The 55,278-nt window shown below is 67.8% G+C and carries 54 protein-coding genes (2 of these 54 running past the window's edge); 20 read left to right on the top strand and 34 right to left on the bottom strand.

The window, feature by feature from the left end; all coding sequences use genetic code 11:
• Positions 1-220: the 3' portion of a Dabb family protein gene (locus ACCD11_RS09045; RefSeq protein WP_413313601.1), read on the top strand. It extends 95 nt beyond the left edge of the window; 220 of the gene's 315 nt are visible here — the last part of the coding sequence; its start codon lies beyond the left edge, outside the window; it ends in the stop codon at positions 218-220.
• On the opposite strand, the gene ACCD11_RS09040 is transcribed toward ACCD11_RS09045, so the two are convergent.
• Entirely contained in the window at positions 196-1,146 is a 951-nt protein-coding gene (locus tag ACCD11_RS09040; protein ID WP_007831123.1) for a LysR family transcriptional regulator, read from the bottom strand. The genes ACCD11_RS09045 and ACCD11_RS09040 overlap by 25 nt on opposite strands.
• A 7-nt stretch (positions 1,147-1,153) precedes the next feature.
• The gene (locus ACCD11_RS09035) at positions 1,154-1,537 is read right to left on the bottom strand and encodes a MarR family winged helix-turn-helix transcriptional regulator (protein WP_007831124.1); all 384 of its coding nucleotides are present in this window, start codon (positions 1,535-1,537) and stop codon (positions 1,154-1,156) included.
• Between the two features lie 286 nt (positions 1,538-1,823).
• Here ACCD11_RS09035 and ACCD11_RS09030 point away from each other — a divergent pair, with 286 nt between their 5' ends.
• Both ACCD11_RS09030 and ACCD11_RS09025 read left to right on the top strand, forming a co-directional pair.
• Positions 1,824-3,089, top strand: a complete 1,266-nt coding sequence (locus ACCD11_RS09030) for an acyl-CoA dehydrogenase family protein (RefSeq protein ID WP_007831126.1) — start codon at positions 1,824-1,826, stop codon at positions 3,087-3,089.
• A gap of 14 nt (positions 3,090-3,103) precedes the next feature.
• Entirely contained in the window at positions 3,104-3,649 is a 546-nt protein-coding gene (locus ACCD11_RS09025) for a flavin reductase family protein (RefSeq protein ID WP_007831128.1), read from the top strand.
• Positions 3,650-3,693: 44 nt separating this feature from the next.
• Here ACCD11_RS09025 and ACCD11_RS09020 read toward each other — a convergent pair whose 3' ends face one another.
• Together ACCD11_RS09020 and ACCD11_RS09015 are read right to left on the bottom strand one after the other, a co-directional pair.
• Entirely contained in the window at positions 3,694-4,389 is a 696-nt protein-coding gene (locus ACCD11_RS09020) for an aspartate/glutamate racemase family protein (RefSeq protein WP_007831130.1), read from the bottom strand.
• Between the two features lie 56 nt (positions 4,390-4,445).
• Positions 4,446-5,864 (bottom strand): MFS transporter, encoded by a 1,419-nt coding sequence (locus tag ACCD11_RS09015; RefSeq protein ID WP_413313599.1) that lies wholly within the window; start codon positions 5,862-5,864, stop codon positions 4,446-4,448.
• 260 nt (positions 5,865-6,124) lie between these two features.
• Here ACCD11_RS09015 and ACCD11_RS09010 point away from each other — a divergent pair, with 260 nt between their 5' ends.
• From ACCD11_RS09010 to ACCD11_RS09000, 3 genes are all read left to right on the top strand, one after another.
• Positions 6,125-7,474, top strand: coding sequence for a dicarboxylate/amino acid:cation symporter (locus ACCD11_RS09010; protein WP_413313598.1), 1,350 nt, complete (start codon positions 6,125-6,127; stop codon positions 7,472-7,474).
• A gap of 76 nt (positions 7,475-7,550) precedes the next feature.
• On the top strand, positions 7,551-9,407 hold the full coding sequence (locus tag ACCD11_RS09005) for a sensor histidine kinase (RefSeq protein ID WP_413313597.1): 1,857 nt from the start codon (positions 7,551-7,553) through the stop codon (positions 9,405-9,407).
• A gap of 7 nt (positions 9,408-9,414) precedes the next feature.
• Positions 9,415-10,791 carry a sigma-54-dependent transcriptional regulator gene (locus tag ACCD11_RS09000; protein ID WP_413313596.1) on the top strand — a complete coding sequence of 459 codons (1,377 nt, stop codon included), beginning with the start codon at positions 9,415-9,417 and terminating at the stop codon, positions 10,789-10,791.
• Between the two features lie 18 nt (positions 10,792-10,809).
• On the opposite strand, the gene nadE is transcribed toward ACCD11_RS09000, so the two are convergent.
• From nadE to ACCD11_RS08975, 5 genes are all read right to left on the bottom strand, one after another.
• A complete protein-coding gene (nadE, locus tag ACCD11_RS08995; RefSeq protein WP_007838875.1) occupies positions 10,810-11,649 on the bottom strand; it encodes an ammonia-dependent NAD(+) synthetase in 840 nt (279 codons plus the stop codon).
• Positions 11,650-11,770: 121 nt separating this feature from the next.
• Positions 11,771-12,949, bottom strand: coding sequence for a phospholipase A (locus ACCD11_RS08990; RefSeq protein WP_413313595.1), 1,179 nt, complete (start codon positions 12,947-12,949; stop codon positions 11,771-11,773).
• Positions 12,946-13,410 carry a hypothetical protein gene (locus ACCD11_RS08985; protein ID WP_007838878.1) on the bottom strand — a complete coding sequence of 155 codons (465 nt, stop codon included), beginning with the start codon at positions 13,408-13,410 and terminating at the stop codon, positions 12,946-12,948. The genes ACCD11_RS08990 and ACCD11_RS08985 overlap by 4 nt, the downstream gene beginning before the upstream one ends.
• On the bottom strand, positions 13,407-15,509 hold the full coding sequence (locus ACCD11_RS08980; protein WP_413313594.1) for an ATP-dependent helicase: 2,103 nt from the start codon (positions 15,507-15,509) through the stop codon (positions 13,407-13,409). Before ACCD11_RS08980 ends, ACCD11_RS08985 begins: the two co-directional genes overlap by 4 nt.
• A gap of 264 nt (positions 15,510-15,773) precedes the next feature.
• Positions 15,774-16,448, bottom strand: coding sequence for a hypothetical protein (locus ACCD11_RS08975; protein ID WP_413313593.1), 675 nt, complete (start codon positions 16,446-16,448; stop codon positions 15,774-15,776).
• 236 nt (positions 16,449-16,684) lie between these two features.
• On the opposite strand from ACCD11_RS08975, the gene ACCD11_RS08970 reads away from it, so the two are divergent.
• Entirely contained in the window at positions 16,685-16,894 is a 210-nt protein-coding gene (locus ACCD11_RS08970; RefSeq protein ID WP_413313592.1) for a hypothetical protein, read from the top strand.
• A 33-nt stretch (positions 16,895-16,927) separates the two neighbouring features.
• Here ACCD11_RS08970 and priA read toward each other — a convergent pair whose 3' ends face one another.
• The 7 genes from priA to ACCD11_RS08935 all read right to left on the bottom strand — a co-directional run bounded on the left by priA (position 16,928) and on the right by ACCD11_RS08935 (position 26,527).
• Positions 16,928-19,003, bottom strand: coding sequence for a primosomal protein N' (gene priA, locus ACCD11_RS08965; protein ID WP_413313591.1), 2,076 nt, complete (start codon positions 19,001-19,003; stop codon positions 16,928-16,930).
• Positions 19,004-19,478: 475 nt separating this feature from the next.
• Positions 19,479-20,588, bottom strand: a complete 1,110-nt coding sequence (hemE, locus tag ACCD11_RS08960; RefSeq protein WP_007838885.1) for a uroporphyrinogen decarboxylase — start codon at positions 20,586-20,588, stop codon at positions 19,479-19,481.
• Positions 20,589-20,652: 64 nt separating this feature from the next.
• Complete coding sequence (locus ACCD11_RS08955; RefSeq protein ID WP_413313590.1) at positions 20,653-21,990, bottom strand: MFS transporter; 1,338 nt, start codon at positions 21,988-21,990, stop codon at positions 20,653-20,655.
• 81 nt (positions 21,991-22,071) lie between these two features.
• Positions 22,072-22,707, bottom strand: coding sequence for a methyltransferase domain-containing protein (locus ACCD11_RS08950; protein ID WP_413313589.1), 636 nt, complete (start codon positions 22,705-22,707; stop codon positions 22,072-22,074).
• 11 nt (positions 22,708-22,718) lie between these two features.
• Positions 22,719-23,411 carry a thioredoxin family protein gene (locus ACCD11_RS08945; protein ID WP_413313588.1) on the bottom strand — a complete coding sequence of 231 codons (693 nt, stop codon included), beginning with the start codon at positions 23,409-23,411 and terminating at the stop codon, positions 22,719-22,721.
• A gap of 93 nt (positions 23,412-23,504) precedes the next feature.
• Positions 23,505-25,724, bottom strand: coding sequence for a protein-disulfide reductase DsbD family protein (locus ACCD11_RS08940; RefSeq protein ID WP_413313587.1), 2,220 nt, complete (start codon positions 25,722-25,724; stop codon positions 23,505-23,507).
• 44 nt (positions 25,725-25,768) lie between these two features.
• The gene (locus ACCD11_RS08935) at positions 25,769-26,527 is read right to left on the bottom strand and encodes an alanyl-tRNA editing protein (RefSeq protein ID WP_413313586.1); all 759 of its coding nucleotides are present in this window, start codon (positions 26,525-26,527) and stop codon (positions 25,769-25,771) included.
• Positions 26,528-26,657: 130 nt separating this feature from the next.
• Between ACCD11_RS08935 and ACCD11_RS08930 the strand changes: the two genes are divergently transcribed.
• Positions 26,658-28,001 (top strand): PQQ-dependent sugar dehydrogenase, encoded by a 1,344-nt coding sequence (locus tag ACCD11_RS08930; protein ID WP_413313584.1) that lies wholly within the window; start codon positions 26,658-26,660, stop codon positions 27,999-28,001.
• A 6-nt stretch (positions 28,002-28,007) separates the two neighbouring features.
• Here the strand turns inward: ACCD11_RS08930 and ACCD11_RS08925 are convergent, their stop codons facing one another.
• A complete protein-coding gene (locus ACCD11_RS08925) occupies positions 28,008-28,562 on the bottom strand; it encodes a GNAT family N-acetyltransferase (RefSeq protein WP_413313583.1) in 555 nt (184 codons plus the stop codon).
• A gap of 72 nt (positions 28,563-28,634) precedes the next feature.
• Here ACCD11_RS08925 and ACCD11_RS08920 point away from each other — a divergent pair, with 72 nt between their 5' ends.
• Both ACCD11_RS08920 and ACCD11_RS08915 read left to right on the top strand, forming a co-directional pair.
• Complete coding sequence (locus ACCD11_RS08920; protein ID WP_007838903.1) at positions 28,635-29,060, top strand: MarR family winged helix-turn-helix transcriptional regulator; 426 nt, start codon at positions 28,635-28,637, stop codon at positions 29,058-29,060.
• On the top strand, positions 29,057-30,823 hold the full coding sequence (locus ACCD11_RS08915; protein WP_413313582.1) for a chloride channel protein: 1,767 nt from the start codon (positions 29,057-29,059) through the stop codon (positions 30,821-30,823). The genes ACCD11_RS08920 and ACCD11_RS08915 overlap by 4 nt, the downstream gene beginning before the upstream one ends.
• Position 30,824: 1 nt before the next feature.
• On the opposite strand, the gene ACCD11_RS08910 is transcribed toward ACCD11_RS08915, so the two are convergent.
• The gene (locus ACCD11_RS08910; RefSeq protein ID WP_413313581.1) at positions 30,825-31,835 is read right to left on the bottom strand and encodes a zinc-binding alcohol dehydrogenase family protein; all 1,011 of its coding nucleotides are present in this window, start codon (positions 31,833-31,835) and stop codon (positions 30,825-30,827) included.
• Positions 31,836-31,921: 86 nt separating this feature from the next.
• Here ACCD11_RS08910 and ACCD11_RS08905 point away from each other — a divergent pair, with 86 nt between their 5' ends.
• Entirely contained in the window at positions 31,922-32,830 is a 909-nt protein-coding gene (locus ACCD11_RS08905; protein WP_007838909.1) for a LysR family transcriptional regulator, read from the top strand.
• A gap of 81 nt (positions 32,831-32,911) precedes the next feature.
• Here the strand turns inward: ACCD11_RS08905 and ACCD11_RS08900 are convergent, their stop codons facing one another.
• The 4 genes from ACCD11_RS08900 to lexA all read right to left on the bottom strand — a co-directional run bounded on the left by ACCD11_RS08900 (position 32,912) and on the right by lexA (position 35,944).
• Positions 32,912-33,709: an SDR family oxidoreductase gene (locus ACCD11_RS08900; RefSeq protein WP_413313580.1), complete on the bottom strand. Its 798-nt coding sequence runs from the start codon at positions 33,707-33,709 to the stop codon at positions 32,912-32,914.
• A 99-nt stretch (positions 33,710-33,808) separates the two neighbouring features.
• On the bottom strand, positions 33,809-34,390 hold the full coding sequence (pgaD, locus tag ACCD11_RS08895) for a poly-beta-1,6-N-acetyl-D-glucosamine biosynthesis protein PgaD (protein ID WP_413313579.1): 582 nt from the start codon (positions 34,388-34,390) through the stop codon (positions 33,809-33,811).
• Positions 34,380-34,862, bottom strand: a complete 483-nt coding sequence (locus ACCD11_RS08890) for a hypothetical protein (RefSeq protein WP_413313578.1) — start codon at positions 34,860-34,862, stop codon at positions 34,380-34,382. Before ACCD11_RS08890 ends, pgaD begins: the two co-directional genes overlap by 11 nt.
• A gap of 398 nt (positions 34,863-35,260) precedes the next feature.
• The gene (gene lexA, locus ACCD11_RS08885; RefSeq protein WP_007836939.1) at positions 35,261-35,944 is read right to left on the bottom strand and encodes a transcriptional repressor LexA; all 684 of its coding nucleotides are present in this window, start codon (positions 35,942-35,944) and stop codon (positions 35,261-35,263) included.
• Between the two features lie 73 nt (positions 35,945-36,017).
• Here lexA and ACCD11_RS08880 point away from each other — a divergent pair, with 73 nt between their 5' ends.
• Positions 36,018-36,983, top strand: a complete 966-nt coding sequence (locus tag ACCD11_RS08880; RefSeq protein ID WP_007836938.1) for an asparaginase — start codon at positions 36,018-36,020, stop codon at positions 36,981-36,983.
• 36 nt (positions 36,984-37,019) lie between these two features.
• Here the strand turns inward: ACCD11_RS08880 and adk are convergent, their stop codons facing one another.
• The 6 genes from adk to ACCD11_RS08850 all read right to left on the bottom strand — a co-directional run bounded on the left by adk (position 37,020) and on the right by ACCD11_RS08850 (position 40,933).
• A complete protein-coding gene (adk, locus tag ACCD11_RS08875) occupies positions 37,020-37,676 on the bottom strand; it encodes an adenylate kinase (protein ID WP_413313577.1) in 657 nt (218 codons plus the stop codon).
• A gap of 133 nt (positions 37,677-37,809) precedes the next feature.
• Positions 37,810-38,583, bottom strand: a complete 774-nt coding sequence (kdsB, locus tag ACCD11_RS08870) for a 3-deoxy-manno-octulosonate cytidylyltransferase (RefSeq protein WP_413313576.1) — start codon at positions 38,581-38,583, stop codon at positions 37,810-37,812.
• Positions 38,580-38,762 carry a Trm112 family protein gene (locus ACCD11_RS08865; protein ID WP_007836935.1) on the bottom strand — a complete coding sequence of 61 codons (183 nt, stop codon included), beginning with the start codon at positions 38,760-38,762 and terminating at the stop codon, positions 38,580-38,582. Before ACCD11_RS08865 ends, kdsB begins: the two co-directional genes overlap by 4 nt.
• A complete protein-coding gene (gene lpxK, locus ACCD11_RS08860) occupies positions 38,743-39,774 on the bottom strand; it encodes a tetraacyldisaccharide 4'-kinase (protein WP_413313575.1) in 1,032 nt (343 codons plus the stop codon). Before lpxK ends, ACCD11_RS08865 begins: the two co-directional genes overlap by 20 nt.
• Positions 39,775-40,200 (bottom strand): ExbD/TolR family protein, encoded by a 426-nt coding sequence (locus tag ACCD11_RS08855; RefSeq protein WP_042674034.1) that lies wholly within the window; start codon positions 40,198-40,200, stop codon positions 39,775-39,777.
• Between the two features lie 100 nt (positions 40,201-40,300).
• Positions 40,301-40,933 (bottom strand): MotA/TolQ/ExbB proton channel family protein, encoded by a 633-nt coding sequence (locus ACCD11_RS08850; RefSeq protein ID WP_042674017.1) that lies wholly within the window; start codon positions 40,931-40,933, stop codon positions 40,301-40,303.
• Between the two features lie 315 nt (positions 40,934-41,248).
• Here ACCD11_RS08850 and xseA point away from each other — a divergent pair, with 315 nt between their 5' ends.
• Positions 41,249-42,562, top strand: coding sequence for an exodeoxyribonuclease VII large subunit (xseA, locus tag ACCD11_RS08845; protein ID WP_007836931.1), 1,314 nt, complete (start codon positions 41,249-41,251; stop codon positions 42,560-42,562).
• 50 nt (positions 42,563-42,612) lie between these two features.
• A complete protein-coding gene (locus ACCD11_RS08840) occupies positions 42,613-43,194 on the top strand; it encodes a superoxide dismutase (RefSeq protein ID WP_413313574.1) in 582 nt (193 codons plus the stop codon).
• A gap of 68 nt (positions 43,195-43,262) precedes the next feature.
• Here the strand turns inward: ACCD11_RS08840 and ACCD11_RS08835 are convergent, their stop codons facing one another.
• From ACCD11_RS08835 to ACCD11_RS08825, 3 genes are all read right to left on the bottom strand, one after another.
• Positions 43,263-43,721 carry a DUF192 domain-containing protein gene (locus ACCD11_RS08835; RefSeq protein ID WP_007838821.1) on the bottom strand — a complete coding sequence of 153 codons (459 nt, stop codon included), beginning with the start codon at positions 43,719-43,721 and terminating at the stop codon, positions 43,263-43,265.
• A 90-nt stretch (positions 43,722-43,811) separates the two neighbouring features.
• Positions 43,812-44,012, bottom strand: a complete 201-nt coding sequence (locus tag ACCD11_RS08830) for a hypothetical protein (RefSeq protein WP_413313573.1) — start codon at positions 44,010-44,012, stop codon at positions 43,812-43,814.
• Positions 44,013-44,166: 154 nt separating this feature from the next.
• Positions 44,167-44,490, bottom strand: coding sequence for a hypothetical protein (locus ACCD11_RS08825; RefSeq protein WP_007838825.1), 324 nt, complete (start codon positions 44,488-44,490; stop codon positions 44,167-44,169).
• Between the two features lie 219 nt (positions 44,491-44,709).
• Here ACCD11_RS08825 and icd point away from each other — a divergent pair, with 219 nt between their 5' ends.
• The 5 genes from icd to sbcB all read left to right on the top strand — a co-directional run bounded on the left by icd (position 44,710) and on the right by sbcB (position 51,937).
• A complete protein-coding gene (gene icd / locus ACCD11_RS08820; protein ID WP_007838827.1) occupies positions 44,710-45,969 on the top strand; it encodes an NADP-dependent isocitrate dehydrogenase in 1,260 nt (419 codons plus the stop codon).
• 228 nt (positions 45,970-46,197) lie between these two features.
• Positions 46,198-46,557: an ATP-dependent Clp protease adapter ClpS gene (clpS, locus tag ACCD11_RS08815; RefSeq protein WP_042674481.1), complete on the top strand. Its 360-nt coding sequence runs from the start codon at positions 46,198-46,200 to the stop codon at positions 46,555-46,557.
• Positions 46,558-46,624: 67 nt separating this feature from the next.
• Complete coding sequence (clpA, locus tag ACCD11_RS08810; RefSeq protein ID WP_007838831.1) at positions 46,625-48,946, top strand: ATP-dependent Clp protease ATP-binding subunit ClpA; 2,322 nt, start codon at positions 46,625-46,627, stop codon at positions 48,944-48,946.
• 105 nt (positions 48,947-49,051) lie between these two features.
• Positions 49,052-50,497 (top strand): cardiolipin synthase, encoded by a 1,446-nt coding sequence (gene cls, locus ACCD11_RS08805; protein WP_007838834.1) that lies wholly within the window; start codon positions 49,052-49,054, stop codon positions 50,495-50,497.
• Positions 50,498-51,937, top strand: a complete 1,440-nt coding sequence (gene sbcB / locus ACCD11_RS08800; RefSeq protein ID WP_413313572.1) for an exodeoxyribonuclease I — start codon at positions 50,498-50,500, stop codon at positions 51,935-51,937.
• Positions 51,938-51,991: 54 nt separating this feature from the next.
• On the opposite strand, the gene ACCD11_RS08795 is transcribed toward sbcB, so the two are convergent.
• A complete protein-coding gene (locus tag ACCD11_RS08795; RefSeq protein ID WP_413313571.1) occupies positions 51,992-52,969 on the bottom strand; it encodes a Bug family tripartite tricarboxylate transporter substrate binding protein in 978 nt (325 codons plus the stop codon).
• A gap of 69 nt (positions 52,970-53,038) precedes the next feature.
• On the opposite strand from ACCD11_RS08795, the gene ACCD11_RS08790 reads away from it, so the two are divergent.
• On the top strand, positions 53,039-53,872 hold the full coding sequence (locus ACCD11_RS08790; protein ID WP_413313570.1) for an NAD-dependent protein deacetylase: 834 nt from the start codon (positions 53,039-53,041) through the stop codon (positions 53,870-53,872).
• Here the strand turns inward: ACCD11_RS08790 and ACCD11_RS08785 are convergent.
• Positions 53,869-54,753, bottom strand: coding sequence for an alpha/beta hydrolase (locus ACCD11_RS08785; protein ID WP_413313569.1), 885 nt, complete (start codon positions 54,751-54,753; stop codon positions 53,869-53,871). The genes ACCD11_RS08790 and ACCD11_RS08785 overlap by 4 nt on opposite strands.
• A 73-nt stretch (positions 54,754-54,826) precedes the next feature.
• Positions 54,827-55,278, bottom strand: partial view of an amidohydrolase family protein gene (locus tag ACCD11_RS08780; protein WP_413313568.1) — the 3' portion only. The gene runs 835 nt beyond the window's last position; 452 of the gene's 1,287 nt are visible here — the last part of the coding sequence; its start codon lies off the right edge, out of view; it ends in the stop codon at positions 54,827-54,829.

The raw sequence follows: 55,278 nt of genomic DNA, 5'->3' as shown, positions 1-55,278 counted from the left end.
GCTGCGCGGCCGCATCCCGGGGCTCCTGGAGCTGGAAGTCGGAATCGATGTGAGCCGCATCGACTACGCCTGCGACGTGGTGCTCTGCACGCGCTTTCGCGATGCGCGCAGCCTCGAAGACTATGCGACCCATCCCGAGCACCTTCGCGTGAAGCGCGAACTCGGCAGCATCCGCACCGAGCGCCATCAGGTCGACTACGCCTGCTTGCCGGCGCCCTGATGCCGCTGCGAGCGCTCATGGAACAGGCCGAATATCAGCTCGCGCAGCCAGCGGTTGCCGCTGTCCTGGTGAAATCGCTCGTGCCACTGCTGCCGGATCTCGAAGGGCACGACCTCGAACGGCGCATTGACGATGTGCAGGTCAGTGCGCGACGCCACCATCGCCTGGGCGAGGCGCGCCGGTGCCGTCAGCAGCAGTCCCGACGAGGCGACGATCGAAGACAGGCCCAGTGAATGGGCGGCCGTCAGCACCACGCGCCGCCGATCGAGCGCGCCGGCTCGTTCCAGTGTCTGCTGCAATTGAAAGTCGGTCGTTCCATGGGGGCGGTACGCGATGTGTTCGGCCGCAAGATACTCGTCGAGACCAATGCTGTCGCGCCCGCCCAGGGGCGAGGCCCTGGACGTGAGCACGACGAATGTCTCGTCGAACAGCCGCTGCTGGTAGAACGACGGCCCTATAGGCTCCCAGCTGCCCAGGGCGATGTCGATTTGCCCGTGGAGCATGCGCTGGCGCGCCTCGGCAATGGGCACATCGACGGTCTCGAATCGCACCCCTGGCGCTATGCCGCGCGCGACCAGGAGCAGCTCCGACATCATGACCAGCTGCCCGATGTCGTTGACGGCAATTCGAAACGTGCGCCCGGATGTCTGCGCCTCGAAGGTCCTGCCCTGGTCGACCGCCTGCATCAGGCAGGCGAGGCCCTCCTCGATCGGGGTGATGAGCCGCTCGGCGACCGGCGTCGGGACCATGCCGTCGGTCGAGCGCACGAACAGCGCGTCGTTGAAGCGCTCGCGCAGGCGCTTCAGGGCATTGCTCATCGCCGACTGGGTCATCCCGAGGCGCTCGCCCGCCAGCGTGACGCTGCGCGTGGCGTAGATCGCCTGGAACGCCAGGAAGAGGTTCAGGTCGATGGTGTTGATGTTCACCGCGGCATCACTCGTTGTCGAGCACTTCCAGGTTGTCGTAGACCATGCGAAGCATGTCCCTCAGCGACTCGGCCTGCGCGAAGCTCAGCCCTGACAACGACACCCGCTCGTAGAGCTGCGCCAGCGGAATGATCCGCAGCGCGAGGTCGCGCCCCGCGTCGGTCAGGCTCAGGGCGAGCGCGCGGGCGTCTTCGTCCGACCGGTCGCGCACCAGGATGCCGCGCTGCAGCAGCCCGTCGACCACCCGCGAAAGCGTGGAGGGCTCCGTCGAGGTGTGCAGCGCCAGGTCGGACAGCCGCTGATGCGCCGCGTGGTGCAGTGCGACGCACACCCGCCACTCGGTCAGCGAGAGGTTGAACTGCTTGAGCTCCCTGCTGAACGATTGCCCCATCCTTGTTCCTGCGCGCGCAAGCAGGTAGGGGATTGCGCGCTCCAGGTCGTGCTGGGGCAATTTATCTGTAGATGCATTCAATTCACGCGCCAATTCCGCCGACGGACCGGGCCGCTCGGAGGAAGGTAGCGAGGAGGGTTTTCTCTTTGCCATGGCCGATCTTACAAACAATCATCGGTGCCTTCATAGCGTTAATACCTAGGCTTATTTGATTGCATTTGCAAATGTTTTCTTCTCCAATCAAGGCTCCAACCCCGAGATTCATCCGACCCTTCCTGGAGACCCCATGACAGATGCCGCGAACCCGTTTGCCCAACTCAATCACGTCGACCTCCCGGCCCCCGGCAGAAAATCGCCCGTGAAAGACGCGCCTCCGATCGAATCGATAGTTGCATCCGCAAGCGAATTGGTGCCGCTGCTTCGTTCCCGAGCGCAGCGCACCGAGCAGGATCGACGCGTTTCCGACGAAACCACGCGTGCCTTCCACGATGCGGGCTTCTTCAAGCTGATGCAGCCGGCGCGCTATGGCGGCTTCGAGTACGGATTCACCGCCTTCATCGATGTGGTGAGCGAACTGGCGCGGGGCTGCACCTCGTCGGCGTGGGGCTGCTCGCTGGGAGCCATCCACCAGTGGCTCGTCGCGACCTTTCCCGAGGAGGCACAGGACGACGTGTGGCGCAAGGACCCCGGCGCGATCGTCTGCGGTTCGTACGCGCCCGCGACGATGGCCGAGAAGGTCGACGGCGGCTACCTCGTGCAAGGCAAGTGGCTCTTCGCGTCCAACGTGGACAACTCTCAGTGGGCCTTGCTGGGCGTGCAGTTCCCGCCCGAGGAAAAAGGCGCGCCGCCGACTGCGGGCTTCCTGCTCGCCCCTCGGTCGGACTGGTCGATCGAGGACAACTGGCACGTCGCCGGCCAGGCGGGCACGGGCTCGAAGGCGGTCGTCATCGACAAGCCCGCCTTCATCCCCGGGCATCGCAAGCTCACGTTCGCCGAGGCCTCCTCGAACTGCCCGCCCGGCGCCAGCGTCAATGCGAATCCGATCTACCGCATTCCCTTTCTCTCGGCGGTGCCGGTCTGCCTCGTGTCGCCCATCCTCGGCACCGCTCAGGGCGCGGTCGACGAGCTGATCGAGCTGGCCGGCTCGCGCGTCACCCGCGGCGCGGTGGCCGGCGCAGGCAGCAGGCTGAGCGAGTTCTTCCCTGTGCAGTCCCGCCTGGCCGAGGCGTCGGCAAGCGTCGATGCGGCGCGGCTGCTGCTCTACCGCGACACCGCGCAGGTGGAGCAGATGGCGCTCGACGGCCATGTCATCAGCGTCGAGCAGCGCATCCGCAATCGCCGCGACCATGCCTTCGCCGCGCGCCTGTCGCGCGATGCCGTCGAGGCGGTTTTCGCCAGCGTGGGAGGCGCGGGCCTGTCGCTGAACCAGCCGATCCAGCGGATGTGGCGCGACGCCAATGCCATCTCGCGCCACATCAGCCTCAACTGGGACGCGGTCTCCTCCATGGTGGGGCAGTACCTGCTCGGCCTCGAGCCGAAGGGCCAGTACTGATCGAGGCACCGGCCATGTATTCCTGGGCTCTGATCACGGGCGACGCCGCCGAAACGGCCGATGCCCGCCAACTCCGGCAGGCGCTCGGCGCGTTTCCCACGGGGGTGTGCCTCGTGACGACCACCACGCCGGACGGCAAGCGCGAGGGGATGACGATCAACTCCTTCTCGTCGGTGTCGCTGGACCCGCCGCTGATCCTGTGGAGCATCCGCGACGACACGCGCAGCGCCGACGCGTTTCTTGCGGCGCGCTCCTTCAACCTCAGCGTCCTGGCTGCCGAGCAGCGCGACCTGGCCTGGCATTTCGCCAAGCCTGCGGCGGACAAGTTCGAGCGCTTCGGCGAAGCCTTCGCCCTTGCATCCAACGGATGCGCGCGATTGACGCGCAGCGTCGCGACATTCGAATGCTCGACGTATTCGCGCCACCAGGAGGGGGACCACACGATCATCCTCGGTCGCGTGGATCGCTTCTCGCGCACCGACACGCCGCCCTTGCTCTTTCATTCGGGGCAGATGGGCTCGCTGTGGGAGCTTGCGGAAACGCTGGCGAGGCCGCAGTAGCGTTGCGCGTGCGGCGGCGTGCCGAGGCGGCAGCGCCAGCTGCCTCAGCTGGCCGTGGCGCGCCGCAGCGCTGCGCGTGCCAGCAGGCGCGTCGAGTCGAGCGTCGGCAGCGCGGAGTTGCCGTCGCTCAGCACCAGCGGCAGCTCGGTGCAGCCCAGCGCCACGGCATCGCAGCCGCGCGCCTTCAGGTTTTCGATCATCCGCTGCAGCGCGGCCGTGGATTCCGGCCGGAACACGCCGCACACCAGCTCGTCCATGATGATGCGGCCGAGCTCGGCGCGTTCGCCGGCATCCGGCCGCACGGCGTCCAGCCCGGCGGCCGACAGCGCCTGCGGGTAGACCTCGCTGTCGACCAGCCAGCGCGTGCCCAGCACCCCCACGCGGCGAAAGCCCCGCGACAGCGCCTGCGCCGCGACCACCTCGGCGATGTGCAGCCATGGCAGCGGCGAGCGCGGCAGCACCAGGTGCATCGCCTGGTGGATCGTGTTGTCGGGGCAGACCAGGAAATCCGCACCGGCCGCCGCCAGCTTGCCCGCCGAGGACAGCATCAGCTGCGCGACGCCGTCCAGGTCGCCGCGGTCGAGGCAGTCCACATACGCGGCGAGCGAGTGGGTATGCATCGACACCTCCGGGTGCGCGTGGGCCGCGCCAAGGTGCGAGGCGCCTTCAACGCAGAGCGTGCGGTAGCAGAGCGCGGCGCCTTCGGCCGAGCAACCGACCACACCGATATGCAATGGCATGACAACTTCTCCTGAACGGGTGAATGGAAGATCGGGCGCGTCCACGGCTGTAGCGTTCATCGCCTGTGCGATACCGCCATGCCGGCCTGGCGATCGAGCCGCAGCGTCATCAGCGTCGCGATGGCCATCAGCAGGCCGACCACGTACCAGGCATGGTGGAAGTCCGCGAGCTGCACGGCCGGCGCGCCGCGCAGCGCCTGCGATGCGCCGAGCACCATCGCGCCCAGCGCCACGCCGAGCGCGAGCGACACCTGCTGCAGCATCGTGCCGAGCGTGCTCGCGCCGGCGCGCGATTCGTCGGGCACGTCGGCAAAGGCCAGCGTGTTGACCGCGGTGAAGTTCATCGAGCGCGCCATGCCCGCCGCGACGAGCAGCACGCACACCCACGGCAGCGGGTCGCCCGGCGACAGCAGCCCGCAGCCGAACAGCGTGGCGGCGCAGATCGCGCCGTTCACCGTCAGCACCCTGCGAAAGCCGAAGCGCCGCAGCACCGCCGTGGTGGCGCTCTTCATCACGAGGTTGCCGCCCATGTACACCAGCAGCATGGAGCCGGCCTGGAACGCGTTCATGCCGAAGCCGATCTGGAACATCAGCGGCAGCAGGAAGGGCGAGGCGTTGATCGCGACACGCGAGACGAAGCCGGCCGTCGCGGTGGCCAGCGCATAGGTCGGCACCGCCAGCGCGCGCAGGTCGAGCAGGGGCGCCGCCGTCCGCCGCGCATGACGCACCGCGGCGGCAGCCGCCACGGCGCCCAGGGCCAGCAGGCCGAGGGTGGTGGGCGAGCCCGGCTGCGGCCCGCCCAGGCGCGTGAGGCCTTCGACCAGCGCGGCCAGCGCGATGGCGGTGAGCACGAAGCCGGCCGCATCGAAGCGCGCCGGAGCCGCGTCGGTGCGGCGCGGAAACAGCCGCATGATCAGCCACAGCCCCGCGAGGCCCAGCGGCACGTTCAGCAGGAAGATCCAGCGCCACGATGCATGCGTGACGATGAGCCCGCCCAGCGGCGGGCCGATCACCGGCGCGATGAGCCCCGGCCAGGTGATGGTGCCGATGGCCTCGATCAGCCGGTGCTTCGGCGTCTCGCGCAGCACCACGAGCCGGCCCACCGGCGACATGAAGGCCGCCGCCGCGCCCTGCAGCACGCGCGCCGCGACGAACACCTCGAAGGTGGGCGCGAGCCCGCAGGCGAGCGAGGCCGAGGTGAAGGCGCCGACCGCGAGCGCGAACACCCGCCGCGCCCCGAAGCGCCCGGCGCACCAGCCCGCCGCCGGCACCAGCGCCGCCATCGCGATCAGGTAGACGGTGACGCCCAGGCTCGCGTCGAGCGCGCCCATGCCGAAGCCGGCGCCGATGGCCGGCAGCGCGGTGACGATGATGGTGGCGTCCAGCGTCTCCATGAAGAAGGCGGCCGCCACGGTGAGCGCGATGCGCTTCGAGGCGCCGTCCGTGGCCGCTGGCGGCTGCGCGGTGTCGTTCATGGAACCGAGTCTGACACCGTCCCGGGCCTAGGGTTTTCCCCGAGATGTCGATCCGGCAGATCGGACGGGCCCTGCCTGCGCCATCCGGATCGTCGGCGGGGCGCCGTTCGACCGTTCGTGAAAAGGTCCATCAAATCAAGGACTTGGCGCGCAGTCGACGCGCCCTTGGCGGTGGCATGTCGATTGCTCAATCACAAGGCCGGCCGTGCGCCCCGCTACGGAGCCTGGCCCGAATTGGAGACAAACCGATGAGCACCCCCATGGAACATCCCACCGCACCCAAACCCTTCTACAAGTCCCTGTACTTCCAGGTCATCACCGCCATCGTGCTCGGTGTGCTGCTGGGGCATTTCTACCCCGACACCGGTGCGTCGATGAAGCCGCTGGGCGACGGCTTCATCAAGCTGATCAAGATGATCATCGCGCCGATCATCTTCTGCACGGTGGTGGTCGGCATCGCCGGCATGGAGGACATGAAGAAGGTCGGCAAGACCGGCGGGCTGGCGCTGCTGTATTTCGAGATCGTGAGCAGCGTCGCGCTGGTGGTGGGCCTCGTCATCATCAACCTCGTGCGGCCCGGCGCGGGCATGAACGTCGACGTGAGCCAGCTCGACACCAAGGGCATCGCGGCCTACACCGGCCCGGGCAAGATGACCGGCACGGTCGACTTCCTGCTCAACATCATCCCGAGCACGCTGGTCGATGCCTTCGCCAAGGGCGAGATCCTGCAGGTGCTGCTGATCGCTGTGCTGTTCGGCTTCGCGCTGCACCGCTTCGGCGGGCGTGGCACGCTGGTGTTCGACGTGATCGAGAAGGGCTCGCACGTGCTCTTCGTGATCGTCGGCTACATCATGAAGCTCGCGCCCATCGGCGCCTTCGGCGCGATGGCCTTCACCATCGGCAAGTACGGCGTGAGCTCGCTGCTGCAGCTGGGCCAGCTGATGGCCACCTTCTACGCCACCTGCCTGTTCTTCATCTTCGTGGTGCTGGGGCTCATCGCGCGCTTCCACGGCTTCAGCATCTGGAAGTTCATCAAGTACATCAAGGAAGAGCTGCTGATCGTGCTGGGCACGTCGTCGAGCGAATCGGTGCTGCCGCGCATGATGGCCAAGCTGGAGAACCTGGGTGCGAAGAAGTCGGTGGTCGGGCTGGTGGTGCCCACGGGCTACTCGTTCAACCTCGACGGCACCTCGATCTACCTGACGATGGCGGCCGTGTTCATCGCGCAGGCCACCAACACCGACATGACGCTCACGCAGCAGCTCACGCTGCTGGCCGTGCTGCTGCTCACCTCGAAGGGCGCGGCGGGCGTCACGGGCAGCGGCTTCATCGTGCTGGCGGCCACGCTGTCGGCCGTGGGCCATGTGCCGGTGGCGGGCCTCGCGCTGATCCTGGGCATCGACCGCTTCATGTCGGAAGCCCGCGCGCTGACCAACCTGATCGGCAACGGCGTGGCCACGCTGGTCGTCGCCAAGTGGACCGGCGACCTCGACACCGTGCGCATGCACCAGCATCTGAACCAGGAAAGCACCGCCGAAGCCGACGAGCCCGAGCGCGTGCTCGACGCCGCCCAGGCGCACATGCCCGCCGGCCAGGCACGGCAGGCCTGACCCTGCCTTCGGCCCCGCCAGGGGCCATCGGGCTGCCACCGATGCGGACGGCCCGGCCTTGTGCAATAACGCTCCCATGATTTCAAGGGAGCCGGGCCTGCATTTCGATGGACCTTTCGACCACACGAGGGGATGGCGCGCCCTGCCGCGCTGGTGTGGCGCGCTGGCGCTGGTGGCCGTGGCCGCCTTCGCCGGCCAGCAGATCGCCATGCAGGCCGGCCTGGCGCGCCTGCGCGAGGCGGCCGAGCACCGGCTCGACATGCTCGCGACCGGGCTCGACGCCGACCTCGCCCGCTTCGACTACCTGCCCGCGCTGCTGGAGATGACGCCCGTCGTGCCGGAGCTGCTCGGCACGCCGTCGGACACGCGCCTGCGCGACGCGGTCAACCGCTACCTCGACGGCGTCAACGCCACGGCCGGCGCCGAGATGCTCTACGTGCTCGACGCCTCCGGCACCTCGCTGGCCGCGTCCGACTGGGACAAGCCCGGCACCACCGTCGGCCAGGACCTGTCGTTCCGGCCCTACGTGATCGACGCGCTGGGGCAGGGCCGGGGCCGCTTCTACGGGGTGGGCATCACCAGCAAGAAGCCGGGCTACTACCTGTCGTATGCGCTGCGCCGCGGCCAGTCCTCGCGCGGGGTGGTGGCCGTCAAGATCAACCTCGAGGAGGCCGAGCGCGCCTGGCGCAAGCTGCCCGGCGACGTGGCGCTGATCGACCAGCGCGGCGTGGTGATCCTTTCCACCCGCGAAGACCTCAAGTTTCGCCCGCTGCTGCCGCTCGATGCGCTGCAGCGCGCCGAGGTGCTGCGCTCGCGCCCCTACGGCGAGGCCAGCCTGCAGCCGCTGCGGTGGACGCAGAAGGAGGCGCTGGACCGCGACGTGCAGGTGATCTCGCTCGACGGCGTGGACCAGCTCGCGTCGGCGCGCATCCTGCGCGGCGCACCGTGGCAGCTGGTGGTGCTCGACGACCTCGCGCCGCTGCGCACCGCGGCACGCTACGCGGCGATCACCGCCAGCCTGGCGATGGCGGTGCTGCTGCTGGTGGCCGTCGCGCTGTGGCAGCGCCGCCGCGCGGTGCGCCAGAAGCTGGCCAGCCAGGCTGCGCTGCAGGCGGCGCACGACACGCTCGAATCGACCGTGGTGGCGCGCACCGCGCAGCTGCGCGCGGCGCAGGGCGAGCTGGTGCATGCCGGCAAGATGGCCGCGCTGGGCCAGATGTCGGCCGGCGTGGTGCACGAGCTCAACCAGCCGCTCACGGCCATGCGCACGCTGTCGGAAAGCGCCGTCATCCTGCTCGACAAGAACCGCATCGACGACGTGCGCGGCAACCTTCAGCGCATCCGCAACATGGTCGACCGGCTCGCGCGCCTGACCTCGCAGCTGCGCACCTTCGCCTACAAGGGCGAGGTGCCGCTGGCGCCGGTGCCGCTGTCGCAGGCGATCGCCGAAGCGCAGGCGATCGTCGCCGACGCCGCAAAGAAGCAGCGCGTGGCCATCGAGGTCGACGTGCAGCCCGCGGCGCTGAGCGCCATGGCCGAGGACGCCGCGCTGGGCAGCGTGCTCGCCAACCTGATGCGCAACGCCATCGACGCCATGCAGGACGCGCCGCTGCGCACGCTGCGGCTGGAAGCGCGGCCGAAGGAGGGGCGCGTGCTCCTTTCGGTGACCGACACCGGCCCGGGCATTCGCCCCGATATCCTGCCGCGCCTGTTCGAACCCTTCGTCACCGGCAAGGCCGCGGGTTCCGGGCTGGGCCTGGGGCTCGTGATCTCGGCACAATTGGTGCGCGCCATGGACGGCACGCTGCGCGCGGCCAACCTGGATGGCGGCGGCGCATGCTTCGTCATCGACCTGCCCGCCGCCATTGCCGTGATCCACAACCCGCCCGTACCCTCTCATTCACCCCCCCTTTCCACTGCACAACAGGAGTGACCCCCAAGTGAGCGAAGCCCCTGCCATCCGGGTGCTGCTGGTCGAGGACGACGAAGACGTCCGCATCAGCACGACCCAGGTGCTGACCCTGGCCGGTTTCGAGGTCGAATCCTTCGCGAGCGCCGAGCGCGCGCGCCCGCACATCGGCTTCGGCGTGCCGGCCGTCGTGGTCAGCGATGTGCGCCTGCCGGGCCTGAGCGGCACCGAGTGGCTGCCCGAGCTGCGCAACGTCGATGCCGAGCTGCCCGTGATCCTGGTCACAGGCCACGGCCACATCGCGATGGCCGTGCAGGCCATGCGCGAGGGTGCCTACGACTTCATCGAGAAGCCTTTCAGCTCCGAGCGGCTGGTGGCCATCGTGCGCCACGCCATCGAGCGCCGGCAGCTCAGCCTGCAGGTGCGCGCGCTGCGCGACGCGCTGGAAAACTGGCAGGGCATCCAGTCGGTGCTGATCGGCCGTTCGGCGCAGATGCAGCAGGTGCGCCAGACCGTGAAGACGCTGGCCGAGACCTCGGCCGACGTGCTGGTCTACGGCGAGACCGGCACCGGCAAGGAGCTGGTGGCGCGATGCCTGCACGACCACAGCGCGCGCCGCCGTCAGCATTTCGTGCCGCTCAATTGCGGCGGCCTGCCGGAGTCGCTGGCCGAGAGCGAGCTGTTTGGCCATGAGGCCGGCGCCTTCACCGGCGCCAACCGCGTGCGCGTGGGCAAGTTCGAATACGCCAGCGGCGGTACGCTGTTCCTCGACGAGATCGAGAGCATGCCGATGGCTGTGCAGATCAAGCTGCTGCGCGCGCTGCAGGAGCGCAGCATCGAGCGCATCGGCTCCAACAAGACCATTCCCTTCGACTGCCGCGTGGTGGCCGCGAGCAAGGACGACCTGAAGGCCATGAGCGACCAGCAGAAGTTCAGGGCCGACCTGTACTACCGCCTGGGCGTCGCCTTCATCGAGCTGCCGCCGCTGCGCGAGCGGCGCGAGGACATCCCGCTGCTGTTCGAGCACTTCACGCTGCAGGCCGCGAGCCGCTACGAGCGCCCCGCGCCGCTGCTGAGCAACGCGCAGCTGGCCGACCTGATGGCCTACGCCTGGCCCGGCAACGTGCGCGAGCTGCGCAACGTGGCCGACCGCTTCGTGCTGGGCCTGCTCGGCGAGCGCCTGACGCAGACGCGCGGCGGCAACGGCGCCGACGGCGTGCCGGCCTTGCCGCGCGGGCTGCCGCAGCAGGTGGAATCGTTCGAACGCGCGGTGATCGTCGAGGAGCTGCGGCGGCAGCACGGCGACCAGCCCGCCACGGCCGCCGCGCTCGGCATCGCGCGCCAGACGCTGCACGACAAGGTGCGCAAGCTCGGCCTGACGGTGGACGAGTTCAAGCCCGCGGCCTGACCGGCAGCACGGCCGCCGTCAGAAGGGTTCGACAGGCAGCGCGCGCTTGTGGGCGCTCCTGCGGTGCGTCGCAAGAATGATTCGGCGGGCTTCGGCCGACACCGGCTTGCCTTCGAGGAAGTCGTCGATCTGCTCGTAGGTGACGCCGAAGGCGTCTTCGTCGGGCTTGCCCGGCACCAGCGATTCGAGGTCGGCGGTCGGCACCTTGTAGACCAGCGCGTCGGACGCGCCCAGCAGTTGCGCCACCGCGCGCACGCGGCGCTTGTTGAGACCCGTGAGCGGCGTGATGTCGGCCGCGCCGTCGCCGAACTTGGTGAAGAAGCCCATCAGCGCCTCGGCCGCGTGGTCGGTGCCGATGACGATGCCGTCGTGCGCGCCGGCCACCGCGAACTGCGCGATCATGCGCTGGCGCGCCTTGATGTTGCCGAGCACGAAGTCTTCGTGCGCCGCATCGCGGAACGCCAGGTCGCCGGCCTTCAGCGCCGCGAGCATGCCGTCGGCGGCGGGGCGGATGTCGACGGTGATGGTGCGGTCGGGCTTCATCACTGCGAGCGAGGCCTGCGCCTCGGCTTCGTCCTTCTGCACGCCGTAGGGCAGGCGCATCGCGATGAAGGTGGCGTCGTAGCCCGTGGCGCGCAGCTTTTCGACGGCGCGCTGCGCGAGGCAGCCGGCAGTCAGCGAATCGACGCCGCCGCTGATGCCCAGCACCAGCGTCTTCAGGCCGGTCTGCTTCAGGTAGCCGGCGAGAAAGTCGACGCGCCGCTCCAGTTCGCGGGCGGCATCGAAGACGGGCGCGACGTGCAGCGCGGCGATGATCTCGCGCTGCGTGTCGTCGACGGGAGTGAGGTCCTGATTCATACGGCGATTCTTCCTTGCATTCTTTCAGTGGAACACCGCGGAACCGGCTTTGCCGGGCCGCAGGTGTTGCCCCCGGCAGGGGGGCGAAGCGACACGAAGCGCGCGAAGCCTGGGGGCGAGCTTAAAAATCCACGAGGCTGAGGCCGATGCTCAGGACGGTCCGCTTGCGGTTGTAGTCCACCAGCGTATCGCCATAGCCCGAGAACAGCTGCGTGTGGAAGCGCAGGTTGCTCTTGGTCGGGTCGCCGATGGCCTTGAGCCATTCGAGGCGCACCGAGCCGCGGCCGCTGTCGCGCAGGTTGTTGCGCACGGTCACGGCGAGCTGGTTGTCGCGGTTGAGGTTCCAGCGGCCGGTGAGCTCGGCGCGGCCGATGTAGTCGGAGATGTCGGGGTTGTCGTCCTTGGCGGCACTCTCGGAAACGCGCTTCCAGATGCGCCCGGTGATGGTGAAGCGGTCGTCGAGCTCGGCGCCGCCCATCAGGTAGACGCGGTTCCAGCTGCGCGACAGCGGCAGGGTCTGGCCGTTCGACTGGTGCACGATGCCAAGGCCCGAATAGCGCCAGCGCCAGCCCCCGGGCAGCTTGAAGTCGGTCGGGTAGACGTACATCAGCTCGGGTTCGTGGTCGGTGGTGCGGAAGGGCCGCGAGATGGCGCCGTTGAACAGCTGCCACGTCGACTGCTGGCTGTAGGCGAACCACAGCGAGTCTTTCCTGCTGGCCGGATCGTTCTGCGTGAGCATGCCCTGGGCGAGCTTGGTGCGCACCGACAGGCCGATGCGCATTTCGTTGGCCTGGTAGGCCACGGGGTCGGCGGTGTGGCCGGCCGAGGGCGAGGTCGGCGTCTCGGGTTTCTTGGTGGCGGCCGAGACCGACACGTTGAGCGGGCGGTAGCCGCGGAAGCCGAAGGTGCCGCAATCGGTGGCCTCCTCCAGTTCCCAGAAGCGCGAGAGCACCGAGTACTGGCGGTCGCGGCAGCCTTCGGTGGTGGCGACCGAGACGACGCGCGTGGCCGGGATCGAGGCGTCCACCGGAGGCTGGGTGTTCGCCAGCACGGGCGGCGCGGCGGGAACCGACACCGAGGGCAGCGTCTGCTGCTGCGACCAGCGGTCGAAGCAGGCCAGGCGCGCCTCGTTGTTGGCACCGAGTGCGGCGCACTGCTGCCAGGTGAGCTGGGCGTCGGCCAGCGGACTCGCGGGCTTGTCCACGGCCTGTGCGTGCGCCGTGGCGCCGCCGCCGAGGCAGGCGGCCACGGCCGCGAGCGCGGCCAGGTTGAAGTGAGGTTGTCGTCGTGTCGTCGTCATTGCTTTCCTTCCTGCGCGACTGTCTTGCTGAGCACGAACGGGTGCGTGCTCTCGTCCGCGGCGTTGCGCCACGTGCCCCTGAATTCGCGCCCGCACGAGCCGGCCTGCAGCTTGCCCGACCAGACGGCGCTGATGGCGCGGCCGTCCTGCGATTCGTCGATGGAGAGCGCGCCTTCGTCGTCCACGTCGCCCGCGAGTTGCGCGACCGCGGCTTTCGCAGGGTTGGCGCCGTGGCGTGTGATGGTTCCGCGCACGCCGTCGTAGTCGGGGTGCTTTCCGAGCTGCACGGCGGCCACGGCCGGCAGGCCGTCGAAGTGCGCATCCCAGCGGCCGTAGAGCGATTGCAGCGGGAGGTCGCGCGCGTCGGCGGGGCAGTCGGCGCTGCCCCGCACGGAGGCGCAGCCCGACAGCGAAAGAAGAACGGCGCCGGCCAGCAGCGCGGAAAAGCTGTTCGCCTTCATGACGCTGCCGCTGCCGCTGCCTTCGCCGCGTTGTCCTGTGCCTTGCGCGCGAACTCGGCGCGCAGCGCCTTGAGTTTCTCGCGCGGGTCTTCCTTGATGGTTGTCTTGTCGAGGCCCATCTCGGCGATGAAGCGGCTCGGCACGCAGGGCACCATCTCGCGGCCCTGCTTGCGCTTCTTGGTCCAGCTCACGGCCAGGCTGCGCTGCGCGCGCGTGATGCCCACGTACATCAGGCGGCGCTCTTCCTGCAGGCGCTGCAGCGTGTCGTCGCTCACCACCTTCTGGCGGCCGTTGTCGTCTTCGAGCTTGAAGGGTAGCAGGCCTTCGGTCACGCCGATCAGCATCACGTGCGGCCATTCGAGGCCCTTGGAGGCGTGCAGCGTCGAGAGCGTGACCACGTCCTGGTCCTGCTCGCGCTCGCTGATGGTCGACAGCAGCGAGATGGTCTGCGCCACTTCGAGCAGGCTCTTGCGCTCGGTCTCGACGTTGTCGTTGGCGCCCGAGGCATCGTCGAGCGTGCCGCCGGCGCGCTGCGACATCCAGTCGACGAACTCCAGCACGTTGGTCCAGCGCGAGGCCGCGGCGGCCTCGCTGTCCTCGCCGTCGTAGAGGTGCTTCTCGTAGTCGATCTCCTTCAGCCAGTCGAGCATGAAGGTGCGCGAGTCTTCGGCGCCCATGGTGCGGCGCGCGCGGTATTCCAGGTCGTTGATGTAGCGGCCGAACTCGTGGATGCCTTCGAGCGTGCGCTTGGGCATCACGCTCGGCAGCGAGGGGCTGAACAGCGCCTCGAACAGGCTCAGCTTGTACTGGCTCGCGAAGGTGCCCAGGCTCGCCAGCGTGGTGTGGCCGATGCCGCGCTTGGGCGTGGTGATGGCGCGCAGGAACGCGGGGTCGTCGTCGTTGTTGACCCAGAGGCGGAACCAGCCGCACAGGTCCTTGATCTCGGCGCGGTCGAAGAAGCTCTGGCCGCCCGACACCTTGTACGGAATCTGCGCCTTGCGCAGCGCCTGCTCGAACACGCGCGCCTGGTGGTTGGCGCGGTACAGGATCGCGAAGTCGCGGAACTCCTTGTACTGCTTGCCCTGCGCGATGACGTCGCCCGCGCGGATGCTGACGATGCGCGCCACCGCGCGCTCGGCCTCGTGCACTTCGCTGTCGGCATCGACGATGCGCACCGGCTCGCCTTCGCCGAGCTCGGAGAACAGCGTCTTCGGAAACAGCTTGGGGTTGGGGCCGATCACGTTGTTGGCCGCGCGCAGGATGGCGCTGGTGGAGCGGTAGTTCTGCTCCAGCTTGATGACCTTGAGCGTGGGGTAGTCGACCGGCAGCTTGCGCAGGTTGTCGAGCGTGGCGCCGCGCCATCCGTAGATCGACTGGTCGTCGTCGCCCACGGCGGTGAAGTGGCCGCGCTCGCCGGCCAGGGCCTTGAGCACTTCGTACTGCGTGGCGTTGGTGTCCTGGTATTCGTCCACCAGGATGTGGCGGAGCGCGGCCTGCCACTTGGCGCGCACCTCGGGAAATTCGTAGAGCAGCTTGAGCGGCATGCCGATCAGGTCGTCGAAGTCCACGCTCTGGTAGGCCGCGAGGCGCTCTTCGTAGCGCGCCATGATCTTCGCGGTGATGCGCTCGTTGTCGTCGGCAGCCTGGGCTTCGGCCTGCGCGGCGTTCAGGCCCATGTTCTTCCACTTGCTGATGGTCCACTGCCAGATGCGCGCGGTGGCCGCATCGGTGGTGCCGCCGGCGTCCTTCAGGATCTTGGTGACGTCGTCGGAATCGAGGATGCTGAAGGCCTTCTTCAGGCCGAGCACCGCGCCGTCTTCGCGCATCATGCGCACGCCCAGCGCGTGGAAGGTGCAGACCACGACCTTGCGCGCGTCCTTGCCGATCAAGTCCTTCGCGCGCTCGCGCATCTCGGCGGCCGCCTTGTTCGTGAAGGTGATGGCCGCGATGCGCTGCGGCTCGATGCCCGACTGGATCAGCCGGCCGATCTTGTGCGTGATCACCCGCGTCTTGCCCGAGCCCGCACCGGCAAGCACCAGGCAGGGACCATGCATGTAGTTGACCGCTTCTTGTTGCGCGAGATTGAGACCGTGAGACATGGGAGAAAAAGAACCGGGAAGGCCGCGAAGAAGGCCGTGGGGAACGGCTGGCGCAAAGCGGGCAATGATACGGGGCCGGCCTTTGCGGGGTTATAGCCCGGACACCCCCATGCAGCCCTGGAGCGGCCCGGCGACAGCGGACCGGTGCCGCCTGTAGTCCTTGTTACTTTCCCTTTCTTTGCGCCGAGCGCGGCCGCATCGCCCGCGTCGTCCACTGGACGACGGGGGACCGCCTTCTTCAGCTTTCCGCTCGCGGCGCGCGCGCTACGGGGTCAGCACGCCGAGCTTGTACGGATCGGCATCGGCGAGGCGCTCGCACTTCGAGAAGTCGCGGCCCTGCGTGCCGTCGCAGTAGTAGGTGTTGTAGACACGCCCGAAGAGCGTGGGACTGGCGGTGAAGAGCACGCCGTGGTCGGGCTGCCAGTTGTCCTTGGGCGGCGGGGCGCTCGCTTCCACCGGCTTGGCCGCCGACCCGGCGGTCGGCGTGAAGTCGGCCAGCGTCTTGTGGGTTTCGTCGCCGCGCCAGCGCACCGCGAGCTCGGCAGCCGTGGGCCGCGCCGCCACCGGCAGCAGGATGCCGTTGACCTGCGGGCCGTAGCCGAAGCGGTGCGTCCTGCCCGCCAGGAAGGCATAGGCACAGGCCGCCATGCACTGGCCGCGAACCTCGGTCTGCACGCCGCTCGCACGGATGGCGTCGGCAAAGGCGCCGGCCGCTTCGGCGGTGCCGCCGAACGAATCCTTGAAGACCACGACGTGCACCGTGCCGCTGGCCAGCTGCTCGGTGAATTCCTTGATGGCGGTGCCGTCGAGCATGCCCGACACCAGCAGCCGGCTGCCCTGCACCTCCAGTTCGGCCGCGCAAGCCGAAGGCACGCCCGCGATGCAGGCGAGGCTCGAAGCGAGCGAGAGGACCCAAACAGAGAAAGACGACGGTTTCACGGCGACCCTTGCCTTTGCGACGAGCGAGCTTGCTTGGAACACGATCCCCGCGGGGGGCTGGCGCAGTGACAGCTTGGCCAGCGCCGGGGTATGGCGTCAACTCTTTTTTCACAAATTTTCGGGTAGGCCGAGGCAGGCCGTAAGGCATAGCTATCGCTATCACTTCAGATGAATACTTGAGTTTGCAGATGAGCTGCTACAGTGTTTGCAAGTCAAAGATGTGAATGGAGCGCGCGATGGCAATTCTTTCTCGCATCCTGCTGTGGTTGGCCTGGCTCTTCGTGGTCGGCTGGTTCTGGCATGCAGACAGGTTCGGCACCGCCGCCGCGATAGCGCTCGCCGCGCTGAGCCTCGTGGTGTTCGCGTGGCCCGGGAGCATCGTGCGGCGCAGGCATGGCGAGCTGCGCTACGTCGACATGGGCAAGGAGCCCGTCGGCCACCACTGAAACCGCGGCTTCAGGGTCGCTGGCGTTCCAGGTTCAGATGCTGTGCGGGTCGACGTCGACCAGCCAGCGGATCACGCCCTTGCCCTCGGGCGTGCGCCGCAGTTCGTGCAGCAGCGGCTGCCAGCCCGCCAGCAGGCGCTGCAGCGCGGCGCGTGAGGGGCTTTCGATCAGCATCTGCGCACGCTCCACATTCGCCACGCGCTGGATCGCCAGCGGCACGGCCGGGTAGCGCGTGACGAGCTCGGCACTCGGCAGCGCCTCGGCCTTGTCCGCGGCCGTGTTCAGGAAGCCCTGCGCCACCGGCTGCTCGCGCGCGTCGGCCCGCAGCAGCGCCTGGAATGCGAACGGCGGCATGCCGGCGGCGCGGCGCTCGTCGAGCTGCTGCTGCGCGAAGCTGGCGTAGTCGTGCCTGCGCAGCGCCATGAACAGCGGGTGCTGCGCATGGTGCGTCTGGATCCACATCTCGGCCTTGGCGCCTTGCGCGGCGAGGTAGGCGGCGTCGCGGCCTGCGCGGCCGGCCGACTGCATCAGCAGGCTGAACAGCCGCTCAGGCGCGCGGAAGTCGCTGGAGAACAGCGCACCGTCGGGGTTCACCGCGGCCACCAGCGTGATGCGGCGGAAGTCGTGGCCCTTGGCGATCATCTGCGTGCCGACCAGCACGTCGACCTCGCCCGCGTGCACGGCCGCGAGCTGCGATTCGAGCGCGCCCTGTTTCTTTGTGCTGTCGGCGTCGATGCGCGCGATGCGCACCGCACTGCCGTCCGGGTGCTTCACGCCTGCGAACAGCTCGGCCAGGTGTTCTTCGAGCCGTTCCGTGCCGCGGCCCACGGGCGCGATGTCGGGGTTGCCGCAGGCCGGGCAGGCGCGCGGCACGCGCTCGGTGAAGCCGCAGTGGTGGCAGCGCAGCGTGCGGTCGATCTTGTGGAACACGCGGTAGGCGCTGCAGTGCGGGCACTCGCTCTTCCAGCCGCAGTCGCCGCAGGCCAGCACCGGCGCATAGCCGCGCCGGTTCAGGAAGATCATGCTCTGCTCGCCGCGCGCGATGCGCTGGCCGATGGCGTCGAGCAGCGCGGCGGAAATCACCGTTTTCGGCGGCTGCAGGTTCATGTCGACGAGCCGCACGGCGGGCAGCTCACCGGCGCCGATGCGCGAGGGCATGGCCAGCCGCACGTAGCGCCCGCCCGGGTCGTCGCCCTCGGCGGGCCGGCTCTGGTGCCAGCTCTCGAGCGAGGGCGTGGCCGAGCCCAGGATCACCTTGGCCTTCTCGCGCTGGCCGCGCCACACGGCGAGGTCGCGCGCCGAGTAGCGCGCGCCTTCCTGCTGCTTGTAGCTCGGGTCATGCTCCTCGTCGACCACGATGAGCTTCAGCCCCGGGATCGACGCGAACACCGCCATGCGCGTGCCCAGCACGATGCGCGCGGCGCCGCCGTGCGCCGCCAGCCAGCTCGCGAGCCGCTGCGGATTCGTCATGCCGCTGTGCAGCGACACCACGGCCTCGTCGCCGAAGCGGGCCTTGAAGCGGGCTTCGAGCTGCGGCGTGAGGTTGATCTCGGGCACCATCACCAGCGCCTGCGCCTCGGGGTCGCGCGCGAGCAGGTCGGCCACGCAGCGCAGGTAGACCTCGGTCTTGCCGCTGCCGGTGCTGCCGACCAGCAGGAAGGTGCCCGTTTCTGCCTCGATGCGCGCCAGCGCGGTGGTCTGCTCCGCGCTCAGCGCGATCAGGTTGGCGGATTCGGCCGTCTCGGCCACCGGCCCGGCCGCCGTCCCGCGCTTGAGCCGGCGCGCCAGCTGCGCGGTCGACAGGTCGCGCAGCTGCGGCGGCAGCGCGGCCAGCGCGATCTCGCCGATCGAGCGCTGGTAGTAGCGCGCGGCGAAGGCCACCAGGTCGCGCCAGGCCTCGCCCAGCGGGGCCAGTGCGTCGAGCGCCGCGCCCACGGGCTTCAGCGCCATGTCGGGCTCGACGCCCGCCAGCGAAACCGGCTCGTTCCAGACCACGCCCAGCACCTCGCGCTTGCCCAGCGGCACGCGCACCAGCGTGCCCGGCACCAGCGGCTCGGTGCCGGCGTAGCTCAGCAGGTCGCCGAGCGCGGCATGCGCGGGCGTCTGCACCGCGATGTCGAGCCGCCACGGCAGGGCCGGCGAAGCGCCGTCCGTCGTCTGGTGAGCCCCGCCGAGGGGTGAGCCGGCTGTGGAGATGAGCGGTCCTTCTTGGAAAGGTTTGTTAATGCGACTTTGAGCAAAAGCGCTTAAGTCATTGATTTGTCTGGGCTTTGAGGCCCATCCAGAGTTTCTGTGGATAACTTTGTTGACAAGCGGGCTCGACTCGCTGCGAGGCCTTGAAAATCAAGGCTCTGGCTGGAATGCCCGGAAAAAAAGCAAAGTTCAAATCCTATATAAATCAACAACTTAGCTTCGCTATTTCTTTAGGAGCAAAGAAAGAGGCCGTTCAGATAATCTTGCGCGGTGCAACACCTGTTTTGTGCATAAGTCAGCGCCGATAGACCGTTTTTGTGCTTGACAAACGGCTGCAAACCCACTTTCGGGCAGGTCCGGCGCCATCGCTGGCCCGCCTCGGGTGACGACTTCAACCGCGCAGCGCGCGCGACTGGGCGTGCACCGCCTGCACCAGCGCCGCCACATGCTCCGGTGGCGTGAACTGGCTGATGCCATGGCCCAGGTTGAAGATGTGGGTCGGGCCCTTGGCGTTGCGGTCGGCGTGAGGCTTGCCGAAGGCGTTCAGCACCTTCGCCACCTCGGCCTCGATCTGCGCGGGCGGCGCGAACAGCACGTTGGGGTCGATGTTGCCCTGCAGCGCCTTGGCCTTGCCGTCGGTGCCTTCAGCGATCTGCCTGCGCGCGGTGGCGAGGTTCACGGTCCAGTCGACGCCCAGCACTTCGCAGTCGAGCTCGCGCATGGCGTCGAGCCACAGGCCACCGCCCTTGGTGAACACGATGCGCGGCACGGGCTGGCCGTCGGCGCCGGTGCGTTTGAGGCCTGCCAGCACGCGGGCTGTGTAGGCGAGGCTGAATTCCTGGAACGCGCCGTCGGCCAGCACGCCGCCCCAGCTGTCGAACACCATCACGGCCTGCGCGCCGGCGTCGATCTGGGCGTTGAGGTACGTGGCCACCGAGTCGGCATTCACGGCCAGCAGGCGGTGCATGAGGTCGGGGCGGCCGTACAGCATGCTCTTCACGAGCCGGTAGTCGCTGGAACCCGCGCCTTCCACCATGTAGCAGGCCAGCGTCCACGGGCTGCCCGAGAAGCCGATCAGCGGCACGCGGCCATCCAGCGCCTTGCGGATCGAGGCCACGGCATCGAACACGTAGCGCAGCTTGTCCATGTCGGGCACTTCGAGCGCGGCCACGGCCGCCTCGTCGCGCACCGGGTGCGCGAAGCGCGGGCCCTCGCCGGCTTCGAACGACAGGCCCAGGCCCATCGCGTCGGGCACCGTCAGGATGTCGGAGAACAGGATGGCCGCGTCCAGCGGGTAGCGCGCCAGCGGCTGCAGCGTGACCTCGGTGGCGTAGTCGGTGTTGGTGGCCAGCCCCATGAAGCTGCCCGCCTTGGCGCGCGTGGCGACGTACTCCGGCAGGTAGCGGCCGGCTTGGCGCATGAGCCAGACGGGTGTGTGGTCGGTGGCCTGGCGCCAGCAGGCTCGCAGGAACGTGTCGTTTTGCAGGGGGGCGAAAGGCATTCCGCGATTGTCGCAGGGGTGTGTCCCGGGTCCCCGCAGCCCGGCCTATCGCCTATCGATGCGCTCAGACCACCGGCACGCGCCGCGCATCGGCCGGGTCCACGTTGCGCCGGTACAGCAGCAGCGTCGCAATCAGCCCGCACACCGCGGCGGCCGTCATCCACAGCCCCGGCGCGCCCTTGTCGCCGGTCATCTCGATCAGCCCTGTCGCGATCGCCGGCGTGAAGCCGCCGAACAGCGCCGTCGCCAGGCTGTACGCGAGCGAGAAGCCGGCGGTGCGCACGTTCACTGGCATCACCTCGGTGAGCGCCACGACCATCGCGCCGTTGTAGCTTGCGTAGAGGAACGACAGCCACAGCTCGACCTCGAGCATGCGTACAAAACTCGGCGCGCCGACCAGCCACTTGAGCGACGGGTACGCGGTCAGGATGGTCAGCACCGTGAACAGGATCAGCAGCGGCTTGCGGCCCACGCGGTCCGACAGCGAGCCCATGATCGGCAGCCAGATGAAGTTGGAAATGGCCACGCACAGCGTGACGATCAGCGCGTCGGTCGTGCTCAGGTGCAGCACGGCCTTGCCGAAGGTGGGCGTGTAGACGGTGATCAGGTAGAACGACACGGTGGTCATCGACACCAGCATCATCCCGGCGAGCACGAGGCCCCAGTTGGCGATCATCGACTGGAAGATCTCGCGCGCGTCGGGCCGGTGCTTGCGCGCCATGAACTCCTCGGTCTCCTGCAGCGAGCGGCGGATGATGAACAGCGCCGGCACGATCAGGCAGCCCACGAAGAACGGAATGCGCCAGTAGAAGTCGCCGATCTCCTGCGGCGTGAAGGTCACGTTGAGCCAGTAGCCGAGCGCAGCCGCCACGACGATGGCCACCTGTTGGCTGGCCGACTGCCAGCTCACGTAGAAGCCCTTGCGGCCCGGCGCGGCCATTTCCGACAGGTACACCGACACGCCGCCCAACTCCACGCCGGCCGAGAAGCCCTGCAGCAGCCGGCCGACCAGCACCAGCAGCGGCGCGACGAGGCCGATGGTGGCGTAGGAAGGTACGCAGGCGATCAGCAGGGTGCCGACGGCCATCAGCGCGAGCGTGACGATCAGGCCCTGGCGGCGGCCGACGCGGTCGACATACGCACCGAGAAAGATCGCGCCCAGCGGCCGCATCAGGAAGCCCGCGCCGAAGGTCATGAACGTGAGCATCAGCGAGGCGAACTCGTTGCCCGCGGGGAAGAACGCCTTCGAGATCTGCGTGGCGTAGAAGCCGAACAGGAAGAAGTCGAACATCTCCATGAAGTTGCCGCCGGTCACGCGCAGGACGGTGGCGAACTTGGAGGAAGAGGCGGAGGAGGCGTGGGCGGCCGTGCCCGTTTGCGCGGCGGTGGGCGCAGGATTCATCTGGTTGTCCCCTTGGGCGATATTGGCGATGTGCTCGCCCGAGGGTAGGTGGGCTTCCCGACCGCTGGCTGACTGTGCGAGTCAGGTAGCTGTCACCGGCAGCGTCACGCGCGAGGCCCGGGCCCCGAGGACGAGGACGCTCCATGTCACATCTGCGCGGCCTAGCATGTCCTCGCGCTGGCCTAGAAACCGGCGCCGCAGACCGTGCGCTTCGGCAAGCTCGCAGGTCTCCTGAGCCGACACCTCGAACATCCGCCGGCCCGCGGGCACGGGGCCATGGCGCAGCGACATTGCAATCTGCCCGCCGTCGGCCACCAGTCCGGCAAGGGCCGCCATCGCGGCGCGGCGTTCCGCGTCGTCGAGGTGCATCCAGACGGCGGTCAGCAGGATCAGGTCGTATCGCTCGCCGAGCGCCCGGGTGCGATGCAGGCCGGGCAGGTGGTCGTCGACCCACTCGATGGGCAGCGCGGCGTGGCGGCGCAGGCCTTCGGCGCGGAGTTCGGCGGTCGGTTCCACGGCCACGACCCGGTGGCCCAGCGCGGCCAGCGCCGCCGCGTCGCGCCCGGCGCCGGCGCCGATGTCGAGCACGCGGGCCGGCGGCGGGGGAAAGAGATGCAGCACCTCGCGGTGTACGTCGGCGAAGCGCAGGCTTTCGTACTGGGTGGCCAGCGCCGCGGCGTTGGCTCCGTATCCGGCGGTGCCCGGGACTTGCGCCATCCGGGTCGGGCTCAGGTCTTGTACTTGATCGAGCAGCCGTAGGGCCGCGTGCTGGCGGCCGAGATCGGCTTGCCGCCGAAGGCCTCGCCCAGTGCCTGGTTCACGTAGTTGGTCGCGGTCTTGATGTCGTCCGCCCGCGCCGAGGCGATGCTGTCGATGCCGCCCGCGTACACCAGCGTGCCCTTGGGGTCGATGATGAAGATGTGCGGCGTGGTGCGCGCGCCGTAGACTTGGCCGATGACGCCGTCCTCGTCCATCAGCACGGCGGTGGGCGCGGCCTTCTGCGACTTCATCCAGGCGTCGAGCGCCTCGGGCTTGAGGTAGTCGGTGGCGGCGCGCTCGGTGGAATTGATGGCCAGCCACACCACGCCCTTGTCGGTCGCGGCCTTCTGGGTGGCGGGCATGTTGCCGCTGCCGTAATGCTTGCGCACGAAGGGGCAGCCGGGGTTGGTCCATTCGAGCACCACGAACTTGCCCGCGAAATCGGACAGCTTGTGCTTGGCGCCGCTGGTGTCGACGGCGATGAAATCGGGCGCCTGCTGGCCCACCGCGGGCGCGGCGGCGGCATTGGTACCCATCAGGAAGGTGGCGCCGAGCGCCACGGCGGCGGCAACGACCGCACGGCGGGAGGCCCGGCTCAGTGCGGCGCGGGCATGGCGCGCGGCACGGCGGGAGCGCGAGTCTGTGGTTGGCGAAAGAGACATGGCCAGCTTGAACTCCAGAACAAATTCCAAACAACAACTGCAGCTTAGAACGGTTTCTTCAAGTGCATGTGACAACCCATGTCACGCTGGTGGTCAAAGCGCGGCGAGGGCGGCGCGGACTTCGTCCTTGCCCAATATCTCGGTCAGCACGACGGGCGGCTTGCCCGGCGCCTGCAGCACGTACACCGGCACGCCGCTGCGGCCCAGCGCGGTGAGCGCGGCGGTGATGGCGGGGTCGCGCCGGGTCCAGTCGGCGCGCAGCATGGCGACCTTCTTCGCGTCGAAGTCGGCCAGCACCGCGGCATCGGAGAGCGTGCTCTTCTTGTTGTACTGGCAGGTCACGCACCACGCAGCGGTGAAGTCGATGAACACCGGCTGGCCGGCGCCCGACAGCTCGGACACTCGCTCGGCGGACCAGGGCTGCCAGCGCTGGCCGGCGGTGCCGGATGCCGCCGCCAGCCGGGCCGGCTCCACCACCTGCAGCACATTGCGGCCGATGGTGGCGGTCAGCACGGCCGTGAAGCCGATCAGCACGGTGGCGATCACGACCCGCGTGCGCCCGCGCAGCGTGAGCGCCCAGACGATGGCGGCCAGGCACACCAGCAGCGCGAGCAGCGTGCCCGCGCCGTCGATGCCGCTTTGCTGGCCCAGCACCCACACCAGCCACGCCACGGTGGCGAACATCGGAAAGGCGAGCAAGCGGCGCAGCGTGCCCATCCACGGGCCGGGCTTCGGCAGCAGGTACGCCACGGCGGGCACGAAGCCGGCCACGAGGTACGGCAGCGCCAGCCCGAAGCCCAGCGCCGCGAACAGCAGCAGCGCCTGGCCGGCCGGCAGGCCGATGGCGAAACCCAGCGACACGCCCATGAACGGCGCGGTGCAGGGCGAGGCGATGACCACGGCGAGCACGCCGGAGAGGAAGTCGTTGGCCAGCGGGTGCTTGGCCTGCGCGCTGCACACCGACGAGGGCGCCGCGCGGCCGAACTCGAACACGCCCACGAGGTTGAGCCCGATCAGCGTGAACAGCGCCGCCAGCGCAGCGACCACGCCCGGCGACTGCAGCTGGAAGCCCCAGCCCAGCCCGGCGCCGGCCGCGCGCAGCGCCAGCATGCCGCCGCCCAGCGCGAGGAAGGACAGCATCACGCCGCCGGTGTAGGCCAGCCCGGCCTTGCGGTGCGCGCTGGCGTTGCCCGCCTGCCGCGCGAAGCCCAGTACCTTGATCGCGAGGATCGGGAACACGCAGGGCATGAGGTTGAGCAGCAGGCCGCCGATCAGCGCGCCCAGCAGCGCGGCCATGAAGGTGGTCGAGGAGGGCGCCGGAGCATCGCCGGCCGGGGCTGTTGCCTTGGCCGCATTGGCGGTGAGCGCAGCCTGCAGCGCCGGCGACACCTCGGCGCGCGGCGCAGCGCCTGCCGGCCAGGCGCCCGTGACCGGCGCTTCGGCGCGCCAGGCCACCGGCTGGCCGGCCTGCCGGTCGGCCTCGGCCAGCGCCACCACCACCGGCATCACCGTGGGGCTCGCGCTGCGCTGATCGGCCAGCGGCAGCGTCGCCGTCCAGGTGCCGCCCTGCCAGGATTGGGTCCAGTCCTTGCCGGAGACGGCCGCGGTGCGGATCACCTCGGGGGTCTCGGGGAAGAAGCCCAGCGTCTTGCCCTGCACGGCGGCGGGCAGGCCTTCGAGGCGCACTTTCAGGTTGTGGCCATCGACCTCGATGGTGCCGGCCTTGGCCAGCGGCTGCGGCTGGGCCGCCAGTGCGGCGTCGAACTCGGCCTTGTGCAGCGCGGTCGAGCCCTGCAGCGGCAGGGGCAGCGTGAACGTGCCTTCTTCGGGGATGCATTCCTTACGGCAGACCAGCCAGGAAGCCTTGAGCCGGATGTCCATGGCCGGCGTGCCGCCGCCCAGCGCCACCGGCGGCTTGTAGAGCGTCGACACCTCCAGCGGCACCGGCAGCAGCACGGTGTTTTCGTAGCCGTAGTTGGCGAGGTTGCCGACCGGGATCTTCGTCGGCACCGGCCAGGCGATCTCGCCGGTGGACACGCCGGCCGGCAGCGTCCACGCCATCTCGGTGGGCAGGCCCGAATCGCCGGCGTTCTTCCAGTAGGTGTGCCACTCGGGCTGGTGCGTGATCTGCAGGCCGACCCAGACCGGGGCGCCGGGCGCCACGCCGTCGGGGGCGTGGGCGATCAGTTCGGCGCGCACGTGGGGGGTGGTCACCACGGCGCCTGGTTTGGAAGCCAATTGCGCCGCAGCCGGCATGCTGGCTGCGGAGATTGCTATCAGAAGCGTAGCGAAATGGATGCGCGAAAAGATCATGCCGTCAGTCGGAGCATTCAATGGGGGCGAAGTTCCGGGCCGTTTCAGGCCGCCGCAGGGGCCCAGCCCAGCACCACGCGGCGGCTGTTGGCGCTCTTCTTCTCGATCTTGGTGACCATCACCGCCCCGATCTCGGAAGTGTTTGCAACATGCGTGCCGCCACAGGGCTGGAAGTCGATCTGGGCATCGCCGTCGCCGCCGATGCGGATGGTGCGCACCGTGCCCGTGCCGCGCGGCGGCTGCACGCTCATGCTCTTGACCAGCGCGGGGTTGGCGTCGAGTTCCTCGTCGGTGATGGCGCCCACGGTCAGCGGATGGGCCGCTTCGACCAGTTTCGCGAGCCCGGCGGTCAGCGCTTCCTTGTCCAGCGGATCGGTCATGTGGAAGTCGATGCGTGCGTATTCGGGCGTGATGGAGCAGCCGTTCACCGGCACCGGCACGAGGTGGCACAGCAGGTGGGAGGCGGTGTGGAAGCGCATCAGGCGATGGCGGCGCTCCCAGTCGAGGCGGGCGGTCACGGTGTCGCCGGGCTTCAGCGCGGCCAGCAGGTCGGCTTGTTCCGGGGCGGGCACGTGCACGAATTCATTCGTCGGCTGGCCTTCTTCGTTCCTGGCCTTGCGGGTGTCGGCAATGACCAGTTCGCGCCCGTCGGCCAGCGCCAGCACGCCGGTGTCGCCGGCCTGTCCGCCGCCCAGCGGATAGAACACCGTGCGGTCCAGCACGATGCCGGTTTCGTCGATGCGCAGGACGCGGGCGTCGCAGGTGCGCAGGTAGGCGTCGGCTCGGAACAGGTCGTCGGTCATCCGGCGATGGTAGCGGCGATGCGCAAATGAGGTGCGCCCACGCCAGAAAGCGCCCGTGGCCGACAACCCCGGGGCTGCCCGGCTGGGGATCATCCGGTGCATGCGGCACCCGGCCGCGCAAGGAATACGCATGACAGCACCGCAGCAAGCATCCGCACTGGCCCTGGCCGCCGCGCTGCTGCTCGTCGCCGGCTGCGGCGAGACCGCCAAGCTGGCCCCGGAGCTCACGACCGGCCCTCGCCCGCAACTGGCCCAGCCGAACAAGACCCTGATTCCCACCGTCAACGTCGCGACCGCCGTCGGCTGGACCGACACCGCCTCGCCCATCCCCGCCGAAGGCCTGCAGGTGACGGCGCTGGCACGCGGCCTCGACCATCCGCGCTGGGTCTATACCCTGCCCAACGGCGACATCCTCGTGGCCGAGAGCAACAAGCCGCCCAAGCCGGGCGGCAGCAGCGACGGCGGCAGCGGCGTGGTCGCGAAGGTGCGCAACTGGGTCATGGGCAAGCTCATGGCCCGCGCCGGCGCGGGCGTGCCCAGCGCCAACCGCATCACCCTGCTGCGCGACGCCGACGGCGACGGCCTCGCCGAGGTGAAGCAGGTGTTCATGACCAACCTGATGTCGCCGTACGGCATGGCGCTGGTCGGCAACGAACTCTTCATCGCCAATGCCGACGCGCTGGTGAAGGTGCCGTATACCGAGGGCCAGACCTCCATCAGCGCCAACCCGACGCTGGTGACGCAGCTGCCCGCCGGCATCAACCACCACTGGACCAAGAACGTCATCGCCAATGCAGACGGCAGCAAGCTCTATGTGACGGTCGGCTCCAACAGCAACATCGGCGAGAACGGCCTCGCGGCTGAAGAGGGCCGTGCCGCCATCTGGGAAGTCGACACGAAGAGCGGCGAGAAGCGCCTGTTCGCGAGCGGCCTGCGCAACCCCAACGGCATGGGCTGGGACCCGGACACGAAGGCGCTGTGGACCGTGGTGAACGAACGCGACGAGATCGGCAGCGACCTCGTGCCCGACTACCTCACCTCGGTGAAGGACGGCGCCTTCTACGGCTGGCCCTGGAGCTACTACGGCGGCATCGTCGACGCCCGCGTCACGCCGCAGAACCCCGAGATGACGGCCAAGGCCATCGCGCCCGACTACGCGCTGGGCGCGCACGTCGCGCCGCTGGGCCTGGCGTTCTCGCGCCCGGGCGGCATGCCCGAGCAGTTCGCCAGCGGCGTCTTCATCGGCGAGCACGGCTCGTGGAACCGCAAGCCCAAGTCGGGCTACAAGGTGGTGTTCGTGCCCTTCATCGGAGGCAAGCCCAGCGGACCGCCGGTCGATGTGCTGACCGGCTTCCTGACCGCCGACGAAAAGGCGCAGGGCCGGCCGGTGGGCGTGGCGCTCGACAAGGGCGGGGCACTGCTGGTGGCCGACGATGTCGGCAACGCCGTGTGGCGGGTGTCGAGGGCGAAGTAGCTTTCTTCAGCGCTGCGGTCGGGCGATGCGGTAGAGCCTGTGCCGGCGCAGTGCGTGTCCTTCGGGCACCAGCGGATGGTCGAAGGCGCCGGCCGCGTCTTCGTTCATGCCGATGCGCTCCATCACCGCGCTCGAGCGCGTGTTGTTCCAGGCGGTGAAGGCGACGATCTCGTTCAGCCCGATCCGCTCGAAGCCGACCTGCAGCGCAGCGCGTGCGGCCTCGCTCGCGAAACCCTGGCCCCACCAGCCGCGCCCGAATCGCCAGCCGATCTCGACGCACGGCGAGAACGCAAGCGTGACCGCCGGTGAGTTCAGGCCGGTGAAGCCCATGAACCCGCCGGACGCCTTGTGCTCCACCGCCCACAAGCCCCAGCCGTTTTCCGCGAAGCGCGCGCGGATGCGATCGGCCAGCGCATCGCTGTCGGCGCGCGTGGGCAGCGGCAGCAGGAACTCCATCACCTGCGGGTCGCAAGCCAGCGCGAAGAAGGGCGCCAGATCGCTCTCGCGCCACTGGCGCAAGCGCAGGCGCGGAGTGTCGAATTCGATGGGGTCGGCGGTCATGCACCCATTGTGTCGCACGGTATATATGTCACGACGTGATATATTTCGGCCATTCCGGCATCTCCCATCGCCATGGCTTCCACCCCCCGCAAGCTCGCCAAGAAAGACTTCGAGGCGCTTTCCCAGTTCCGCTACCAGATGCGCCGCTTCGAGCGCTTCTCCGAGCGCGCCGCGCAGGCCGAGGGCCTCACGCCGCAGCAATACCTGGTGCTGCTGCACATCAAGGGCGTGCCCGGCCGCGACTGGGCCTCGGTGGGCGAGATCGCCGAACGCCTGCAGCTGCAGCCGCACGGCGCGGTTGCGCTCGTCACGCGCTGCGAAGCGCTCGGACTGGTGCAGCGCCGGCCCAGCGAAACGGACCGCCGGCAGGTCGAGGTGCACCTGCTCGCCGAGGGCGAGAAGCTGCTGCTGCGGCTGGCCGAGCTCCACCGCGCGGAACTGCGCTCGCTCAAGGGCGTGTTCGACGTGCCGCAAATCGATCTTCCGGAAATTCCATGAGCTCCAAAGCCAACTCCCATGCGCCGCGCGGCGACTTCGCGCTCAACACGCGCCTCATGCGCATCACCGTCATGGCGGCCGTCATCGGCGCCGTCAGCACCGTGGCCGCGCGCGTGCTGCTCGACCTGATCCGCTTCTTCACCAACCTGTTCTTCTTCCAGACTTTCTCGCTGGCCGACCGTTCGCCGGCCACGCACACGCTGGGCGCCTGGGTCATCGTGGTGCCGGTGATAGGCGGTCTGATCGTCGGCCTGGTCGCGCGCTACGGCTCCGACAAGATCCGCGGCCACGGCATTCCCGAGGCCATCGAGGCGATCCTGTTTGGCAAGAGCAAGATGTCGCCGAAGGTCGCGCTGCTCAAGCCGCTGTCCTCGGGCATCGTGATCGGCAGCGGCGGCCCGTTCGGCGCCGAGGGGCCGATCATCATGACCGGGGGCGCCATCGGCTCGCTGATCGCGCAGCACTTTCATCTCACGGCGGCCGAGCGCAAGGCGCTGCTGGTGGCGGGCGCCACGGCCGGCATGACGGCCGTGTTCGGCACGCCCGTGGCGGCGGTGCTGCTGGCCGTCGAACTGCTGCTGTTCGAACTGCGCCCGCGCAGCCTGCTGCCGGTGGCCGTGGCCTGCGCGGTGGCGGGCTTCGCGCGGCCGTTGCTGATGGACGCCGGCCCGCTGTTCCCGCTGCAGACGGCCGTGCCCGGCCCGCTCGCCATGCTGTCGTGCGTGATCGCCGGCGTGCTGTGCGGCGCGCTGTCGGCGTCGTTGTCGATCTCGCTCTACAAGGTGGAAGACTGGTTCGGCAAGCTGCCGCTGCACTGGATGTGGTGGCCCGCCATCGGCGGCCTCGCGGTCGGCATCGGCGGCTGGCTGCAGCCGCGCGCGCTGGGCGTGGGCTACGACGTGATCGGCGACCTGCTGCACAACCACCTCGCGCTCGGCGTGGTGATCGCGCTGCTGGCGGTGAAGGCCGTCATCTGGGTCATCTCGCTGGGCTCGGGCACCTCGGGTGGCGTGCTGGCGCCGCTGCTGATGATGGGCGCCGGCCTGGGCGTGGTGCTCTCGCACATCCTGCCGGGCAACGACCCGATGCTGTGGCCGCTGGTCTGCATGGCGGCCACGCTGGGCGGCGTGATGCGTGCGCCGCTCACTGCCACCATCTTCGCCTTCGGGCTCACGCACGACAGCAATGCGCTGCTGCCGCTGCTGACCACCTCTGCCGTGGCCTACGGCTTCACGGTGCTCACGATGCGCCGCTCGATCCTCACCGAGAAAATCGCGCGCCGCGGCTATCACATTTACCGCGAGTACAGCATCGATCCGCTGGAGCGGCATTCGGTCGAGGAGGTGATGACGCGCGAGGTGCGCAGCATCGACGCGGCCATGCCGGTGGCGCAGGCGCTGTTCAGCTACTTCGGCGAAGGGCAGGCGCACCGTGCGTTCCCCGTGCTGCGCAACGGCGCGGTGATCGGCGTGGCCGACCGCGCGATGCTGGCCGCGCGCGGTACGTGCGACCCGATCGCGACCGTGGGCGATGCCTGCGCCGACGCGCCGCTGTACTTCGCGCTGCCTGGCGAGAACTGCCGCGCCGTCGCGACCCGGCTCGCGCGCCACCGGCTCGAACGGCTGCCGGTGGTGAAGGACGCCCAATCGCTCGCGCTGGCCGGCATCGTGGCGCGCAGCGACCTCATCAAGCCTTCGCTCGCGCACTTCGACGAGGAAGAAAAGCGCGAGCGCATGCGCGGGCTGCCGTGGCAGTCCACGTAGCTCAGAACCCGGCCAGCACGACTTTCCCTTGCGCCTTGCCGCTCTCGATGAGCGCATGCGCCTTCTTCAGGTTCGCCGCATTGATGGTGCCGAAGCTCGCATTGGCGGTGGTGCGGACGCGGCCCGCGTCGACCAGCGCCGCAACCTCCGCCAGCAGCGCGCCTTGCTCGGCGACGTCCGGCGTCTCGAAGCGCGAGCGCGCGAACATCATTTCCCAGTGCAGCGAGATGCACTTGGTCTTCAGCGGCATCGCATCGAGCATCTTCATGTCGTCGATCACCGCGATCTGGCCCTGGGGCTTGAGGCTCTCGATGATCTGCGCGTAGTGCTGCTCGGTCTGCGTGAGGCTGGCGACCATGTCGACTTCGCCGATGCCGGCCGCCTTGAGCTCGGCCGCGAGCGGCTTCGAGTGGTCGATGACGGTGTGCGCGCCGAGCGCCAGGCACCATTCGCGCGTTTCGGCGCGCGAGGCGGTGGCGACGACGCGCAGCTTCGTGAGCTGGCGCGCGAGCTGGATCAGGATCGAGCCCACGCCGCCCGCGCCGCCGGTGATCAGCAGCGTCTGGCCTTCGCCGCCGCCCTTGGGCACCCGCAGGCGGTCGAACAGCAGTTCATACGCGGTGATGGTGGTCAGCGGCAGCGCGGCGGCCTGCGAGTCGTCGAGGGTCTTCGGCGCGATCGCCGCGATGCGCTCGTCCACCGCATGCAGTTCGGCGTTGGCACCCGGGCGGACGATCGAGCCCGCGTAGTACACGCGGTCGCCCACCTTGAAGTTCTTCACGCCGCTGCCGATGGCCTCGACCGTGCCCACGGCATCCCAGCCCAGCACCTTGGCCTGGCCGGCCTCGGGTGCGGCGTTCTTGCGGACCTTGGTGTCCACGGGGTTGACCGACACCGCCTTCACGCGCACCAGCAGGTCCCGCGGGCCGGCCACGGGGGCGGGCAACTCGATGTCCTGCAGCGATTCGGGGTTGTCGATGGGAAGGGGCTGGTAGTAGCCGACGGCTTTCATGGGGAGGAACCTTTCAGTGACGATGCCTGAACTGTAGGATTGCAAGGAAGGTTTGATAAGGCGGCTTGAATCAGCAACACTTTCAAATGAAGATTGAAAATCTCTCCGACCTGCAGGTACTGGTGCAGACAGCGCGCGGCGGCACGCTCACGGCGGCGGCGCATGCGCTGGGCATCACGCCCGCGGCCGCCAGCGCCACGCTCAAGCGGCTGGAGGCACAGCTCGGCGCGCGCCTGTTCGAGCGCTCCACGCGCGCCATGCGCCTCACGCCGCAGGGCCAGACGCTGCTCGACTACGCGGTGCGCGCCTTCGAGCTGCTGGACGAGGGCGAGTCGCTCGTCACGGCCGACCGCGGCGATCTGGTCGGCACCTTGCGGGTGGCTTCGCCCTCGGACCTCACGCGCAGCACGCTGCTGCCGTGGTTCGACGAATTCCTGGCGCTGCATCCCGGCGTGCAGCTCTCGCTGTCGGTCGGCGACCGTCCACTGGACGTGATGCGCGACGAGGTCGATGTGGCGTTGCGCTACGGTGCGCTGGCCGATTCGCGCCTGGTGGCGCGGCCCTTCGCGCTGACCAACCCGGTGCTCACGGCGTCACCGGGCTACCTGCGCCGCCATCCCGCGCCGAAGGTGCCGCAAGACCTGGTGCACCACAACTGCCTGATCTTCAACCGCTCGGGGCGCCGCCACCGCGTCTGGCGCTTCGCGCAGAACGGCCAGTGGACCGAAGTGCGCGTGAACGGCAACCGCAGCGTGGACGACGCCTCGCTCGCGCGCGAATGGACGGTGGCGGGCTACGGCGTGTCGCTCAAGTCCGCGCTCGACGTGCGCAACGACATCCGCGAAGGCCGCCTCGTACGCCTGCTGCCCGACTGGGAGACGGAGCCCTACCCGCTGCATGCGCTGCTGCCGAGCGGGCGCTTCGTGCCCGCGCGCGTGCGGGCGTTCGTCGATTTCCTGGCGCTGAAGTTCGAGGCGTTGCAGGCTGTTGCCTGAGTAAAGAGGCTGCTCCGGATCGGCTCCCTCTCCCTCCTGGAGAGGATTGGGGTGAGGGCGGCGGCGCTTGAAACCGCGCCTTCAGATCATCGGCGTCACCGCGCCGTCCATCGCCACGATGGCGCCCGTCACGTAGCTCGCCTTCGGTGACGCGAGGAAGACCACCGTGTTGGCGATTTCCTCGGGCGTCGCGATGCGCCCCAGCGGCAGGCGTGCCTTGGCGCGCGCCAGCGCCTCATCGGTGCCGATGCCCTGCAGCTTCGCGTCGGCCTTCATGCCTTCCTGCAGCCGTTCGGTCAGCGTGAGCCCCGGGTTCACCGCGTTCACGCGCACGCCCTTGGCGGCATAGGCCGCGGCCATGCCGGCACTCACCAGCATCAGCGCTGCATTGGCCGCGCCGCCGGCCATGTGCACCGGGCTCGCGACCTTGCCGCCCTGGCCGATCACGTTGACGATGGCGCCGCGGCCGCGCTGGCCCATGCGCTTCACCACAGGGTCGATCATGTGGATGTAGGTGAAGTATTTCGCGTCCATCGCGTCGTGCCACGACGCGGCCGTCAGTTCGTCGGGCGGGGTGCGGCGCGCGGCGCCGGCCGAGTTGACGAGCACGTCGACCGCACCGAACACCTGCTCGGCCGCGTCGAGCGCGGCCACGGCGCCGGCCGGGTCCTTGAGGTCGGCCGCATGCACCGAGATCCGGCCTTCGGCCTGCGCGAAGGCATCCACCAGCGTCCTGCGGCCCTGTTCCAGATTGGCGAGATCGCGCGACACGAGGCTCACGCGTGCGCCTTCGCGCAGGAAACCCAGCGCGCACGCCAGGCCGATGCCCTTGCTGCCGCCGGTGATGAGAACGTGCTGGTCCTGGAGCTGGAGATCCATGAAAGAGTCCTTGATGGAGAGTGGAGTGTGGCGGCGATTGGAGCACCGCCGCGAAACCCCTGCACGGATGCGGCCGTGTGCCGCCGTGCCCGTCCGGCGTCAGTGCCCCGCGGCCGCGCGCTGCAGCGGCTCGGGCTCCAGCGCTCCCGGCGCGGTGTCCGTGGCGTCGCGCAGGTGGCCGTTGTTGTCGTGGTGCACCAGCAGCTGCCGCGCGCGCTGCCAGGCCGACAGCCGCGCCGGCGGCACCTCGATGTAGGAGGCCAGCGCGAACAGCGACGACTGTTCCTGGTCCGGCGGCGTCTCGCGCGTCTGCTGGCGGCGGCGCAGCGGCGCCATCACCAGCATCGAGACCAGGATCACGCCGATCGCGATGGCATAGAAACCGAGCAGCTGCATCACCTCGGGCTGCGAGCGCGCGCCGAGCACATAGGGCCATGCGTACCAGATCGCGCAGAGCCAGACGCCGAGGGTGACCGCCGGGCGCAGCACGCGCAGCCACAGATACATGGCCAGCGTGCGCAGTGGCGAGCGGCCCGAGCCGAAGGCGCGCAGCGGGATTCGTGCAGCGTCGATGATCGGCTCGTCCACCGCGGGCTGTCCCCAGGAGCGCTGGCGGCTCGGCGGCGGCCTGTCGTCGTGCGTCTCGTGCAGGCGGCTTTGGGCATGGGTCTCAGGGCGCATCGGAAACTCCTCGGTCGGGGCTCGTCCACACCGCGCGCTTGCCGCGGCGGCGTATCAGAGCATTGGGAAGGGCGATGACGGTGGTCGCCATCGTGATGATCCAGAAGGCGATCGGGTACCAGATCGTTCCGGCGAAATAGCGCATCAGGTCGCGGTCGTAGCGGCGGTCGATCCACAGGCTCAGCAGCATCTGCAGGATGCAGGTCATGGCCAGCAGCGTGCCTTGCCAGTGCGGCAGCAGCGCCGAATGCCAGGACGAGTTCGCCGGCAGCAGCGGCCGCACGAGGCCGATCGCCAGCACCGCTGCCATGCAATAGGCCCACACCACGCTGGTCATGTATTCCAGGTAGATCGGCCACATCCGCCAGTGGCGCGGCCGCAGGATGCACGAGGTGTAGCGCAGCATGGTCTGGATGCCGCCGACGGCCCAGCGCAGGCGCTGTTTCCAGAGGCCGCGCAAGGTCTCGGGCATCAGGATCCAGCACAGCGCGCGCGGGGGGGGGGGGCCGGCGGCCGCCCCCCCCCGGGGGGGGGGGGGGCGGGGGGGGGGGTGCCCCCCCCGCGGGCGCGGGCGGTGCAGGCAGGGCGCACCGCCACGTAGCGAAGTCCGGTCGAGGATTCGGCAGCGTCGAGGCGATCCCTGCGGCGAGGACGGTGTGCCGGCATCAGGCGGCTGGCCAGCGATTGCAGCGGCATCCAGAAATCAGCGATGGCGAGGAGGGCGATTCCCATGTGAACTCCAAAAAAGTATGAGGTTGAACACAGGCAGGATTTCTTGAGTCGGCTGCGACAGGGTGATGGCGACTCTTCGCCATACGCCCGCCACCTGTCGCTGCCGGATGGGGTGCTGCAAAAAGCAGGCCGCGGGGCCTACATCAGCATGGTGTTGCGGATCAGCCCGACCGCGAGGCCCTCGATTTCGAAGGGCTCGCCGGGCTGGACGATGATGGTCGGGTAGTCGGGGTTCTCGGCGTGCAGCTCGATGACCTGCTTGTTGCGCTTCAGGCGCTTGACGGTCACTTCGTCGCCCAGGCGCGCAACCACGATCTGGCCATTGCGCGCTTCCTTGGTGGCCTGCACCGCGAGCAGGTCGCCGTCCATGATGCCGGCGTCGCGCATCGACATGCCGCGCACCTTGAGCAGGTAGTCGGGCTGGCGCTGGAACAGCGTGTTCTCGACGTAGTAGGTCTGGTCGACGTGCTCCTGCGCGAGGATGGGCGAGCCGGCTGCGACGCGGCCGATGAGCGGCAATGCCAGTTGGGCCATGCCGGGCAGCGAGAGCGAGAACTGGCCACCTTCGCGGTGGCGTGTTTCATTGAGCGAACGCAGGGCGTCGCCCTTGAGGCGGATGCCGCGCGAGGTGCCGCTCACGAGCTCGATGACACCCTTGCGCGCCAGCGCCTGCAAATGCTCTTCGGCGGCGTTGGCCGACTTGAACCCGAGCTCGGTGGCGATTTCGGCGCGCGTGGGCGGCGCACCGGTGCGTGCTATGGCGCTCTGGATCAGGTCCAGGATCTGCTGCTGGCGGGCTGTAAGCTTCACGGCGAACTGCATATGTGGTTCCTTGCGGCACTGGCTAGATATCCAGTAGCTGTATTTTTAACCAGTTTTTAAAAGTTGACAAGCTATGGTCAATTCCTCTTCGCCTGAATCGCGCCGCCGTGTCGTGGTTTTGGGCACGGGCGGCACCATTGCCGGCCGGGCCGCCAGCAGCGGCGACAACATCGGCTACACCGCGGGACAGGTCGGCGTGGCCGACCTGTTGGGCGGCATCGAGGCGCCCGAGGGCGTGTTGCTGGAAGCGGAGCAGGTCGCGCAGGTGGACAGCAAGGACATGTCGTTCGCCATCTGGCAGCAACTGGCCCGGCGCAGTGCGCACTGGCTGGCGCAGGCCGACGTGGCAGGCGTCGTGATCACGCACGGCACCGACACGCTCGAAGAGACAGCATTCTTCCTGCACTCGGTGCTGGCGCCCTCCAAGCCCGTGGTACTGACCTGCGCGATGCGCCCGGCGACCGCGCTGGCGCCCGACGGACCACAGAACGTGCGCGACGCCATCAGCGTTGCCGCGACGCAGGGCGCGCGAGGCGTAGCGGTGGTGTGCGCCGGCACGATCCACAGCGGCATCGACATCCAGAAGGTGCACACCTATCGGCCTGACGCCTTTGCTTCAGGCGATGCTGGGCCCGTCGGTTATGTCGAGGAAGGGGAGGTTCGCCTTGTCCGGTCTTGGCCGGAAGGCGCTGCATCACACGCGTCGAAGGTCTTCCTGGAGGCTGCGGTTCAGTGGCCCCGCGTCGAGATCGTCATGAGCCATGCCGGCGCCAGCGGTGCTGTGATCGATGCGCTGCTGCAGTTCGGCGGTGCCGATCCCGTACGAGGACTGGTGCTTGCCGCCACTGGCAACGGCACCCTGCACCACGCGCTGGAAGCGGCTGCGCTCAAGGCGCAGGACGCAGGCGTTGCGGTTGTTCGCGCCACGCGTTGCGCCAACGGGCGCATCCTGCCGAAGGCCGGGGACGAGCTACGCGATGCCGGCGCATTGACGCCCGTGAAGGCGCGCATCGCGCTGATCCTGGAACTGCTGGGGTGAAAGCAAAACCGCCCCGTACAGGGGCGGTTGGGAGGATCAGCTGTTCAGGGCAGCCAATGCACGTTGCGTGATCTCGTCCACCGTGCCCACACCCTTGATGGCGCGGTATTTCGGGGCGGCGGCCGGGTCGGCCTTGGCCCAGGCCGAGTAGTAGTCGACCAGCGGACGCGTCTGCTGGCTGTACACGTCGAGCCGTTTGCGCACGGTTTCTTCCTTGTCGTCCTCGCGCTGAATCAGTTCCTCGCCGGTCACGTCGTCCTTGCCTTCAACCTTGGGCGGATTGAACTTGACGTGATAGGTGCGGCCCGAGGCCGGGTGCGAGCGGCGGCCGCTCATGCGTTCGATGATGTCGCCGAAGGGCACGTCGATCTCGAGCACGTAGTCGAGCTTGACGCCCGCTGCCTTCATGGCATCGGCCTGGGGAATGGTGCGGGGGAAGCCGTCGAACAGGAAGCCGCCGGCGCAATCGGGTTGAGCAATGCGTTCCTTCACGAGATTGATGATCAGGTCATCGCTGACCAGTGCGCCGGCGTCCATGACGGCCTTGGCCTGCAGGCCGAGCGGCGTGCCGGCCTTGACGGCGGCGCGTAGCATGTCGCCGGTCGAGATTTGGGGAATGCTGTATTTCTGGCAGATGAAAGCCGCTTGCGTGCCTTTGCCCGCCCCGGGCGCGCCCAGCAAAATTAGTCTCATGGTTTCCTCGGACGGTTCTTGGATTTTGTGTCGCACCAAGCGTCGGCCCCAGGGCTGGGCTAGGCGGAGTTGCTTCGAGGATAGCACGCGTGCCCGCGAAGAATTTCCGCTGCCGGGCAGGCTGCAGAGCGTCTCAGGCGGGGGGCGCGGCGGCAAAGACGGCACGCACGCGCGCCAGATCTTCGGGCGTGTCGATGCCCGGTCCGGGGGCGACATGGCTCACATGCACCGCGATGCGATGGCCGTGCCATAGCGCGCGCAGCTGTTCGAGTGCTTCGGTGGCCTCGACAGGCGCCGGCGGCAGCGACGGAAACTTCCGCACGAAGCCCGCGCGATAGCCGTAGATGCCGATGTGGCGCAGCGGGGCGGGCGTGGGCAGCACCGCGGGCGCCGCGCCGTTTGCGGAGCCGTCGCGCCACCACGGGATCGGTGCGCGGCTGAAGTACATGGCGTTGCCTTGCGTGTCGAGCACGGCCTTCACCACGTTGGGGTTCATGAAGTCGCCGATCGAGTCGATCTCGTGGGCCGCTGTGCTCATCGCTGCTTCCGCATGGGTGGCCAGCGTTGATGCCACGGCGTCGATCAGCGCGGGATCGATCAGTGGCTCGTCGCCCTGTACGTTGACAACGATGTCGTCGCCGTCCAGGCCAAGCTGCTCACAGGCTTCGGCCAGCCGGTCGGTGCCGCTGGGGTGGTCCTGGCGCGTCAGGATGGCTTCGACGCCGTGCGCCTTGCACGCCGCAACGATCGAAGGATCGTCGCCGGCGACCACCACGCGCGCCGCGCTGGATTCGCCGGCGCGCTGCGCCACGCGCACCACCATGGGCAAGCCAGCGATGTCGGCCAGCGGTTTGTTGGGAAGCCGTGTCGACGCCAGGCGCGCCGGCACCAGAACGGTGAAGCTCACAGCCCGAGCTCTTCGTCGGAGAGCGTGCGCGCTTCGTTCTCGAGCAGCACTGGAATGCCGTCGCGCACCGGATAGGCGAGGCGCGCGCTGCGCGAGCAGAGCTCCTGCTTCTCGGGGTTCCAGGTCAGCGGACCCTTGGTGACGGGGCAGACGAGCAGTTCAAGCAGCTTGGTATCCATCGAGCGATGATAGCTTTGCGTCGAGTGCGGTGAAGAATTCCGGCGAGGGCGCGAAGTGCAATGGCACTGCCAGCGCATCGGGCGCCTTGCGCCACACCTTGACGGCATCTTTTTCCGTGCAGACGATGGTGCGTCCGGTGGCGGCAGGGCGCTGCCAACTCCCGAAGTCAAAGTGGTCGGGCAGTGCGATGGTTTCGGCGAGCATCAGGCCGCGTGCGCGCAGCATGTCGAAGAAGGCCTCCGGCCGCGCAATGGCTGCCAGTGCCACCAGGGGCCGGCCTGCAAGGGTTGCCAGGGGCACGCGTTGTCCGCCGCCGGTCAAGGCGTCGTATGCGAGCGCGCGGGTGGCGGTGTAGCCGCCGGCGAACGCGGGCCGTGCGCCGCTGTGCAACACCAGATCGCATGGCCGCGGCCAGGCTTCGCGCAACGGGCCTGCAGGCAGTCGCCAGCCGTTGCCGATGCCGCGGTCGTCGAACACGCAGATCTCGATATCGCGACCCAGTGCCAGATGCTGCAGGCCGTCGTCGCTCACGACGACCTGCGTGGCCGGGTGGCTGGCGAGCAGGGCGCGCGCCGCATCGATGCGTTTGCGCGCCACGAACACCGGCGCCTTCGTGGCATGGTGAATCAGCGCAGGTTCGTCGCCGACATCCTGTGGATCGCTGTCGCCGAGCACCTCGCGGCAATCGTCGGTGCGCCGGCCGTAGCCGCGCGACACCACGCCGACCGTCAGTCCTCGCGCCTGCAGATGCTGGACGACGGCCATCACGACCGGTGTTTTCCCCGCTCCACCTGCGATCACGTTGCCGACCACGATCACCGGGACGGGCACCCGCTCGGTCCGCAGCCATCCCAGCCGATAGAGCCAGCCCCGCACCGCGAAGAGCGCGGCATAAAGCAACGACAATGGCCACAGCAGGCAAGCCAGCGGGCCTCGGCGCAACCAGGCACGCTGCAGCCGCGAGGCGGACGGCGAACCCGCCTTGCTGCTGCTGCGGCCGTCGGAAGGCACTCAGTGCCCGGCTTGTGCCGTCGACTGGGCGGCGAAGGTGATCTGCATCATGCCGGCGCGGCGGGCGGCCTCCATCACCGTCACCACGGCCTGGTGCGGGCTGGTCGCGTCGGCGCTGATGATCACCACGCTGTCCTTGCCGCCGGTGGCCGCGGCGGCGAGGGCTGCCGTCACGGTTTCCACGCTGCGGTCGGCCACCGGGCTCTTGTTGATCGAGTAGCGGCCGTCGGCCGATACCGCCACGATCACTTCCTTCGGATAGTCACGCTGCGCGTCGACGTCTGCCGTCGGCAGCCTCAGCTGCATTTCGGTGAACTTGCTGTAGGTGGTCGACAGCATCAGGAAGATGAGGATCACCAGCAGCACGTCGATGAACGGGATCAGGTTGATCTCCGGCTCGTCGCGCGCACCATGGCGGAACTGCATGCGGGCGCGGGTCATGACAAGCCTCCGCCGGGCCGCCCCAAGGAGGCGGCGGCCCCCTCGGGGGGCAGCGCAGCACACGCAGTGGCAAGCGTGGGGGTCATCATTTGCGCAGTGCGTTCAGGTGGCGGGCGAAGCGCTCGCCGGACAGTTCGAGGTTCAGCAGGTATTCGTCGACGCGGCTGCGGAAGTAGCGCCAGAAGATCAGCGTCGGAATGGCCACGATCAGGCCGAAGGCCGTGTTGTAGAGCGCGATCGAGATGCCGTGCGCCAGCTGGGCAGGGTTGCCCGAGCCGACAGCGCCGCTGCCCGGCGACTGCGAGCCGAAGATCTCGATCATGCCGATCACCGTGCCCAGCAACCCCAGCAGCGGGGCTGCCGAGGCGATGGTGGCCAGCGCCGGCAGGTAGCGCTCCAGCTTGTGCGCCACCGTGCGGCCCGAGGCCTCCATGGCGGCACGCAGATCGTCTTCGGTACAGCGCGGGTTGGCGTTCAGCGCACGCAGGCCGGCGGCCAGCACCTGGCCGAGCATCGAGTTGCGTTCAAGTTTGGTCACGATGTCCGGGCCGGGAATGGCCCCGTGCGACACGGTGATGGTTTCGTCGAGCAGCTTCGGCGGAAGTACCCTCACGGTCTTCAGACTCGTGAAACGTTCTATAACCAGCGCGAGCGCAATAACCGAACAAGCGAGCAAGGGCCAGATTGGCCAACCCGCGGCAACTATGATGGAAAACAAGAAAAAATCCTCCGGCCCGTAGACTGCAAATGCGCGGCGATTATCCACTGAGCCCACCATCGGCACGCACCTTGTTTTTGTGTCGGCAAGGACGCACAGATTCTGTGGATAACTTTGTGATTAACCTGCTACGCAACTCGTCCGGGCCCGCATGGGGCGGCCTTTCTGCTAGAACGACTGAATTTTGAGCAGCACTTTTTTTAATGAAATCAATGGCTTGCACGAGAAACCGTGCGTTTGCCTCGCTCCAGGGGCTGACGCGGGGCCGCATGCGGCCTGTTGTGGACGAGTGGCATCCGGCCGAGCGTGCATTCTGTGAACTTGCGTGAATCGAACTCCGCGCCGGGGCCGCGCGTCTGGGCCGTCGGCGCGTTGTGCCGGGCGGTGGCCGACGCACTCGACGCGCGCTTCAATCCGGTCGCGGTGCGGGGCGAAATTTCCGGCTTCTCGCGAGCCTCAAGCGGACATTGTTACTTCTCGCTCAAGGACGAGTCCGGCCAGCTGCGCTGCGCGATGTTCCGCCGCGCTGCCGGTTTGCTCGACTTTTCGCCGCGCGATGGCGATCAGGTCGAAGTGCGTGGGCGCCTTGCGGTGTATGAGCCTCGCGGCGATCTGCAACTGGTGGTCGAGAGCTTGCGGAGGGCCGGGCAGGGTGCCTTGTTCGAGCAGTTCATGCAGCGCAAGGCTCGCCTGGAAGCCGAAGGCCTGTTCGATCCGGCGCGCAAGCGGGCGTTGCCGGCCATGCCGCGGGCGGTCGGCATTGTCACGTCGTTGGGCGCAGCGGCCTTGCACGATGTAGTGACGGCGCTGCGAAGGCGTGTTCCGCACATCCCGGTCGTGCTCGCGCCGGCGGCAGTGCAGGGAGTCGGCGCACCAGCCGAGCTGGTGCGGGCGTTGCAGTCGCTCTACCGCCTCGAACCTGCCGTCGACGTGATCCTGCTGGTGCGTGGCGGTGGCTCCATTGAAGACCTTTGGGCTTTCAACGACGAGACGCTGGCGCGCACCATCGTGCAGAGCCCGGTGCCGCTGATCAGCGGCGTGGGCCACGAAACCGACTTCACCATCGCCGATTTCTGCGCCGACCTGCGCGCGCCCACGCCCACGGCCGCGGCAGAACTGGTGAGCGCGCCACGCGACCTGTGGCTCGGTGCACTCGATCTGCTCGACGAGCGGCTCGGCGATGCGCTGGATGGGCGCCTCGACGCGCTCGGGCAGCGCATCGACCAAGCCGCGGGACGCCTGGGCCGCCCCTCGAACCTCGTGGCGCGGCAGCAGCTCCGATTGGCGCATCATGCGCAGCGCCTGCGGTATGCGGTGCTGTCGAGACGGGAGCGCCTGTCGCAGACGCCTCGGTCGATCGCGGCCGACTTTCCCTTGCGGCTGGGGCGCGCACTGGTTCAGCGTCGCGAGCGCCTGGAACGCATGGCCTTGCGTTTGCGGCTGCTCGACCCCGCCCTGGTCTTGCAACGCGGCTATGCGTGGCTGACCGACACAGACGGTCATGCGATCGTCAGCGCAACGCAACTGGCGGCGGGTGACGCCGTCAAGGCGCGGCTTGCCGATGGCGAAGTCGACCTGACCGTCACGCCGGGCGATGCAACGGGCACACGTCCGACGCTGCCTCGGTAATTACTTCCTAGAATCGCTGATTCCTACAACCAACCCGCGAGAAAAAAATCATGGAACATGTGCTCCCACCCCTGCCTTACGCCCTCGACGCACTGGCGCCCGAGTATTCGAAGGAAACCCTCGAATACCACTACGGCAAGCACCACAACGCCTACGTGGTGAACCTCAACAACCTGCAGAAGGGCACCGAGTTCGAATCGATGACGCTCGAGGAGATCGTCAAGAAGTCCAGCGGCGGTATCTACAACAACGCCGCACAGATCTGGAACCACACCTTCTTCTGGAACTGCATGAAGCCCCAGGGCGGCGGCGCTCCGACCGGTGCCCTGGCCAAGGCCATCGACGCCAAGTGGGGCAGCTACGACGCGTTCAAGGAAGCCTTCGTGAAGTCGGCCGTGGGCAACTTCGGCTCGGGCTGGACGTGGCTGGTGAAGAAGGCCGACGGCTCGCTGGATATCGTGAACATGGGCGCCGCGGGCACGCCGCTGACCACCGGCGACACCCCGGTGCTGACGGTGGACGTGTGGGAACACGCCTACTACATCGACTACCGCAACCTGCGCCCGAAGTTCGTCGAGACCTTCCTGGCCAAGCTGGCGAACTGGGACTTCGCGGCGAAGAACTTCGGCTGAACCCGGGTTTCTCCAGCAAAAAGCCGACCCATGGGTCGGCTTTTTTGAGGGCTTGAGACGGCAGATGCTCAGCGCTTGCCGGCTGCGAACAATTCGCCGCCGAGCTTGGCTCCCTTCTTGATGTTCTTCTTGGCGAACCAGCCCTGGTTCATTTCGAGCACGTAGCGCACCGGCTCCAGCGAGCAATGCGAGTTCTCGGTCATGGGCTGCATGTCGACCAGGTTGACGATGCGGCCGTCCTCGGCCACGAACGCAGCGGTCAGCGGCAGGATCGTGTTGCGCATCCAGAAGCATTGCGTTGCAGGCTGCTCGAACACGAAGATCATGCCTTCAGCCTGCGGCATTTCCTTGCGGAACATCAGGCCGATTTCGCGTTGCAGAGGCGTTTGCGCGATCTGCGCGTCGATCTTGTACAGGCCGACCGACAACTGCGTGCGTGGCAGGTCGGTCTGGGGTTGCTGCTGGGCATGAGCCGGCATCAAGAAGGACGCAGACACGAGGAGCAGGGCGGCGAGACGCTGGAACATCGGGGACAACTCTTTCAGAGCGGGGCGAAGCCCAGCCCGTAACCAATAAAAATGCCCGCTGATGCGGGCATTGCCGGTGAGCTGGAAAGCTTACACCTTCTTGGCGGCAGCCGTGTGGGCCTTGGCCACGTGGCGAACCTTGTGCTTCTTGGCAGCGGCGTGCTTCTTGGCGGGCGCGTGCTTGGCCATCTTGGGAGCGGCTGCGGCGGGAGCGGCCGCGGGTTCGGCTTGTTGAGCGAAAGCACCGACGGCGAAGAGACCGGCGACCAGGGCTGCGAGCAGCTTGTTCATGAACATATCCTTTGAAATTCGTTGATCTGGATTGCCCTCCCTGCGGAAGGTAGACATTCAACGAAAGCCGTTTCGCGCGGTTGACAGCCACGCAGCTCCCTTGATCAAAAAAAAAGCGCTCGGAAGAGCGCTTTTTTTTGGGAGGCAGGCCGAATTACTGCGGGGTGCCGCCTTGGGTCGACTTGCGCTTGATGCTGCCGTCCTTGTTGCGACGACGCTGGTCGCGGGTTTCAGCGCGCTTCTCGCCAGAGGCAGCAGCCTTGTCGGCACCGATGGCGCCGCCTTCGGGCGTCTTGGCTTCGTCGCCGCCAGCAGCCTTGACCTGGCCAGCGGGCTTGGCAGCCTTCTTGGCTTCGGCACGTTGCTGCGACTTGCTGTTGGTGGCGTTACCTTGTTCGGGCGTCGTACCGGCCGGGTTTTGGGCGTAGGCGCCAGCGGCGAACAGGCCAGCGATCATGACTGCGAGAATTTTGCTCATTGATGATTCCTCTATCGAGAATTGGTTGGAAACGCCTCCCGGCGAGCAGAAGGTCAGCCACTAACGAGCCCATTGGCTCGCCGGTTGACAAACGCTTGCTGATGGGCTGCGTCTAAAATGTACAGCGATTTGTTCACAGTCTGTACAGCGAATCCACGCCGTGTCTGAATTCGCTGACAGTCGTCAAAAATTACGTCAATTCCGGAGCCATCCCCTCTCATGACCAGTTACCAGCACATCAAAGTCCCGACCGACGGCCAGAAGATCACGGTCAACGCCGACAACTCGCTCAATGTGCCTGACCAACCGGTCATTCCCTTCATCGAAGGCGACGGCACTGGCCTGGACATCACCCCGGTGATGTTGAAAGTGGTGGATGCGGCGGTGGCCAAGGCCTACGGCGGCAAGAAAAAGATCCACTGGATGGAGGTCTATGCCGGCGAGAAGTCGACCAAGGTCTATGGTCCCGACGTCTGGCTCCCCGAGGAAACGCTGCACGCCGTGCGTGACTATGTGGTTTCCATCAAGGGCCCGCTGACCACGCCCGTCGGCGGCGGCATCCGCTCGCTGAACGTCGCGCTGCGCCAGGAACTCGACCTTTATGTCTGCCTGCGTCCCATCCAGTACTTCGAGGGCGTGCCCAGCCCGGTGCGCGAGCCGCACAAGACCAACATGGTGATCTTCCGCGAGAACTCGGAAGACATCTACGCCGGCATCGAGTTCGAAGCCGAGAGCGACAAGGCGAAGAAGCTCATCAAGTTCCTGCAGGACGAAATGGGCGTCAAGAAGATCCGCTTCCCCAATACCTCGGGCATCGGCGTCAAGCCCGTGTCGAGGGAAGGTACCGAGCGTCTCGTGCGAAAGGCGTTCCAGTACGCCATCGACAACGACAAGCCCAGCGTCACCCTGGTGCACAAGGGCAACATCATGAAGTTCACCGAAGGTGGCTTCCGTGACTGGGGCTACGGCCTCGCCGCCAAGGAATTCGGCGCCGAACTGATCGACGGCGGGCCATGGATGAAGTTCAAGAACCCGAAGACGGGCAAGGAAATCACCGTCAAGGACAGTATCGCCGACGCCTTTCTTCAGCAGATCCTGCTGCGTCCTGCCGAGTACAGCGTGATCGCCACGCTCAATCTCAACGGCGACTACGTGTCCGACGCACTGGCCGCGCAGGTCGGCGGCATCGGTATCGCCCCGGGCGCGAACCTGAGCGACACCGTCGCCATGTTCGAAGCCACCCACGGCACGGCACCCAAGTACGCTGGCAAGGACTATGTGAACCCCGGTTCCGAAATCCTCTCGGCTGAAATGATGCTGCGCCACATGGGCTGGAAGGAAGCCGCCGACCTCATCATCAGCTCGATGGAGAAATCGATCGCCAGCAAGAAAGTCACCTATGACTTCGCGCGCCTGATGGACGGCGCCACGCAGGTGAGCTGCTCGGGATTCGGGCAGGTGATGATCGATCACATGTAATTGCCATGGTTGCTCGTCGATGCCTGCCGGCGTCGAGCATCAAGCCCCTGAGCTGCCGAAAGGCGTTCAGGGGCTTTTTCATTCATGTGCTCGCCTGAGCTCGTTTCCTGGCGAATTCTCCGGAAATTCCGTCGTCATTCACGGTGCAAGACCCTTGATTTGTCGAATACACGTCACCAAGTCTTCCTGCGCCGGCACGGCGCTTGCACGCTCTATAGAATCATTTTCATGGCAACGAGAATTCCAAAAACTCCCAGCACCCCCCCGGCCCAAAAACCGGCCGGGGATGACGGGGATTCGGTCGTCCTGGAGCGCCGGCCGCAAAAAACCGCGCCGCCCCAGATGTACCAGGTGGTGATGCTGAACGACGACTACACGCCAATGGAGTTCGTGATCGTCGTGCTGCAGGAATATTTCAGCAAGGATCGCGAAACCGCGACTCAGATCATGCTCAAGATCCACCTCGATGGCCGAGGCGTCTGTGGGGTTTATTCCCGCGACATGGCGGCCACCAAGGTCAACCAGGTGATGGAAGCCGCACAGCAGGCCGGGCATCCACTCCAATGCGTCAGTGAACCTGTTGCATGAACCAGTTGAATTGCGCAAGCTCCAACCCATCTGAGAACTTATTTACAGCAAGGCAAAAGGAAATCACATGATTGCCCAAGAACTGGAAGTCAGCTTGCACATGGCCTTCGTCGAGGCCCGGCAGCAGCGCCACGAGTTCATCACCGTGGAGCATCTGCTGCTCGCTTTGCTGGACAACCCGAGCGCCGCGGAAGTTCTGCGTGCCTGCTCGGCCAACGTCGACGACCTGCGGGCGTCGCTCACCAACTTCATCAAGGACAACACGCCCCAGGTGGCGGGTACCGACGATGTAGACACCCAGCCCACGCTGGGTTTCCAGCGCGTGATCCAGCGCGCCATCATGCATGTGCAGTCCACCGGCAACGGCAAGAAGGAAGTCACCGGCGCCAACGTGCTGGTCGCGATCTTCGGCGAGAAGGACTCGCACGCTGTGTACTACCTGCACCAGCAGGGCGTCACCCGCCTCGACGTGGTCAACTTCATTGCCCATGGCATCAAGAAGAGCGATCCGCCGGAAGCCGTCAAGGGCAGCGGTGAAGCGCCTTCGGGCGAGGGCGAGGAAGGCGGCGGCGAACGCAACGAGAAGGCATCGCCGCTCGAGCAGTTCACGCAGAACCTCAACCAGATGGCCAAGGACGGCAAGATCGATCCGCTGATCGGCCGCGAGTACGAGGTCGAGCGCGTCATCCAGATCCTGTGCCGCCGGCGCAAGAACAACCCGCTGCTGGTGGGTGAAGCTGGCGTGGGCAAGACCGCCATCGCCGAGGGCCTGGCATGGCGCATCACGCAGGGCGACGTGCCGGAGATCCTGGCCGAGTCGAACGTGTTTTCGCTCGACATGGGCGCGCTGCTGGCCGGCACCAAGTACCGCGGCGATTTCGAGCAGCGCCTGAAGGGCGTGCTCAAGTCGCTCAAGGACAAGCCGAACGCCATCCTGTTCATCGACGAAATCCACACCCTGATCGGTGCGGGCGCGGCTTCGGGCGGCACGCTCGATGCGTCGAACCTGCTGAAGCCGGCGCTTTCCAGCGGCCAGCTGAAGTGCATCGGCGCGACCACCTTCACGGAATACCGCGGCATCTTCGAGAAAGACGCGGCGCTGTCGCGCCGTTTCCAGAAGGTCGACGTGGTCGAGCCGTCGGTGCAGGAAACCGTCGACATCCTGAAGGGCCTGAAGTCGCGCTTCGAGGAGCACCATGGCGTGAAGTACGCGGTGGCGGCCCTGCAGGCTGCGGCCGAGCTCAGCGCCAAGTACATCAATGACCGCCATCTGCCCGACAAGGCGATCGACGTCATCGACGAAGCCGGTGCTGCTCAGCGCATCCTGCCGCCGAGCAAGCGCAAGAAGACCATCAGCAAGACGGAAGTCGAGGAAATCGTCGCGAAGATCGCGCGCATTCCCCCGGCCAACGTCAGCAACGACGACCGCGGCAAGCTGCAGACCATCGAGCGCGACCTCAAGAGCGTGGTGTTCGGCCAGGACAAGGCGCTCGAAGTGCTGGCCTCCGCGGTCAAGATGGCGCGTTCCGGCCTGGGCAAGGGTGACAAGCCGATCGGCTCGTTCCTGTTCTCCGGTCCCACGGGCGTCGGCAAGACCGAAGCCGCGAAGCAGCTCGCCTACATCATGGGCATCGAGCTGATCCGCTTCGACATGTCGGAGTACATGGAGCGCCATGCGGTGAGCCGCCTGATCGGCGCGCCTCCGGGCTACGTCGGGTTCGACCAGGGGGGCCTGCTGACCGAAGCCGTCACGAAGAAGCCGCACTCGGTGCTGCTGCTCGACGAAATCGAGAAGGCGCACCCGGACATCTTCAACGTGCTGCTGCAGGTCATGGACCATGGCACGCTGACCGACAACAACGGGCGCAAGGCCGACTTCCGCAACGTCATCATCATCATGACGACGAATGCGGGCGCCGAGACCATGAACAAGGCGACCATCGGCTTCACCAACCCGCGCCAGGCGGGCGACGAAATGGGCGACATCAAGCGCCTGTTCTCGCCCGAATTCCGCAACCGGCTGGATGCCATCGTCAACTTCAAGGCGCTCGACGAGAACATCATCCTGCGCGTGGTCGACAAGTTCCTGCTCCAGTTGGAAACGCAGCTCAGCGAGAAGAAGGTGGAAGTCACCTTCAGCGACAAGTTGCGCAAGCATCTGGCGAAGAAGGGCTTCGATCCGTTGATGGGCGCGCGCCCGATGCAGCGCCTGATCCAGGACACGATCCGTCGTGCACTGGCCGACGAACTGCTGTTCGGTCGCCTGACCGACGGCGGCCGCCTCGAAGTCGACCTCGACGACAAGGACGAAGTGCTGCTCGACATCCAGCCGCTTCCGAAGAAGGAGGGCAAGCAGAAGCCCGAAGCAGAGGAAGCAGCAGCAGGGTGAGCCCACTGCGGTTCCAGGAATGAAGTCAAAGGCCGGTAGCATCGCCACCGGCCTTTTTCTTTTGGGCCAGCCATATCGCACAGCCGTTCCAACCGCTTTTTCGCCTTGATCCTCCCAGAACTCAGCCACGAATGGAAAACCGGCCTCTCCCTCGCGTGGAGCGGCTACATCGCAGTGCTGTCGATCTGGATCGTGATGCAGAAGCGCGCGCCGGTGTCCACCATGAGCTGGATCCTGTCGCTCGCGCTGCTGCCGTTCGCGGGCTTCGTCATCTACTACTTCCTCGGGCCGCAGCGCCTGCGAAAGCAGCGGCTCAAGCGCCTGCGCAGCCGCGCCAGCGCCTTCGCTCAGGCCGACGTGGCGCGGCTGCGCGATGCGGCGCAGAACGCCCCGCCGGCCCTGCAGCAGATGGCGAAGCTCGGCACGGCGACCTGCGGGCTGCCGGTGTCGAGCGCGGTCGATGTCGAATTGCTCTCGGGCGGGGCGCGCACCTTCGATGCGATCTTCGAGGCCGTGCGCGCCGCACGGAACCACGTCCACCTCGAGTACTACATCTTCGAGCCCGACAGGATCGGCACCGCGCTGCGCGACCTGCTGGTCGAGCGCGCGAAGCAGGGCGTGACGGTGCGCCTGCTGATCGATGCACTGGGCTCCAAGCGCGTCGGTCGCAAGTTCATGGCGCCGCTGCACGAGGCGGGCGTCAAGGTGGCGCTGTTCCACGACACCAAGATCGGCCGCCGCCTGCGCCCCGTGACTAACTACCGCACGCACCGCAAGATCGTGGTGTGCGACGGTCGGGTGGGCTTCACGGGCGGCGTGAACATCACCGATGAGGAAGACAAGCGCACCCGGCCCGATGCGTACCACGACGTGCACCTGCGCATCGAGGGCAGCGCCGTGCGCTGGCTGCAGACCACTTTCCTCGAAGATTGGACCTACGCCACCGGCGAAGACCCGCGTGGCATGGACGACGCGATGAGCGCGATGCTGCCGCAGCTCGAAGCCGGCGATATTCCGGTGCAGATCGTCACCAGCGGCCCTGACAACGCGATGGAGGCCATCCACCGCATGCACGTCGAGGCCATCCATTCGGCCACGCACCGCGCGTGGCTCACCACGCCGTACTTCGTGCCGGGCGAGCCCGCGCTGATGGCGCTGACCAGCGCCGCGCTGCGCGGCGTCGATGTGCGGCTGCTGGTGCCGCGCCGCAGCGACTCGGCCATCGTGAGTGCGGCGGCGCGCTCATATTTCGACGAGCTGATCGCCGCCGGCGTGAAGGTCTGGGAGTACAAGGCGCGCATGCTGCACTCCAAGACCCTGGTGGTCGATGACCATTGCGCGATGATCGGCACCGCGAATTTCGACAACCGCAGCTTTCGCCTCAACTTCGAGGTGTGCGCGGTGGTTTATGGTCCGGAACTGGCCCGGCCGCTGGCGGCGCAGTTCGAGACCGACCTGCACAGTTCCGGCGCGGTGCGCGCCCACCGGCCACAGAATTTCTGGATTCGCCTCGGCGATGCGATTGCGCGCCTGTTTTCACCCTTGCTCTGAATGAACCACACCTTTCTCTGGCACGACTACGAAACCTTCGGCGCGGTGCCGCGCCGCGACCGGCCCTCGCAGTTCGCGGCCATCCGCACCGACGCCGAACTCAACGAAGTCGGCGAGCCGCTGATGATCTATTGCAAGCCCGCGCCGGACTACCTGCCCAGCCCCGAGGCCTGCCTCATCACCGGCATCACGCCGCAGGTATGCCTGGAACGCGGCATTCCCGAGCATGAATTCGCCGCGCACATCGAGCGCGCCTTCTCGCAGCCCGGCACCATCGGCGTGGGCTACAACACCATCCGCTTTGACGACGAGGTCACGCGCTTCCTGTTCTGGCGCAACCTGATCGACCCGTACGCGCGCGAATGGCAGAACGATTGCGGCCGCTGGGACCTGCTCGACGTGGTCCGCCTCACCTATGCGCTGCGCCCCGACGGCATCGAATGGCCGAAGAAGGAAGACGGCAAGCCCAGCTTCAAGCTCGAGGACCTGGCGCGCGCCAACGGCCTGCTGCACGAATCGGCGCACGATGCGCTGTCCGACGTGCGTGCCACCATCGCGTTGGCCCGGCTGATCCGCGACAGGCAACCCAAGCTGTTCGACTTCGCCTTCGGCCTGCACAGGAAGGACCGCGTCGCCAGCGAACTCGGCCTGCCCGCGATGCGCGAGACGGCAAAGCCCTTCCTGCACGTGTCGGGCATGTTCCCGGTCGAGCGCGGCTGCCTGGCTGTGATGTGGCCGCTGGCCAGCCATCCCACCAACAAGAACGAACTGCTGGCCTGGGACCTGGCCCACGACCCGAGCGAGCTGCGCGACATCGACGTCGAGACCCTGCGGCTGCGCCTCTTCACCCGCACGGCCGACCTGCCCGAAGGTGTCGTGCGTCTACCCTTGAAGGGCATCCACCTCAACAAGTCGCCGATGGTGGTCGGCAACCTGCGCACGCTCGCGCCGGCCATGGCGGGGCGCTGGGGCGTCGATCTCGACACTGCCATGCGCCACGCCGCGATCGCACGCGACCTGCCCGACATGAGCGCCATCTGGTCGCAGGTCTACGCCCGGCCCAAGGAGGCAACGCCCGACGTCGACGAAGACCTCTACGGCGGCTTCGTCGGCAACGCCGACCGCCGGCGCCTGAACCAGCTGCGCAACCTGTCGCCCGAAGAGCTGGCCAAGGACCGCACCGGCTTCGACGACGGCCGGCTCGACGAGATTCTTTTCCGCTATCGCGCACGCAACTGGCCGGAACTGCTGAACGAAGACGAAAACGAGCGCTGGGAAGCTCTGCGCGTGGCCAAGCTCTTCAAGGGCGAGGGCGGGGCGCGCACCATCGAGATGCTGTTCAGCGAGGTTGACGCGCTCTCCGAGAACGCCGACGAGCGCGGAGAGGAAATCCTCGGCGCGCTATACGAATATGCCGAGGCCATCGCGCCCGAGGCCTGAGCATGCCGGCTGCGCCATCGGCGCGTATACGAGCATCTCGCCCGGCGCGCTGCTCTAGAGCTTGATGCCGGCGGCCTTGACCGTCGGCCCCAGCACATCGACCTGTTCCTTGACGAAGCCGTTGAATGCGGCCACCGATTCCGGCTTGGCGACGATGCCCAGCTCGGTCAGCTTCTTCTGGATTTCGGGCATCACGAGCACTTCGTTGCAGGCGGCATTGAGCCGGGTCACAACGTCCGTCGGCAGCTTGGCGGGGCCCGACAGGCCGAAGAAGTTCTCGAGCACCAGCTTCGGTTGATGCAGCTCGACCATCGTCGGCACATCGGGCATCAGCGGCGAGCGCTGCGCGCCCGTCACCGCGAGCGGCACCAGCTGGCCGCTCTTGAAGAAGGGCACGTACGAGGTGATGACGTCGATGCCCACTGGAATGGTGTTGGCGATCAGGTCGGTGCTCATCGGTGCACCGCCGCGGTAGGGCACGTGCACCATGTTGAGCCCGGTGATCTTCTTCAGCAGCTCGCCGTGGATGTGACCGATGGAGCCCGGGCCGCCCGAGCCGAAGTCCAGGTGACCTTCCTTGCGCGCCATCGCCTCCAGGTCGGCATAGCTCTTCAGGCCCGACTGCTTGCTCGCCATGATCACCAGCGGCGCGGCACCCAGGTAGGCCACGTGGGTGAAGCCCGTCACCGGGTCGTAGGGCTGCTTGTCGAGCGTGAACGGTCCGAGCGCGATCGGCGTGGTGTTCGAGAGCATCAGCGTGTAGCCGTCGGCGGTCGAAGACGACACCTGCGCGCCGCCGATGGTGCCGCCGGCCCCCGGCTTGTTGTCGACGACCACGGGCTGCCCGAGCCTCTTCGCGAGCTGCTCCGCCATCACGCGCGCCAGCACGTCGCTGGAGCCGCCCGGCGGAAAGGTCACGATGATCTTGATCGATCTGTCGGGCCATTGTGCGAAGGCGGGAAGGGCGGCCGAGGCGACGCCTGCGGCAAGAATCTGCAGTGCGCCGCGGCGCGTGGGATGAAGGTGGGGCATGGCGTTCTCCGCTGACGGACAAGAATGAGGCCTTTAGCAGGAATCGGGCCGCCGGCTTATGCTGGCCGGATGCCCGCCACCCCAGCCGCGCACAATGCGCTCACCGACTTCGCCACGCGCCACCGCAAGCTCTTCGTGCTCACCGGCGCGGGCTGCAGCACCGATTCGGGCATTCCCGACTACCGCGACGTGGATGGCGAATGGAAGCGCCCGTCACCCGTCACCTACCAGGCTTTCATGGGCGAGGAATCCACGCGAAAGCGCTACTGGGCGCGCAGCCTGATCGGCTGGCCGACCATGGCGGGAGCGCGGCCCGGCGCAGCGCACCGCGCATTGGCGAAGCTGGGCGACGCAGGCCGCGTCGGCCTGCTGCTCACGCAGAACGTCGATGGCCTGCATGAAGCCGCGGGCAGCCGGGGCGCCATCGACCTGCACGGGCGCATCGACACCGTGCGCTGCATGGGCTGCGAGCGGCGCACGCCGCGCTCCGGATTGCAGCTCGAACTGCGACAGCGTAACCCCCGCTGGGCCGAGCTGGAGGCCCGCGCCGCGCCGGACGGCGACGCCGACCTCGAAGGCCGCGATTTCTCCAACTTCGACGTACCCGCCTGCTCGCACTGCGGCGGCCTGCTCAAGCCCGACGTGGTGTTCTTCGGCGAGAGCGTGCCCAAGGAGCGCGTCACCGCCGCCTTCGCCGCGCTGGAAGAGGCTGATGCGGTGCTCGTGGCCGGTTCGTCGCTGATGGTCTATTCGGGCTTCCGCTTCGTGCAGGCGGCGGCCGCGGCGGGCAAGCCGGTGGCGGCGGTGAACCTGGGGCGCACGCGAGCCGATGCGCTGCTTTCGCTGAAGGTCGAGCGCCCCGTCGGCGAGGCGCTGACGGCGCTGGCGCAGCAGCTTGCCTAGCTCCGGCTGGACGTGCCGATCAGGGAGCGGACGAAAGCATCCACCGCCGCGGTGTAGGCGCCGGGCAGCCCCAGTTCGGAATTGATCTGTGCATGCGAAAGATCTTCCGGGGCCACTTCCGCACGGCCACCGGTTGCGGCGATGCGCGCCGCGAACTGCCGGGCCTGCGTGCATGAGCCGTCGCGGCGCTGGGTGGAGCACACCAGCAGCATCGGCGGCGCGCCGGGCGCAAGGGCATCGGTGGGCGACACCGTGCGCCAGAAGGCGGGATCGTTGCCGAACACGCGATCGTAGAAGGGCATGTGGCGGCGCTGCATTAGTTGGACCGTGTCCAGCGCGGCGCTGTCGAGTGCCACGGCGCCGAGCCAGGGGCGGGCACCTTGTTGCCGGGCGATGGAAGGCGATGCGCTGAGCAATGCGACAAGGTGCGCGCCGGCCGAATGGCCCATGAGCACGAAGCGGCCGGCATCGCCGCCCCACGACGGCGCGTTCGCCTGCGCGGTGGCGACGGCACGTGCCACGTCCTGCGCCTGCTGCATCACGTCGACCTGCGGCACGAAGCGGTAGCTCACCGAAACGAGGATGAAGCCTTGTCCGCGCACCCAGTGTTCGATCTTCTGGTTCACCACCGACGCGGCCGCCTTGTCGCCGAACATCCAGGCCCCGCCGTGGACCATCACGAGCACCGGTGTACCTCGCTGCACGTTCGGCGGCAGGTAGACATCCATGCGCTGGCGCGGATCGGGGCCGTAGGGCTGGTTGGCCAGCAAGCGCACGCTGGCGGGCGGTGCGGCCGTTTCGGCGCCGGGCTGCTGCGCGATGGCCGGCGAGAACGTCAGCGCCAGCAGCCAGGCCGCGCAGATCCCTGCAAGACGTTTCATGAGAGGGCTTCCGGTGAACCGATGAAGGCCGGATTTTCGCGCTGCAGCCCTGTCGCCGGGCTGACCGTTGCACTCAACCGGCGTGCTTCGGCGCCATCCAGCTCGTCGATGCATCCCGGCCCGCGAGGTGCAGGCTGGCCGTGGCAGCAGGCGTTTCGGCCAGCAGACGGCCCTTGCGGAACACCTTGAGCCGCGCGGCGCGCAGCCGGATCGCCTCGACCGCATCGCGCGCCTGCAGAAGCACGAAGCTCGCATCGCAACCCGCCTCGATGCCGTAGCCCTGCAGGTGCATCACGCGCGCCGCATTGGTCGTTACCGCCTCGAAGCACTGGCGGATGCCGGCCTGGCTCGTCATCTGCGCCACGTGCAAGCCCATGTGCGCCACTTCGAGCATGTCGCCCGAGCCCATGCCGTACCACGGGTCCATCACGCAGTCGTGGCCGAAGGCGACGTTGACGCCGGCGGCCATCAGCTCGGGCACGCGCGTCATGCCGCGGCGCTTGGGGTAGGTGTCGTGGCGGCCCT

The sequence above is a fragment of the Variovorax sp. Varisp36 genome (assembly GCF_047304235.1).
Classification (GTDB): domain Bacteria; phylum Pseudomonadota; class Gammaproteobacteria; order Burkholderiales; family Burkholderiaceae_C; genus Variovorax.
The sequence above is the reverse complement of the archived record's forward strand: the minus strand, read 5'-3'. Positions and strand labels throughout refer to the sequence as shown.

Coding starts and splice junctions, on each gene's coding strand:
- ACCD11_RS09035 (WP_007831124.1), bottom strand. CDS start 1,537: ATGGGGCAATCGTTCAGCAGGGAGCTCAAGCAGTTCAACCTCTCGCTG.
- ACCD11_RS09030 (WP_007831126.1), top strand. CDS start 1,824: ATGACAGATGCCGCGAACCCGTTTGCCCAACTCAATCACGTCGACCTC.
- ACCD11_RS09025 (WP_007831128.1), top strand. CDS start 3,104: ATGTATTCCTGGGCTCTGATCACGGGCGACGCCGCCGAAACGGCCGAT.
- ACCD11_RS09020 (WP_007831130.1), bottom strand. CDS start 4,389: ATGCCATTGCATATCGGTGTGGTCGGTTGCTCGGCCGAAGGCGCCGCG.
- ACCD11_RS09015 (WP_413313599.1), bottom strand. CDS start 5,864: ATGAACGACACCGCGCAGCCGCCAGCGGCCACGGACGGCGCCTCGAAG.
- ACCD11_RS09010 (WP_413313598.1), top strand. CDS start 6,125: ATGGAACATCCCACCGCACCCAAACCCTTCTACAAGTCCCTGTACTTC.
- ACCD11_RS09005 (WP_413313597.1), top strand. CDS start 7,551: ATGATTTCAAGGGAGCCGGGCCTGCATTTCGATGGACCTTTCGACCAC.
- nadE (WP_007838875.1), bottom strand. CDS start 11,649: ATGAATCAGGACCTCACTCCCGTCGACGACACGCAGCGCGAGATCATC.
- ACCD11_RS08990 (WP_413313595.1), bottom strand. CDS start 12,949: ATGACGACGACACGACGACAACCTCACTTCAACCTGGCCGCGCTCGCG.
- ACCD11_RS08985 (WP_007838878.1), bottom strand. CDS start 13,410: ATGAAGGCGAACAGCTTTTCCGCGCTGCTGGCCGGCGCCGTTCTTCTT.
- ACCD11_RS08980 (WP_413313594.1), bottom strand. CDS start 15,509: ATGTCTCACGGTCTCAATCTCGCGCAACAAGAAGCGGTCAACTACATG.
- ACCD11_RS08970 (WP_413313592.1), top strand. CDS start 16,685: ATGGCAATTCTTTCTCGCATCCTGCTGTGGTTGGCCTGGCTCTTCGTG.
- hemE (WP_007838885.1), bottom strand. CDS start 20,588: ATGCCTTTCGCCCCCCTGCAAAACGACACGTTCCTGCGAGCCTGCTGG.
- ACCD11_RS08955 (WP_413313590.1), bottom strand. CDS start 21,990: ATGAATCCTGCGCCCACCGCCGCGCAAACGGGCACGGCCGCCCACGCC.
- ACCD11_RS08950 (WP_413313589.1), bottom strand. CDS start 22,707: ATGGCGCAAGTCCCGGGCACCGCCGGATACGGAGCCAACGCCGCGGCG.
- ACCD11_RS08945 (WP_413313588.1), bottom strand. CDS start 23,411: ATGTCTCTTTCGCCAACCACAGACTCGCGCTCCCGCCGTGCCGCGCGC.
- ACCD11_RS08940 (WP_413313587.1), bottom strand. CDS start 25,724: ATGATCTTTTCGCGCATCCATTTCGCTACGCTTCTGATAGCAATCTCC.
- ACCD11_RS08935 (WP_413313586.1), bottom strand. CDS start 26,527: ATGACCGACGACCTGTTCCGAGCCGACGCCTACCTGCGCACCTGCGAC.
- ACCD11_RS08930 (WP_413313584.1), top strand. CDS start 26,658: ATGACAGCACCGCAGCAAGCATCCGCACTGGCCCTGGCCGCCGCGCTG.
- ACCD11_RS08925 (WP_413313583.1), bottom strand. CDS start 28,562: ATGACCGCCGACCCCATCGAATTCGACACTCCGCGCCTGCGCTTGCGC.
- ACCD11_RS08920 (WP_007838903.1), top strand. CDS start 28,635: ATGGCTTCCACCCCCCGCAAGCTCGCCAAGAAAGACTTCGAGGCGCTT.
- ACCD11_RS08915 (WP_413313582.1), top strand. CDS start 29,057: ATGAGCTCCAAAGCCAACTCCCATGCGCCGCGCGGCGACTTCGCGCTC.
- ACCD11_RS08910 (WP_413313581.1), bottom strand. CDS start 31,835: ATGAAAGCCGTCGGCTACTACCAGCCCCTTCCCATCGACAACCCCGAA.
- ACCD11_RS08905 (WP_007838909.1), top strand. CDS start 31,922: ATGAAGATTGAAAATCTCTCCGACCTGCAGGTACTGGTGCAGACAGCG.
- ACCD11_RS08900 (WP_413313580.1), bottom strand. CDS start 33,709: ATGGATCTCCAGCTCCAGGACCAGCACGTTCTCATCACCGGCGGCAGC.
- pgaD (WP_413313579.1), bottom strand. CDS start 34,390: ATGCGCCCTGAGACCCATGCCCAAAGCCGCCTGCACGAGACGCACGAC.
- ACCD11_RS08890 (WP_413313578.1), bottom strand. CDS start 34,862: ATGCCCGAGACCTTGCGCGGCCTCTGGAAACAGCGCCTGCGCTGGGCC.
- lexA (WP_007836939.1), bottom strand. CDS start 35,944: ATGCAGTTCGCCGTGAAGCTTACAGCCCGCCAGCAGCAGATCCTGGAC.
- ACCD11_RS08880 (WP_007836938.1), top strand. CDS start 36,018: ATGGTCAATTCCTCTTCGCCTGAATCGCGCCGCCGTGTCGTGGTTTTG.
- adk (WP_413313577.1), bottom strand. CDS start 37,676: ATGAGACTAATTTTGCTGGGCGCGCCCGGGGCGGGCAAAGGCACGCAA.
- ACCD11_RS08865 (WP_007836935.1), bottom strand. CDS start 38,762: ATGGATACCAAGCTGCTTGAACTGCTCGTCTGCCCCGTCACCAAGGGT.
- ACCD11_RS08855 (WP_042674034.1), bottom strand. CDS start 40,200: ATGCAGTTCCGCCATGGTGCGCGCGACGAGCCGGAGATCAACCTGATC.
- ACCD11_RS08840 (WP_413313574.1), top strand. CDS start 42,613: ATGGAACATGTGCTCCCACCCCTGCCTTACGCCCTCGACGCACTGGCG.
- ACCD11_RS08835 (WP_007838821.1), bottom strand. CDS start 43,721: ATGTTCCAGCGTCTCGCCGCCCTGCTCCTCGTGTCTGCGTCCTTCTTG.
- ACCD11_RS08830 (WP_413313573.1), bottom strand. CDS start 44,012: ATGAACAAGCTGCTCGCAGCCCTGGTCGCCGGTCTCTTCGCCGTCGGT.
- ACCD11_RS08825 (WP_007838825.1), bottom strand. CDS start 44,490: ATGAGCAAAATTCTCGCAGTCATGATCGCTGGCCTGTTCGCCGCTGGC.
- icd (WP_007838827.1), top strand. CDS start 44,710: ATGACCAGTTACCAGCACATCAAAGTCCCGACCGACGGCCAGAAGATC.
- clpS (WP_042674481.1), top strand. CDS start 46,198: ATGGCAACGAGAATTCCAAAAACTCCCAGCACCCCCCCGGCCCAAAAA.
- clpA (WP_007838831.1), top strand. CDS start 46,625: ATGATTGCCCAAGAACTGGAAGTCAGCTTGCACATGGCCTTCGTCGAG.
- sbcB (WP_413313572.1), top strand. CDS start 50,498: ATGAACCACACCTTTCTCTGGCACGACTACGAAACCTTCGGCGCGGTG.
- ACCD11_RS08795 (WP_413313571.1), bottom strand. CDS start 52,969: ATGCCCCACCTTCATCCCACGCGCCGCGGCGCACTGCAGATTCTTGCC.
- ACCD11_RS08790 (WP_413313570.1), top strand. CDS start 53,039: ATGCCCGCCACCCCAGCCGCGCACAATGCGCTCACCGACTTCGCCACG.
- ACCD11_RS08785 (WP_413313569.1), bottom strand. CDS start 54,753: ATGAAACGTCTTGCAGGGATCTGCGCGGCCTGGCTGCTGGCGCTGACG.